The sequence below is a fragment of the Streptomyces sp. E11-3 genome (genome assembly GCF_046540415.1).
In the GTDB taxonomy this organism is placed as follows: domain Bacteria; phylum Actinomycetota; class Actinomycetes; order Streptomycetales; family Streptomycetaceae; genus Streptomyces.
Genome location: NZ_JAZGRL010000001.1, coordinates 3,131,363 through 3,187,551, shown reverse-complemented (window position 1 = coordinate 3,187,551; position 56,189 = coordinate 3,131,363). Strand labels below are relative to the sequence as shown.

At 68.4% G+C, this 56,189-nt stretch carries 50 protein-coding genes and 1 pseudogene; 28 read left to right on the top strand and 23 right to left on the bottom strand.

Annotated features, from left to right (window positions below):
• Positions 1 to 154 precede the first annotated feature (154 nt).
• Complete coding sequence (locus U9R90_RS14480) at positions 155 to 1,672, bottom strand: FAD-dependent oxidoreductase (RefSeq protein ID WP_411057746.1); 1,518 nt, start codon at positions 1,670 to 1,672, stop codon at positions 155 to 157.
• 142 nt (positions 1,673 to 1,814) lie between these two features.
• Between U9R90_RS14480 and U9R90_RS14475 the strand changes: the two genes are divergently transcribed.
• From U9R90_RS14475 to U9R90_RS14445, 7 genes are all read left to right on the top strand, one after another.
• Positions 1,815 to 2,405, top strand: a complete 591-nt coding sequence (locus U9R90_RS14475) for a TetR family transcriptional regulator (RefSeq protein ID WP_411056842.1) — start codon at positions 1,815 to 1,817, stop codon at positions 2,403 to 2,405.
• A 94-nt stretch (positions 2,406 to 2,499) separates the two neighbouring features.
• Positions 2,500 to 2,943, top strand: a complete 444-nt coding sequence (locus U9R90_RS14470) for a GNAT family N-acetyltransferase (protein WP_411056841.1) — start codon at positions 2,500 to 2,502, stop codon at positions 2,941 to 2,943.
• Between the two features lie 82 nt (positions 2,944 to 3,025).
• Complete coding sequence (locus U9R90_RS14465; protein WP_411056840.1) at positions 3,026 to 3,472, top strand: BlaI/MecI/CopY family transcriptional regulator; 447 nt, start codon at positions 3,026 to 3,028, stop codon at positions 3,470 to 3,472.
• A complete protein-coding gene (locus tag U9R90_RS14460) occupies positions 3,469 to 4,446 on the top strand; it encodes a M56 family metallopeptidase (protein WP_411056839.1) in 978 nt (325 codons plus the stop codon). Before U9R90_RS14465 ends, U9R90_RS14460 begins: the two co-directional genes overlap by 4 nt.
• Positions 4,447 to 4,574: 128 nt before the next feature.
• Positions 4,575 to 4,973: a hypothetical protein gene (locus tag U9R90_RS14455; protein WP_411056838.1), complete on the top strand. Its 399-nt coding sequence runs from the start codon at positions 4,575 to 4,577 to the stop codon at positions 4,971 to 4,973.
• Between the two features lie 170 nt (positions 4,974 to 5,143).
• Complete coding sequence (locus U9R90_RS14450; protein WP_411056837.1) at positions 5,144 to 5,776, top strand: DUF3105 domain-containing protein; 633 nt, start codon at positions 5,144 to 5,146, stop codon at positions 5,774 to 5,776.
• Positions 5,773 to 6,420, top strand: coding sequence for a DUF305 domain-containing protein (locus U9R90_RS14445; RefSeq protein ID WP_411056836.1), 648 nt, complete (start codon positions 5,773 to 5,775; stop codon positions 6,418 to 6,420). The genes U9R90_RS14450 and U9R90_RS14445 overlap by 4 nt, the downstream gene beginning before the upstream one ends.
• Before the next feature lie 46 nt (positions 6,421 to 6,466).
• On the opposite strand, the gene U9R90_RS14440 is transcribed toward U9R90_RS14445, so the two are convergent.
• A complete protein-coding gene (locus U9R90_RS14440; protein WP_411056835.1) occupies positions 6,467 to 6,724 on the bottom strand; it encodes a hypothetical protein in 258 nt (85 codons plus the stop codon).
• An 8-nt stretch (positions 6,725 to 6,732) separates the two neighbouring features.
• Positions 6,733 to 7,065, bottom strand: a complete 333-nt coding sequence (locus U9R90_RS14435; RefSeq protein WP_411056834.1) for a DUF2752 domain-containing protein — start codon at positions 7,063 to 7,065, stop codon at positions 6,733 to 6,735.
• Positions 7,066 to 7,163: 98 nt separating this feature from the next.
• Between U9R90_RS14435 and U9R90_RS14430 the strand changes: the two genes are divergently transcribed.
• From U9R90_RS14430 to U9R90_RS14420, 3 genes are all read left to right on the top strand, one after another.
• Positions 7,164 to 7,826: an SCO family protein gene (locus U9R90_RS14430; RefSeq protein WP_411056833.1), complete on the top strand. Its 663-nt coding sequence runs from the start codon at positions 7,164 to 7,166 to the stop codon at positions 7,824 to 7,826.
• Between the two features lie 103 nt (positions 7,827 to 7,929).
• Positions 7,930 to 8,742: a cytochrome c biogenesis CcdA family protein gene (locus U9R90_RS14425; protein WP_411056832.1), complete on the top strand. Its 813-nt coding sequence runs from the start codon at positions 7,930 to 7,932 to the stop codon at positions 8,740 to 8,742.
• Between the two features lie 135 nt (positions 8,743 to 8,877).
• Positions 8,878 to 9,573 (top strand): Crp/Fnr family transcriptional regulator, encoded by a 696-nt coding sequence (locus U9R90_RS14420; protein WP_411056831.1) that lies wholly within the window; start codon positions 8,878 to 8,880, stop codon positions 9,571 to 9,573.
• Positions 9,574 to 9,583: 10 nt separating this feature from the next.
• Here U9R90_RS14420 and U9R90_RS14415 read toward each other — a convergent pair whose 3' ends face one another.
• Positions 9,584 to 10,096: a Pycsar system effector family protein gene (locus tag U9R90_RS14415; RefSeq protein WP_411056830.1), complete on the bottom strand. Its 513-nt coding sequence runs from the start codon at positions 10,094 to 10,096 to the stop codon at positions 9,584 to 9,586.
• Between the two features lie 344 nt (positions 10,097 to 10,440).
• Between U9R90_RS14415 and U9R90_RS14410 the strand changes: the two genes are divergently transcribed.
• The 4 genes from U9R90_RS14410 (at position 10,441) to U9R90_RS14395 (ending at position 16,215) form a co-directional block, all read left to right on the top strand.
• Positions 10,441 to 11,172, top strand: coding sequence for a hypothetical protein (locus tag U9R90_RS14410; RefSeq protein ID WP_411056829.1), 732 nt, complete (start codon positions 10,441 to 10,443; stop codon positions 11,170 to 11,172).
• Positions 11,173 to 11,356: 184 nt separating this feature from the next.
• Positions 11,357 to 13,411, top strand: a complete 2,055-nt coding sequence (locus tag U9R90_RS14405) for a hypothetical protein (protein WP_411056828.1) — start codon at positions 11,357 to 11,359, stop codon at positions 13,409 to 13,411.
• Positions 13,404 to 14,873 (top strand): hypothetical protein, encoded by a 1,470-nt coding sequence (locus tag U9R90_RS14400; protein WP_411056827.1) that lies wholly within the window; start codon positions 13,404 to 13,406, stop codon positions 14,871 to 14,873. Before U9R90_RS14405 ends, U9R90_RS14400 begins: the two co-directional genes overlap by 8 nt.
• Positions 14,863 to 16,215, top strand: coding sequence for a DUF4407 domain-containing protein (locus tag U9R90_RS14395; RefSeq protein WP_411056826.1), 1,353 nt, complete (start codon positions 14,863 to 14,865; stop codon positions 16,213 to 16,215). The genes U9R90_RS14400 and U9R90_RS14395 overlap by 11 nt, the downstream gene beginning before the upstream one ends.
• 668 nt (positions 16,216 to 16,883) lie before the next feature.
• On the opposite strand, the gene fxsT (U9R90_RS14390) is transcribed toward U9R90_RS14395, so the two are convergent.
• Entirely contained in the window at positions 16,884 to 19,052 is a 2,169-nt protein-coding gene (gene fxsT, locus U9R90_RS14390; protein ID WP_411056825.1) for an FxSxx-COOH system tetratricopeptide repeat protein, read from the bottom strand.
• Between the two features lie 690 nt (positions 19,053 to 19,742).
• Between fxsT (U9R90_RS14390) and U9R90_RS14385 the strand changes: the two genes are divergently transcribed.
• Complete coding sequence (locus tag U9R90_RS14385; RefSeq protein ID WP_411056824.1) at positions 19,743 to 20,897, top strand: SAVED domain-containing protein; 1,155 nt, start codon at positions 19,743 to 19,745, stop codon at positions 20,895 to 20,897.
• 86 nt (positions 20,898 to 20,983) lie between these two features.
• Here U9R90_RS14385 and U9R90_RS14380 read toward each other — a convergent pair whose 3' ends face one another.
• Both U9R90_RS14380 and U9R90_RS14375 read right to left on the bottom strand, forming a co-directional pair.
• Positions 20,984 to 22,747, bottom strand: coding sequence for a ThiF family adenylyltransferase (locus U9R90_RS14380; RefSeq protein WP_411056823.1), 1,764 nt, complete (start codon positions 22,745 to 22,747; stop codon positions 20,984 to 20,986).
• Positions 22,744 to 23,736, bottom strand: a complete 993-nt coding sequence (locus U9R90_RS14375; protein ID WP_411056822.1) for an SMODS domain-containing nucleotidyltransferase — start codon at positions 23,734 to 23,736, stop codon at positions 22,744 to 22,746. The genes U9R90_RS14380 and U9R90_RS14375 overlap by 4 nt, the downstream gene beginning before the upstream one ends.
• Before the next feature lie 592 nt (positions 23,737 to 24,328).
• On the opposite strand from U9R90_RS14375, the pseudogene U9R90_RS14370 reads away from it, so the two are divergent.
• Positions 24,329 to 24,823, top strand: a pseudogene (locus tag U9R90_RS14370) (tyrosine-type recombinase/integrase); the annotation flags it as partial.
• A 218-nt stretch (positions 24,824 to 25,041) separates the two neighbouring features.
• On the opposite strand, the gene U9R90_RS14365 reads toward U9R90_RS14370, so the two are convergent.
• Positions 25,042 to 25,374 (bottom strand): CU044_2847 family protein, encoded by a 333-nt coding sequence (locus U9R90_RS14365; protein ID WP_411056821.1) that lies wholly within the window; start codon positions 25,372 to 25,374, stop codon positions 25,042 to 25,044.
• Between the two features lie 141 nt (positions 25,375 to 25,515).
• Here U9R90_RS14365 and U9R90_RS14360 point away from each other — a divergent pair, with 141 nt between their 5' ends.
• Positions 25,516 to 25,731, top strand: coding sequence for a hypothetical protein (locus U9R90_RS14360; protein WP_411056820.1), 216 nt, complete (start codon positions 25,516 to 25,518; stop codon positions 25,729 to 25,731).
• A 122-nt stretch (positions 25,732 to 25,853) separates the two neighbouring features.
• A complete protein-coding gene (locus U9R90_RS14355; protein WP_411056819.1) occupies positions 25,854 to 27,599 on the top strand; it encodes an aKG-HExxH-type peptide beta-hydroxylase in 1,746 nt (581 codons plus the stop codon).
• Here U9R90_RS14355 and fxsT (U9R90_RS14350) read toward each other — a convergent pair.
• From fxsT (U9R90_RS14350) to U9R90_RS14330, 5 genes are all read right to left on the bottom strand, one after another.
• Positions 27,596 to 32,074, bottom strand: a complete 4,479-nt coding sequence (gene fxsT / locus U9R90_RS14350) for an FxSxx-COOH system tetratricopeptide repeat protein (RefSeq protein ID WP_411056818.1) — start codon at positions 32,072 to 32,074, stop codon at positions 27,596 to 27,598. The two genes, U9R90_RS14355 and fxsT (U9R90_RS14350), sit on opposite strands and share 4 nt — an antisense overlap.
• Positions 32,071 to 33,306 carry an AAA family ATPase gene (locus U9R90_RS14345; protein WP_411056817.1) on the bottom strand — a complete coding sequence of 412 codons (1,236 nt, stop codon included), beginning with the start codon at positions 33,304 to 33,306 and terminating at the stop codon, positions 32,071 to 32,073. Before U9R90_RS14345 ends, fxsT (U9R90_RS14350) begins: the two co-directional genes overlap by 4 nt.
• 6 nt (positions 33,307 to 33,312) lie before the next feature.
• Positions 33,313 to 34,875 (bottom strand): effector-associated domain 2-containing protein, encoded by a 1,563-nt coding sequence (locus U9R90_RS14340; RefSeq protein WP_411056816.1) that lies wholly within the window; start codon positions 34,873 to 34,875, stop codon positions 33,313 to 33,315.
• Between the two features lie 2 nt (positions 34,876 to 34,877).
• Positions 34,878 to 35,915 carry an effector-associated domain 2-containing protein gene (locus tag U9R90_RS14335; protein WP_411057745.1) on the bottom strand — a complete coding sequence of 346 codons (1,038 nt, stop codon included), beginning with the start codon at positions 35,913 to 35,915 and terminating at the stop codon, positions 34,878 to 34,880.
• Positions 35,916 to 36,135: 220 nt separating this feature from the next.
• Positions 36,136 to 36,732 (bottom strand): hypothetical protein, encoded by a 597-nt coding sequence (locus tag U9R90_RS14330; protein ID WP_411056815.1) that lies wholly within the window; start codon positions 36,730 to 36,732, stop codon positions 36,136 to 36,138.
• A gap of 140 nt (positions 36,733 to 36,872) precedes the next feature.
• Here U9R90_RS14330 and hemL point away from each other — a divergent pair, with 140 nt between their 5' ends.
• The 8 genes from hemL to U9R90_RS14290 all read left to right on the top strand — a co-directional run bounded on the left by hemL (position 36,873) and on the right by U9R90_RS14290 (position 45,352).
• Positions 36,873 to 38,195, top strand: a complete 1,323-nt coding sequence (gene hemL, locus U9R90_RS14325; protein ID WP_411056814.1) for a glutamate-1-semialdehyde 2,1-aminomutase — start codon at positions 36,873 to 36,875, stop codon at positions 38,193 to 38,195.
• A gap of 92 nt (positions 38,196 to 38,287) precedes the next feature.
• The gene (locus U9R90_RS14320) at positions 38,288 to 38,935 is read left to right on the top strand and encodes a histidine phosphatase family protein (RefSeq protein ID WP_411057744.1); all 648 of its coding nucleotides are present in this window, start codon (positions 38,288 to 38,290) and stop codon (positions 38,933 to 38,935) included.
• A 269-nt stretch (positions 38,936 to 39,204) separates the two neighbouring features.
• Entirely contained in the window at positions 39,205 to 40,449 is a 1,245-nt protein-coding gene (locus tag U9R90_RS14315) for a hypothetical protein (RefSeq protein WP_411056813.1), read from the top strand.
• 112 nt (positions 40,450 to 40,561) lie between these two features.
• Positions 40,562 to 41,164 (top strand): TlpA family protein disulfide reductase, encoded by a 603-nt coding sequence (locus U9R90_RS14310; RefSeq protein WP_411056812.1) that lies wholly within the window; start codon positions 40,562 to 40,564, stop codon positions 41,162 to 41,164.
• 5 nt (positions 41,165 to 41,169) lie between these two features.
• Positions 41,170 to 41,955, top strand: a complete 786-nt coding sequence (locus tag U9R90_RS14305) for a cytochrome c biogenesis CcdA family protein (RefSeq protein ID WP_411056811.1) — start codon at positions 41,170 to 41,172, stop codon at positions 41,953 to 41,955.
• A gap of 3 nt (positions 41,956 to 41,958) precedes the next feature.
• The gene (locus U9R90_RS14300; RefSeq protein WP_411056810.1) at positions 41,959 to 43,716 is read left to right on the top strand and encodes a cytochrome c biogenesis protein ResB; all 1,758 of its coding nucleotides are present in this window, start codon (positions 41,959 to 41,961) and stop codon (positions 43,714 to 43,716) included.
• Positions 43,713 to 44,780: a c-type cytochrome biogenesis protein CcsB gene (gene ccsB / locus U9R90_RS14295; RefSeq protein WP_411056809.1), complete on the top strand. Its 1,068-nt coding sequence runs from the start codon at positions 43,713 to 43,715 to the stop codon at positions 44,778 to 44,780. Before U9R90_RS14300 ends, ccsB begins: the two co-directional genes overlap by 4 nt.
• A gap of 47 nt (positions 44,781 to 44,827) precedes the next feature.
• Positions 44,828 to 45,352: an SRPBCC domain-containing protein gene (locus tag U9R90_RS14290; protein WP_411056808.1), complete on the top strand. Its 525-nt coding sequence runs from the start codon at positions 44,828 to 44,830 to the stop codon at positions 45,350 to 45,352.
• Positions 45,353 to 45,367: 15 nt separating this feature from the next.
• Here U9R90_RS14290 and U9R90_RS14285 read toward each other — a convergent pair whose 3' ends face one another.
• The 8 genes from U9R90_RS14285 to U9R90_RS14250 all read right to left on the bottom strand — a co-directional run bounded on the left by U9R90_RS14285 (position 45,368) and on the right by U9R90_RS14250 (position 52,425).
• Complete coding sequence (locus tag U9R90_RS14285) at positions 45,368 to 45,826, bottom strand: nucleoside deaminase (RefSeq protein WP_411056807.1); 459 nt, start codon at positions 45,824 to 45,826, stop codon at positions 45,368 to 45,370.
• Between the two features lie 123 nt (positions 45,827 to 45,949).
• Positions 45,950 to 47,317: a dicarboxylate/amino acid:cation symporter gene (locus U9R90_RS14280; protein WP_411056806.1), complete on the bottom strand. Its 1,368-nt coding sequence runs from the start codon at positions 47,315 to 47,317 to the stop codon at positions 45,950 to 45,952.
• Positions 47,318 to 47,758: 441 nt separating this feature from the next.
• Positions 47,759 to 48,049, bottom strand: a complete 291-nt coding sequence (locus U9R90_RS14275) for a DUF4229 domain-containing protein (RefSeq protein WP_411057743.1) — start codon at positions 48,047 to 48,049, stop codon at positions 47,759 to 47,761.
• A gap of 150 nt (positions 48,050 to 48,199) precedes the next feature.
• Positions 48,200 to 48,730 carry a GNAT family N-acetyltransferase gene (locus tag U9R90_RS14270; RefSeq protein ID WP_411056805.1) on the bottom strand — a complete coding sequence of 177 codons (531 nt, stop codon included), beginning with the start codon at positions 48,728 to 48,730 and terminating at the stop codon, positions 48,200 to 48,202.
• 65 nt (positions 48,731 to 48,795) lie between these two features.
• Positions 48,796 to 49,641 (bottom strand): glycoside hydrolase family 19 protein, encoded by an 846-nt coding sequence (locus tag U9R90_RS14265; RefSeq protein WP_411057742.1) that lies wholly within the window; start codon positions 49,639 to 49,641, stop codon positions 48,796 to 48,798.
• Positions 49,642 to 49,890: 249 nt separating this feature from the next.
• Complete coding sequence (mqnE, locus tag U9R90_RS14260; protein ID WP_411056804.1) at positions 49,891 to 51,054, bottom strand: aminofutalosine synthase MqnE; 1,164 nt, start codon at positions 51,052 to 51,054, stop codon at positions 49,891 to 49,893.
• Positions 51,055 to 51,128: 74 nt separating this feature from the next.
• Positions 51,129 to 51,584, bottom strand: a complete 456-nt coding sequence (locus U9R90_RS14255; protein WP_411057741.1) for an Lrp/AsnC family transcriptional regulator — start codon at positions 51,582 to 51,584, stop codon at positions 51,129 to 51,131.
• A 142-nt stretch (positions 51,585 to 51,726) separates the two neighbouring features.
• The gene (locus tag U9R90_RS14250) at positions 51,727 to 52,425 is read right to left on the bottom strand and encodes a UbiX family flavin prenyltransferase (RefSeq protein WP_411056803.1); all 699 of its coding nucleotides are present in this window, start codon (positions 52,423 to 52,425) and stop codon (positions 51,727 to 51,729) included.
• Between the two features lie 242 nt (positions 52,426 to 52,667).
• Here U9R90_RS14250 and U9R90_RS14245 point away from each other — a divergent pair, with 242 nt between their 5' ends.
• Complete coding sequence (locus U9R90_RS14245) at positions 52,668 to 53,189, top strand: rhomboid family intramembrane serine protease (RefSeq protein WP_411057740.1); 522 nt, start codon at positions 52,668 to 52,670, stop codon at positions 53,187 to 53,189.
• 100 nt (positions 53,190 to 53,289) lie between these two features.
• Here U9R90_RS14245 and mqnP read toward each other — a convergent pair whose 3' ends face one another.
• Positions 53,290 to 54,195 (bottom strand): menaquinone biosynthesis prenyltransferase MqnP, encoded by a 906-nt coding sequence (mqnP, locus tag U9R90_RS14240; RefSeq protein WP_411056802.1) that lies wholly within the window; start codon positions 54,193 to 54,195, stop codon positions 53,290 to 53,292.
• The gene (locus U9R90_RS14235) at positions 54,192 to 55,649 is read right to left on the bottom strand and encodes a menaquinone biosynthesis decarboxylase (RefSeq protein ID WP_411056801.1); all 1,458 of its coding nucleotides are present in this window, start codon (positions 55,647 to 55,649) and stop codon (positions 54,192 to 54,194) included. The genes mqnP and U9R90_RS14235 overlap by 4 nt, the downstream gene beginning before the upstream one ends.
• Positions 55,650 to 55,737: 88 nt before the next feature.
• On the opposite strand from U9R90_RS14235, the gene U9R90_RS14230 reads away from it, so the two are divergent.
• The gene (locus U9R90_RS14230; protein ID WP_411056800.1) at positions 55,738 to 56,160 is read left to right on the top strand and encodes a PLD nuclease N-terminal domain-containing protein; all 423 of its coding nucleotides are present in this window, start codon (positions 55,738 to 55,740) and stop codon (positions 56,158 to 56,160) included.
• Positions 56,161 to 56,189 lie beyond the last annotated feature (29 nt).

Genomic DNA, 56,189 nt, shown 5'->3' with positions numbered 1-56,189 from the left:
GGTGGCGGTTCGGGGCCTGGTGCGCTGCGGCGTCGGGTGCTCCGGGCATCCAGGGCGAAGCCGGGCGCGGCGGCCGGCGCAGGTGGCGAAGAGGTCCATGGCCTCTGCCTCGGCCAGCGGCGCGACCGGCTCCAGGGCCTCGCCGGGCGACGGCTTAGGCCATGGTCCACTCGGCGAGGGCGGACCGCAGGGCGGTGGGGTCCGGGCGGTCGCTGGCCCAGGCCACGTATCCGTCGGGGCGTATGAGGAGGGTGGTGCCGCGGTCGCCGGTGGCCCAGTGGGTGCCTACAACCCGGTCGCCGTCCGTCGCCACCGTGGTGTCGGCGGGCGTGATCAGGACGAACTTGCCCGCGCGCAGCGCTTCGTACAGCCGACCGTCGTCGGCCAGGGCGACATCAGGGGCGCGTCGACCCACCAGGCGGTGGGCGCCACGGGGTGCGCCATAGGCGTATCCGATGCCGGTGATCTGGCCGACGGCCTTCTCGCGGGCCGGGCGTACCCGGTTCAGCAGGCTGGTGAGGAGTGAACGTATCGCGTACTGCGGGGTGTTGTGTGCGGTGGCGAGTCGGACGATGGAGCCGCTGCTGCGCAGGACGGCCTTGCCCACGGGGTGGCGCTCCGACTGGTAGGTGTCGAGAAGGGTCTCGGGGGAGTGGCCCTTGAGGACCGCGGCCAGTTTCCAGCTGAGGTTGGCGGCGTCCTGCAGGCCGGTGTTCATGCCCTGGCCGCCTGCGGGGGAGTGGGTGTGCGCGGCGTCCCCGGCGAGGAAGACGCGGCCGGTGCGGTACTCGGCGACCTGGCGCTCGTCGCTGTGGAAGCGGGAGATCCAGCGCTCGTCGTGCATACCGAAGTCGGAGCCGAAGGCGCGCCGACTGATGGCGCGCAGTTCGTCCAGCGATGTGGGCGCGGAGTCTGGGACGTCGGAGTGTGCGCGGTTCCAGCCACCCACCCGCCAGTACCCGTCGCCGAAGGGGATGATGAAGCCGAAGGAGTCGTTCGAGCCGTTCACCGCCACGGTGAGGTCCGGCTCGCTGTCGAGCTTGACGTCGGCCAGCACGATGGAGCTGATCACGGGGCGGCCGGGGAACGCCTGGCCGATCGCCTTCCGCACGGCGCTGTGTACGCCGTCGGCGCCGACCAGATAGGCGGCCTGGTAGGTCGAGGCGGTGCCGTCCTCGTGGCGCACCTCGACCTCCACACCGGCCGAGTCCTGCCGTACCGCGGTGACTTCGGCGCCGTACACGAAGGCGACGCCCTGCTCGGTCGCGCGGCGGTGCAGCAGCCGCTCGACCTCGTACTGCGGAGTGCTGAGCAGGAAGGGGAAGCGGGAGCGCAGCCCGCCCAGTTGCAGGGAGAGCTGGCCGAACAGTCGGATCTCGGTGAGCGGCTGCCCCGTCTTGACCAGCTCGTCGGCGAGGCCGCGGGCGTCGAGCTGCTCAAGTGTGCGGGCGTGTACGCCGAAGGCGCGGGTCAGGTTGCTGATGCCGGCAGGGCGCTTCTCGAGCACGGTGACGGGGATGCCGGCGGCGGCGAGGTCACCGGCGAGCAGCAGCCCGGTGGGGCCCGCGCCGGTGACGATGACGTGGCGCTGAGCGGTGGTGCCGGTGGCGTCAGTGGTCTCGGTGGCGCCAGTGGTGTGGGTAGTTCCGTTGGTGCCGGTGTTGCCGTTCATGGTGGCCTCCCAGTGCCAGCACGTGCGGGTCAACGGACGATGGTCAACGCTTGTGGGTCAACATCCGTGGGTCAACGCTTGTTGGCAACTGTAGGGCGGTCGGGCATGGACTGTCAACACTTGTTGGCCTACGCTTGTTGGTATGGCTGACACCGCAGACAGACCCGCCGCCCCGCGCCGCTCCGACGCCACACGCGCCGCGATCCTCGACGCTGCCCGTGAGCGCTTCGCGGCCGACGGCTATGAGCGCGCCACCATCCGGGCCATCGCCCGAGATGCCGAAATCGACCCGTCGATGGTGATGCGCTACTACGGAAACAAGGAAGGACTCTTCGCCGCCGCCTCCGAAATCGACCTGAAGTTCGGCGAGTTGAGCGAGGTGGGGGCCATGCCGGACCGGCACATCGGCGCGGCGCTCGTCGGTCACTTCCTCGATCGCTGGGAGCGGGACGAAGTGCTGACGGCGCTGCTGCGCGTGGGCGTCACCAATGCCGCCGGCGCCGAGCGGATGCGGGAGATCTTCAAGCGGCAGCTCGGCCCGGTGGTCGCCGGTGTCTGCCCCGACCCGACCGACGCCCCCCGCCGCGCCGCGCTCGTCGCCTCCCAGATCCTGGGCATGGCGCTGGCGCGCTATGTGCTCTGCTTTCCACCCGCCGTTGAGATGACCCGCGACGAGATGATCGCCTGGCTGGCACCCACGGTGCAGCGGTACTTGACGGCTGAGGCGCCCTGAGGGCCAGTCGCCGGACGGGGCGGCCGGAGTCAGACGGGCTTTAGGCCGGAGTCGGACACGGCCTAGGCGCACGCCCAGCCCGTACGCTGCTGCAATGAAGATCATCGACCTCGAGCCCGGGGACCCCCGGCTCGCCACCGAGATACTGCCCGTCCTGAGGGAACTCCGCCCGCACCTGACCGAGGACCTCTTCCGCGAGGTTTACGCGGAAGGGCATGACCAGGGGCTGCGCTTCACCGCCGCCTATGCCGAGGACGGCTGCTGTGTGGGGGTGGCCGGTTGGCGGATCATGGTCGGCACCAGCGCGCTGCGGCAGCTGTACGTAGACGACCTGGTCACTGCCGAGGCCGCGCGCTCCACTGGAGTGGGGCACCACCTGCTCGCCTCGCTCGAAGAGCGTGCGCGGGAATCCGGCTGCTACGAGCTCCGGCTGGACTCCGGGACCCGGCGCACCGATGCGCACCGCTTCTATCTGCGCGAGCGTCTGGACATCACCGCCTTCCACTTCACCAAGGAGCTCAAGGGCTCAGCGGGCTGATCGGGCCCAAGCGCCAGTCGGTGCCCGGTGCCCGGTGCCACGTACCCTGACGCGTAGGTTTTCGGGCTGGGAGGCGGCTGGGATGCGGGGCTTCGGTGAGCTGGAGCAGGCGATCATGGACGCGGTGTGGGCCGCGGACGGGGCGCTCACCGTGCGCGAGGTGCTGGAGCCGCTGAACCGCGCCCGGTCACAGGAGCTGGCGTACAACACGGTGCAGACCGTGGCGGAGATCCTGCACCGCAAGGGGTGGCTGTCCCGTACGAAGGACGGGCGGGCCTTCCGGTACCGGGCCACGAAGTCCCGTGAGGAGTACGCGGCCTCGCTGATCGACCAGGTCTGGGCGACCGGCGCCGACCGCACGGCGACGCTGGTGCGGCTGTTCGACGCGATGGACGAGGACGAGGTCGCCGAGCTACGGGCGGCGCTCGCCGTGCGGCGCGCGGCGGACACGGCTGGCACGGCGGACACCAGTGGCACGGGGGACACCAGTGGCACGGGGGACGCGGCGGACGCTGGGGCCCGGTCGTGAAGGTCGCGGTCCTGTTGGTCGGGTACGCGGCCGTGCTCGCGGTGCTCGCCCGGCCGTTGCTGGCCCGTACCAGCTGGGTGGCACGGTCGCCACGGCTCGGTATCTGGGCCTGGCAGGCGCTGACCGCGACGGTCGTGGTCTCCGTCGTGCTGGGCGGTCTCGTGCTCGCCGTGCCGATGTTGCCGCTCAGCGGCGGTCTCGCCGAGCTGCTCCGGGCGTGCTCGCTGACGTTGAGCCGCCAGTACGCGACACCGGGCGGCGGCGCGGTCGGCGCCAGCGGTACGGCGCTGGCCCTTGCCGTGCTCGCGCGGGCCGTCTGGTGTCTGGCGGCGGCCCTGCTGCGGGCCAGGGCCGAGCGGCGTCGGCACGCCGCCCTCCTCGCGATCGTCGGGCGCGCGCACGCCGGGCTCGGAGTCACCGTTCTCGAGGACGCCCGCCCGGCCGCGTACTGCCTGCCGGGACAGGGACACCGGGTCGTCCTGACCTCCGGGGCGCTGGCCGCCCTGGAGCCGCACGAGCTGGACGCGGTGATCGCCCACGAGCGCGCACACATCCGCCAGCGCCACCACCTGGTCCTCGCGTACGCCGACGCGTTGGAGCGGGCGTTCCCCGGGCTGTCGCTGTTCCGTACGGCCGCGGCCGAGACGCGACGTCTGGTGGAGCTGGCCGCCGACGACGAGGCCACGGCCCGCACCAGCTCACTGACCTTGGCCACCGCCCTGGTCGAGCTCGCCGGAGCGGGCGCACCCGCGGCCTCGCTCGCCGCGTCGGGCGGCCAGGTGGCGGGCCGGGTACGGCGGCTGCTCGCCGGGCACCGGCCGCTGCACCGCGCCGTCGTCTGGGGCGGGGCGCTGGCGGCGGGCGCGCTGCTCGTACTGCCGCTGGTGGTCGCGGTGCAGCCCGCGCTGGCCTCGACCGGGGCGAAGACCTGCCCCCTGCCGGACGCGCCCGCCGCCGCGCGGGGCGTCTGGTAGGTTCACCGACAGTCACAGTCCCCTATGTGGGTTAGGTAGTCGGAGGTGAGGCGGTGCTGACCTCCGCACCCGCGCGTCCGATTCCGGTACGTCCGAATGCCGTACGCCCTCTGGTGCATCCGAATCCCGTGCGTCCGATTCCGGTGCGTCCGCTCGCGCGCCTCCTCGCCGCGGTGCTGACCGCCGTGGCCGTCCTGGTGATGGTCTGCGCTTCCGCCGTGGCGGCCGGCGCGGGCCCGAGCATGGACCAGCCGACGCGGGCCACGTCCGCCGCCCCGATGGACGTGGCGGCGCAGGACGGCGAGCCGCTCTGCGAGGAGTGCGTCGAGCAAGGCCACTCGAACTGCGACGGGCCCGTCGGCCATGCCGTGCGGGGCGCCTCCTCGCACACCCCGCAGCCGGTCGCGGCGGCCGAGCGAGGCCCCTACGCCGCCACCCCGCGCGCCCCCGAGGCGTGCGCGATCCGCCTCACCGACGCCGCCCCGCGCGCCCCGGACCTTCATCTGCTGCAGCGCCTGCGCGTGTAGAGCATCCTGCGGCGGACCGGTCCGTTATGACCCGCCTGTGGCCCTTCTGTGGCCTTTCGGTACCCCTTCCGTCCGCCGCCGTGTGCCTCCATGACCACATCGCATGAGCGACGAACACAGCACCGCCGCGCCCGGAACAGCCCAGGCCGCGGCGGGAGAAGGACATTCCCATGGGTTCCAAGACGAAGAAGCAGGCGGAGGCCCGCAAGGCCCGCCTTGAGGAGATGCGCCGCGCCGAGCAGGCCCGCGAGAAGCGCAACCGGCTCCTGGCGATCACCGCATCCGCGGTGATCCTCGCGGCCGTGGTCGGCGGCGGTTGGTACCTGGTCGACGCGGCCAACGAGAAGCAGCAGGCCAAGGCCGCCCCGGTCCAGGGCGAGAAGAGCTGGTCCGATCTGAGCCAGAACCACGTGGACAAGCAGGTCGACTACCCCATGAGCCCGGCCGCGGGCGGCGACCACAACCAGTCCTGGCTCAACTGCGACGCCGAGGTCTACACCAAGGAAGTGCCCGAGGAGAGCGCCGTGCACTCCCTCGAACACGGCGCGGTCTGGGTCACGTACAACGGCAAGGCCGCCGACGCCGACGTCAAGGCGCTGAGCGACAGGGTGGCCAAGACCCCGTACACGTTCATCAGCCCGTACAAGGACCAGTCGTCGCCGATAGCGCTGACCGCCTGGGGCCACCAGCTGAAGGTGGACGAGGCCGACGACGCGCGCGTGGCCGAGTTCCTGGACAAGTACGTCCAGGGTCCGCAGACCCCTGAGCCGGGCGCCGCCTGCACCGGCGGGAGCACGGCATGACCGACGCCGCCAGGCGTGGCCCCGCCCGCTGGCTGCCGTACGCCGGGGCCGCGCTCGCGCTGTGCCTGGCCGTCCTCGCCCTGGTGGCGATGACGGCCTCGCGCGCCGACGGCGCGGACCCGGACGCGGGCTCGGCGGACGCCGGGTTCGCCCGCGACATGGCCGTCCACCACCAGCAGGCGGTGGAGCTGTCCTTCATCGTCCGCGAGCGCACCGACGACGAGGAGGTGCGCCGTCTCGCGTACGACATCATCAACACCCAGGCCAACCAGCGCGGCATGCTGCTCGGCCAGCTTGAGGCGTGGGGGCTGCCGAAGTCCTCGCAGCGGCCGCCCATGGCCTGGATGGGCCACGACATGGACACGGACTACGAGCCGCGCGACGGCGCCCTGATGCCCGGCATGGCCACCGACACCGAGCTGGACCGGCTGCGCAAGGCCAAGGGCAAGGACGCCGAGGTGCTCTTCCTGGAGCTGATGACCGAGCACCACCGTGCTGGTGTGGACATGGCTCAGGGGGCAGTCGACCTGGCCGACGACCCGCTGACCGTCCGGTTGGCTCAGGGCATGGTCCGCGGCCAGCGCTCCGAGATGAAGCTGATGGCCGACATGCTCGCGGCGCGCGGCGCGGGTTCCGGCAGATGACGCGCTGCCACCTGGCGGCGCGGTACGCGTGCGGTGGTGGCGGGGCTCAGCCGTGCTCCGCCCCGCCACCGCGCGCGTGGCGCCGCATGACCAGCGCCACGAGCCCCAGGGCGGCCGTGGCCGTCGCGAGTACGGCGGCGTACAGCGGCAGTCCGGTGAATGCCCAGGACTCGGGGCCGGTCCGCAGCAGGTCGGCGTTCAGCTGCTGTCGTACGGCCAGCAGGGTCAGCAGGGCCAGCAGGGCCAGCAGGGCCAGCAAGGCCAGCAGGGCCAGCAGGGCCAGGGTCAGCGGGCGGCGCCGCACCCGCAGGTTCAGCCAGCGTCAGCCGATGCGCCCGACGGCCTCGCGCGCGCCACGAAGGCCACGGCTCCGACGACCAGCACCACGCTGAGCGGGTTGTAGCGCCATGCCGTGCCGAAGTCGCCGAGCAGGGCCGCGTGCACACCGCGGGTGCCGCCGCACAGTGGGCCCATCACGCCCAGGTAGTGCAGCGGACCGTGCAGATCGACCGGGGGCAGCCCGAACACGGCCATCGCCGTGCCCGCCGCCAACCCGGCCAGAGTCAGCGGGCCGAGCCACCGGTGCCGGTCGGTTTCCTCCCAGACCGGGCGGCCTGGCCCGCGCCACCGTCCACCGACACTCACGTTGCCGCCACTCACCACGCCGTACTCACCACGCCGTACTCACCACACTGACCACGCCGTACTTCTCCTCACCCATCTCACCCGCAGAGGCGTTCCCCATGCGCAAACCCACCGTTCTCACTCTCGCACTGACCGCCGTCGCGGCGCTCACCCTGTCCGCCTGTGGCAGCGGCGCCAGTACGTCAGACGAGGACAAGCCGCTCGTCTCCGTGGACGCCACCGCGCCCGCCGCCATGCGGGTCCTGGACCAGCCGTTCGCCAAGCCGGACCTGGTCCTCACGGACACGGACGGCAAGGAGTTCGATCTGCGCAAGGAGACCGAAGGCCGCCTGACCTACCTCTACTTCGGCTACACGCACTGCCCAGACGCCTGCCCGCTGACGGTGAGCAACTTCGCCCTCGCCTACAAGGACCTGCCGAAGGCCGACCGGGACAAGGTCCGGTTCGTCTTCGTCACCACCGACCCCGAACGCGACACGCCGGCGGAGCTCGGCAAGTGGCTGAGCAGCGCCGGGCACGCGGACTTCGTGGGCCTGACGGGGGACTTCGAGACCGTGCAGGCCGCTGCCCGCACAGTGGGTGTGGGCATGGCCCCGGCGACGAAGGACGCCGAGGGGACGGTCAGTGCCACGCACGGCAAGACCGCCCTCGCCTTCTCGCCGACGGACGACATGGGGCATGTGCTCTACCACGGTGAGGAGGCAACCGAGGACGACTACGCCAAGGACCTGCCGAAGCTCCTGCAGGGCAAGACCCCTTGACTCCGTTTGACTCCGCCGCGGCCGCGTCCTGCCGCGCTCTGCCGGGACGCGGCCGCGATCACCTACCCACCTTAGAACCTAACTTCCTTAGGAGATAGAGTGCGTGCCGACCGACAGCCCGAACCGGCCGGAAGGCAGCACCTTGTCCCTCGACATCAGCCAGGTGGTCGGCTCCGGATCGCTCTTCCTCGCCGCGCCCATCGCGCTGGCCGCGGGAGCGATCACGGTCGCCTCCCCCTGTTGCCTGCCCCTGGTCCCGGGCTATCTGTCGTACGCGACCGGCATGACCGCCGCCGACGCACAGGAGCAGCAGGCCGCCGACGGCAGGGCCCGTGGCCGGGCGCTGCTCGGCACGGCCCTGTTCGTCCTCGGCTTCGCGGCCGTCTTCACCGCGTACGGCGCGCTGTTCGGCTCGGTCAGCACCCTGCTCCTGGCCCACCAGGACACGGTGTTCCGCGTGCTCGGCGCCCTCACCATCGCGCTCGGCCTGATGTTCATGGGCGTACTGGAACGCATACCGCTGCTCTCGCGCACCTTCCGCCCGCAGTTCGCCCCGCGTGCCGGACTCGCCGGAGCCCCGCTCCTCGGTGTGATGTTCGGCGTCGGCTGGACCCCCTGCATCGGCCCCACCCTCGCGACGGTCCTCTCCCTCTCCCTCACCACCGGCTCCACCACACGCGGGGCCTTCCTCGCCTTCCTGTACGCGGTCGGCGTCGGCGTCCCGTTCCTGCTCTTCACGCTCGCCCTCGGCAAGAGCATGCGCGCCTTCGCCTTCGCCCGCCGCCACGCCCGCCTGGTGCTGCGCATCGGCGGCGGCCTCCTGGTGGCGGTCGGCATCGCCCAGGTCACCGGCCTGTGGGCCCTGATGGTCTACGAGCTGCAGCTCTGGGTCGGCGGCTACGAACTCCCGCTGTAGGGGCCGACGCCGGTGACGGCCAGCGGAGTCCGGGAATGGGCGGGGTGCGTCCTTAGCCTGGGGTCGCGTTCGAAGTTGTGGTTGTGTGAACTGAGTTCGTGGTCGTAGACAGGGCAGGGGAGAGTGGTCACGCCGATGGGGTCCGAGGAATGGCCCGCACGCAGTCTCCTGGGCGTACTGCCGACCCCGGCGCGACGGGAACTGCTCGGCCTGGGGGTCGCGGTGCGGTTCGAGGCGGGTTCCGTACTGCTGAGTGAGGGCGCGCACGACCGGCACGTCCTGCTACTGCTGTCCGGTTTCGTCAAGGTCACGGCGACCGCGGAGAACGGCGAGAATTCTCTTCTCGCCGTACGGGTCGGGGGCGACACGGTCGGTGAGATGGCGGCCATGGACGGCGCGCCGCGCTCGGCCACCGTGACCGCCTGCGGCCCGATGACGGCGCGGCTGCTGCAGCCCGCTGTGCTTCACGATCTTCTGATGCGGCGTCCTGAGGTCTCTGTGGCCCTGACCGGGATCGTCTCGGAGCGGCTGCGCTGGGCGAACCGACGGCGGCTGGACTTCCGCGGCTATCCGGCCAAGGTGCGCTTGGCCCGGCTGCTGGTGGAACTCGTCGCCGCCTACGGGCGTCCAGGCAGCGGCGGCGTGGTCGTCGGCTGCCGTTTGACACAGCCGGATATCGCCGCGTTGATCGGCGCGGCCGAGACGACGATCCACAAGGGACTGCGCGAGCTGCGCGACGAGGGCCTGCTGGAGACCGGTTATCGCTCGACCACGGTTCGCGACCTACCCAGACTCAGGAGGCTTGCGGATCTGGTGGACGAGCGGCCGTAGCACCTCGGCGTCAGGTCAGCACCGGCCGCAGGACCACGCTCAGCCCGGCGCTCACAGCCATCAGGGCCGTGCAGGCCACCGCGCCGGTGAGGCAGCGGTACTTGAGCACGGCGACGCGAGCGAGGAACCGTATGGCCTGCGACAACTCCAGCCGGTCCGAGGTCTCGTGGGCGCCTTCGGCAGGCAGGATGTCCGGGCCCGACGCCAGGTGAACGAAGCTGTACCGGTTGGTGGAGGTAGGCCGCAGTACCCGGGGCTGCAGCGCTGCCACCAGGCACCCCACGCCACCGAACAGCCCGCACATGAACAGTGTCAGCAGTGTTCCCGCCGTCGCCCCCACCGCTCCGCCTCGCTCCCAGGCGTGGAGGGCCTGGTGGCTCCACGCGCCTGCCGTGCCCACCAGCACCGCCTGCGCCCCCGCCAGAATCCCGGCCTTCGCGTCCGCGTGTTGATGGGTTGTCTGCAGCGCGCTGAACATGAACGAGGCTGGGCGGCCGTCCGGGCCGGCGCCGGTCGGTGGCATCGGGGTCCTCCTCTGAGTGGCGGGTGTGGTCCTTCCAGTAGCCGGTGGCCGAGCTGACTGAACCAGTCACTTGTACGGATTTCCGGCATGCCTATGTGGATTTCTGGCATCCCGTATTTCCACGAGGTCCGGGTCCCGGCGCCTGGTGTACGACTGGTGTGTCGGCGCCCGCATGGGGGGAGCGGGCGCCGCATCGTCCATGAGAGTGCCTTGAGGCCACTCGCTGGCAGAGCAGTAACTCCGTTGAATAGCGGGGGAGATGAGTCGTACGGCATCCTTTCCCTCACTGAGTCGCGTGCATGAGGGGTGTGATGGCTGGGAATCGTGCGGGTGGGCCGGGCGGCATGGGTACGTTCGGACGCAGACTGCTGTTGGCGGTGGACGCGAAGGGGTACGGCGGCGCAGACGTACTGACGCAGACGCTGTTTCAGGAGGCCATTTCACGGTTGGTCGGCGAGGCGGCCGACGCGGCAGGGCTGGACCGTGACCGATGGGTGACACAGGAAGCCGGGGACTCGGTGTTCGCGGTTCTGCCCGAAGGGGCTTCCGAGCCCGCCCTGGTTGACGTATTTATGCGCACCCTGGATGCCGGCCTGCGGGCCTTCAACCACGGGCGCGTGCCGGAGGCGTGGCTGAGGCTCAGGGCGGCCGTGCACTTCGGCACGGCCTCGGCGGGGGCGAACGGCTTCGTCGGTAAGGGGCCGGTCGAAGTAGGCCGGATATGCGACAGCGCGGTGCTGCGCACCGCTCTGGCCTCGGCGCCGGAGGCCTGCCTGGCTGTCGGGGTCTCGGTCACCGTGTTCAACGACGTGGTCCGTGAGGCGTACACGACCTTCCGTGTGAAGGAGTTCCAGGAGGTACGGGTCGAGGCGAAGGAGTACACGGGGCGGGCTTGGATCTGGGTGCCTGGGCATGACGTACGAGGCTGTGATCTGGAGGGGGCGGCCCCGGGCGGTGCGGGTGAGCTGGCCCCTGCGAGGGAGGAGCGTGCGGCAACTCGAGACCAAGGACAGGTAGTTCAGACGTTCTATGGAACAGTCAACGCCGAGGGTGCTGTCTTCGGGATCTCACAGTAACGTCGAGTGACGGTCAGGGATGAGCGAGGAACAGAGCGAAGAGCCAGAACAGCCTGAAGGTCATGTGCGGCAAGGGGAGTCTGACCGCGCCGAGCGCGAGGGCGCAGGGCCCACGGGCGACGGCGAAGAGGTGAGCGACGGGCCCGAGCCCGCTGCCTCCGTGGGCGGTCCCGGTGGCCGCTTGTTGAGCGAGCCGCGGCCCTCGCCCGAGCCCGCCGGTCCCGACAGGATCGATGCGGTACACCGCAACAACGTCAACCAGTTCTTCTACGGCTCCCTCAATGCCCCCCAGGCCCACTTTGGGATCGGCGGAGCGGCCTCCCCCGGCATGCGCGGCGCAGCCACGGGGTGGCTCGACGCCAGTGAGATCGACGCAGTCCTGGAGTCGTATACCGAACCGTCGATGTTCGACGACGCGGTGAAGGCTCTCGAGAGGGACAGTGTGGTGGTCCTGGTCGGACCGGCCGGGGTGGGCAAGCGATCAGGAGCGGTCGCCCTCCTCAGGGAGGTCAGCGACAGCACAGAGTACGTAGTGATCAGCCCGGACCAGAGCGTCGCGCAGCTCGCCGCGCGTACCTTCAGCAAGGGGACTGGCTATGTGCTGCTCGACCGCGTCAACGAGGAGTCGGCGGGAACAGCTGACTTCGACTGGCGGCGGGTGCGGGACCAGGTGCGCGGCCAAGAGGCACACCTGGTGGTCACCACGGTCCACGAAGTCGAGGGGGAGGCTCCCGACCTCGTATGCCATGTGCCCTGGCAGGCACCCGACCTGGGGGACGCGCTGCGGCTGCGACTGCGTAAGGGAGGGTGCGCTGAGGCGGTCGTCGGAGAGGCCGTCGACCAACTGCCCGTCGGGTGCCAGATCGCGGAGGTCGCCGCAGCGGCCGGGCGAATCATCCAGGGTGACGACCCGGGCGGGGTCTGGCAGGAGTACGGCAGCAGCGCGGCCCGGCCCATACGTGACTGGTTCGCTGGCGACCGCTCGCTGCAGGAGATAGCCGAGGTCACCACGCTCGGCTTCGCTACCGGCGCTGGCCGCCGCGCCTTCGAGTCGTACCAGGAACTACTGGAGCCGCGCCTGGTTCCCGCCTTCCCTGAGTCGCCGCCCGCGGCTCCTGCTGCCCAGGAACCGCCCTCGGACGGCGCGCCGGAGGTCGTTGCCGTGCCCCGGCCGACCCCTGACCGCCGCCGGTCCCTGGCGCGGAACGAGCTGGTCACCACCGAGGAGCAGACGCACGGATCGATCGCCCGGACGGTCATGGTCTTTCCGAGCCCGTCGTACCGGCAGTGGGTCTTGGAGGAGCTGTGGGCCAACTACTCGACCTCGTACTGGAACGGAGTGCGCGATTGGCTGACCGAACTCACCCTTGAGGAGCCGGACTCCGAACTGCAGATGTCCATAGCCTCAGGCCTCGCCCTACTCGCCCGCCCCGCCTTCGACGAGGTAGCCGACTGCTATCTGCGCCCTTGGGCGCAGGGCACGGCCGGACCTCAGGGACGGTCCATGGCCGCTCTCGTCCTGTGGTGGATGTGCCTGGACGAAACCCTCGCCGCCACCGCGCTTGCCCTCTGCCGCAGTTGGGCGCAATCAGGCGACCCGGGGCCGCGATTGACGGCGGCGCTAGCCTTCAGCGGACAGCTGGGTGTCCGCTTCCCCACCGACGCGGTGAAGTGGTTGTGGCATCTGATCAGCCAGGGCGGCGGCGACTCCGGCGAGGCGATGGTCTCCATGGCGGCCCTCGTCGCCGTGCTGACCCAGTGCCGAGAGGACGCGGGCGTGGTCCTCGACGCCCTCGTGTACCGGTTGCGTAAGCAGCGTAAGACCGCGGTCGCCACCCGCCTCAAGACGATGACGTTCGACACCGTCCTGGTAGTCCTGTCGGTCCGCGATTTGCGAACGAGAGTGCCGGTAGCCGCCGTACTGGCCGAACGGCATCCTCAACTAAGGGTGAAAATAGCTGAGTTGTGGGCCGGAGTGCTGTGCAACCGCCCGCGTCGGGTTTCTGCGCTGCGGACGCTGCGCGACACCCTGCGCGCCCTGGACAGCACCTGCGAGAAGCCGCGGGTCGTCGCCGAGCAGTTGGGCAGGGAGCTGGGGGCCGCGCTGCCGCCGGGCGAACGCCCGTTGCTGGACACCGCCCTGAGGTCACCCGCTGCCCGCTCCGGCGGTGCTGCCGCCGAACTGGCGGACATTTTCTTAACCGCCGTACTGAGTGCGAAGGACGGAGAGCATGGCTGACGGATATCCCCTGGTCGAACAGCGGCAATACGGTCGCCCACTGCAACGCGGCGGCTGGTTCCACAAGCGCACGAGCAGGGACGAAGACGAACTGCCGCGGCTCGCGGCCCACCAGGTGCGGGTCTTCCGGGCCGGCGAGGAGTACATCGAGGACCACGGTCAACTGGGAGGCGACCACAGCGTCGTCATCGCCGCGAGCTCCGTCACTATCGTGGATCGGCGGATCGGTGTGCCGGTCGTCGTGGAGATGCGCATCCCGTCGGCCGAAGCGGGCGACTTCACGCTGCGGGTGACCTTCCACTGCACCGTCACGGATGCTCCCGCGGTGGTACGGGACGGGGTCACCGATGTAGAGGCGTTGCTGTTCGGCTATCTCCGGGGCATTCCGGGGCTCACCGAGGAGGGTAGCGATCTGCCGATCGTCGACTCGGCCAAGGCACGCCGGAGGATCGACGCCCGGCTGACCGCGTACCTGGAGATGGAGCCGCCACTCGTCTCCGGTTTGAGGGCGCTGCCGTTCGCCGTCGACGTTCTCACCCCTGAGGAGCTCGCCGCGCATCTGCGCGAGGTCGAGGAGGCCAGGCGCGCCCGGGCGAAGGACCGCCTTCAGGAGGAGCTTGAGAAGGAACGGGCCAGGGCCGAGCACGATAAGCGGCGGCTGCTCGAAGAACTCCGGCGGGAGCAGGCCCTGATGGAGGAGCAGCACCGTCAGGAGTTCGAGGAACTGCGCACCCGGTACGAGCGCGGCGTCAGCACCGAGGGGCAGGAGCACGAGCTTGGGCTGCACGCGCGGTACAACGGGTTCGTCAGGAACCAGACGGTCGAGGACCTTCGGATCTACGGCGACGATCCGATCGCCGCTGACTTCAACGCCTACCGCAGTGGTGACATCGACGCTGACACCCTCGCCGATAGGCTGCGCGCGGCCGAGGAGCGTCGCGACGGCCGCAAGGACACGCTGCGGGAGCAGGAGCGGGAGTACCTGGAGCGACAGGCTGCCGTCGACCGGGAGGAGTCCCGCTTCCGCCTGGAGCGGGGCGACCGAATCCGGGAGGTGTCCCGCGCGGACACGCGCGACGACGTGGCCGCCCAGCGCGAGGAGGACAGGCGGCGCTGGGAGCAGCAGCGTGAGGAGGAGCGGCGACGGCGGCAGGAGGACAGGGAGGACGCACAGATCCAGCGCCAGGAACAGCGCGAGTGGCGGGAACGGGTGATCGGCGTGCAGCACGATCTCGCCGCGCGGGCCATGAACCGGGGCCACGGCGACGATGTCCCGCTCGATGTGGGAGCCCTTATCAACGGAGTGGGCGAGACCCCTCAGGCCACGGCCCAGGCCCTGAGGTCGGGCGGGGGCGACGAGATGCAGAAGGTGAACTCGGAGCGGCTGGACCTCGAGGCCGAGGACACCGACGGTGACTCCGACATCGGCGACGCCGGGATGGAGGAGCGCCGTGGCGACTGATGCACCGGTCCGCCCGGCCGACCGGCCTTCGCTCCCCGAGGAGCCCATGGCCTTCCGTCCGGCACGCGCCGCCCGGGGACCGGCGGTACTGCTGCGCCGTCTGATCGGCATCCGTGAGGACGTACTGGACTGGGTGCCGGAGGAACGCACCCGCTACACCTGGTACGGAGCCATCGTCGTCAATACTGCCGTTCTCGGTGGCGCTTCGATGGCCCTGGCGCTCGTCACATTCCGCGATGAACTGCCCCTGGGAGTCGTGCTTCTGGTCGCCCTGATCTGGTTCTGGGTGGTGCTCGCTCTGGACAGCTGGCTGGTGTCCAGCACCCATGGCATACCGGCCAAGAGCCCGCTGCGGGTCTTGCTGCCCCGGTTGGTGCTCTCCGTGCTGCTCGGCCTCTTTATCGCCGAACCGCTCCTCTTCCAGATCTTCGACAAGGAGATTCGCCAGGAGATCGCAGTGGGCAACGAGCAGAAGGTGGCCGATTACCGGGGCATGCTCGCCCGCTGCAACCCCTCAGATGGTGAGGACACCACCACCCGTCCCGAATGCGGTGGTTACCAGTTGAAGGTGGCGGGCTCCCCGGCCACGCTTCAGGGACAGATCGACGACAACACCGCCCGGGCCAAGAAGCTCCAGACCCAGGTTGACCAGATCAACAAGACCCTGAATGCCAAGATGGCCACGGAACAGCGGGAGTGCGCCCGCGACAGGTGGATCTGGTGGAACGGCGTCGCCGATGTGAGCGAGACCTGCAAGCGTGCCCGGGCGGACTCCTCGTCCTACCGTACAACCAGCAAGATCAAGAAATATGAGAGTGACCTGTCGTCCCTGAACGAGAAGGGGCGCTCCCTGGCATCGAGGCAGAACACGGCAGACGACATCTACCAGACCGCTCTCCAGGGGCGCATTGACGGCAAGACCGAGCAACACGCGGCCGACCTCGACGACGACGGCATCCTTACCCGGGCCCATGCCCTGGGTGCCGTCGCCTGGTCGGACTGGTACGCCGGCTTTGTGGCTCTCTTGCTGCACGCCCTGCTACTTGCCGTGGACGCCATGCCCGTCTTGGCGAAGCTGATGAGCGGCTCCACTACGTACGATCGCCTTCTCACCCGCCGTTTCGAGGCTGGTGGTCGTTTCCACGCTGACGACCTGCAGGTCCAGCACGCCTGCGCTGCCATGGAGCATGAAGTCCAGCGTCACCGTTTCAACCAGGAGACCACTGACCGCATGAACCGCCTCGAACACCAATACCGCCTGGGGCAGGCCGAACGCGCCGCCCAGTTCCGGGCCGAACTTGATGCGCGCGCCGCGCGCATCCTGCGGGAGGGCGGCCGCTGACCGCTGGGCCGCGAGGGCGATGGGGTGAAGGGGTGGTTCAGGACATCGGGGCTGCGGAAGTCCAGCCCCGCCGTGTCCTCAACCGCCCAACCGCCATCTGGGTTCAGGGCCACACCAGGCAATACGGCTGATGCCCCGCCTCATGCAACCGATGGCTGAAGTCCTGCCACTCGTGCAGCGATTGAGGGCGGGAGTGCGCTGACCTGGGGATTCTTGGCGATGTGTGTGCTGACCAGGGGAAACGTCTCTCGGTAGTTCTCACTGGTCTACGCCGTTTCCCGGGCTCATGTGCCCTGGATGTGCCCTCGGGCTCTCACCAAAGGGCGCCCTGCTCGGCCGACGGGTTGGTGGTGGGAGGTGCCGCCGCCAGGGTCACTCGTGTCTTGACGTTGATGGCACGAGGTTCCGTCGTCACGACGCCAGCCTCACGTAGTTGGCGGACGGTACTGATCACTTAGGCGGGCCGGTAGACGGTCTCCAGGAGGGCGTATTGATCGATCCCCCCGTGCGTATGCCGCCAGGGTGGTAGGTACTGCATGCGCGCAGTCCCGTGGATACAGCTGTCAGTGCTGGCCAACCAGATGCGATCGGGCGGAATCTGGTTGGCCTGGCGCACAGCTGGAAGACTTCGCACGCTCCAATTGCCACCCGCCACCGCGAGTTCAACCTTACTTCTCTCGACAGTCTTTCCCCGACCGAGATTCATCAGGGCGTTTACGCGTCTTGGCGGCCTGATATGCATTTTTGAGGTTCTTCTGGCTAGTCAAAGTGTGGGGGTGTTCGGCGCCGAGAACGCGCTCACAGTCGGCAAGGGTGGACCGGAACAGCGAAACTGCTTTTTTATGGTCGCCGGCGTCTTGATATGCGCCTGCGAGATTCCCCCGGGAGATAATAGCATCGGGATGGTCGGCGCCGAGGGCACGCTCAAGGTCGGCCAGGGTGGACTGCAGCAAGGGAATCGCTCGCTGAAGATCACCCATGGCCTGGTAGGCGCACGCGAGACCATGGCGGCATATTAGGGTGTCGGGGTGGTCGGCGCCGAGAATACGCTCAAGGTCGGCCAGGGTGGACTGCAGTGAGGGAATCGCCTTTTTGAAGTCGCCAACATAGCGATAAGTGGCCGCCAGGTTGAAACGGAATTTAAGTGCTTGCGGGTGGTCTGCGCCAAGGATTGTTGCAGATTCGGCGACGTTAGTCTCATTTAGTCGGATTGCGGTTTTGAAGTCACCGGCAGCCCAGTAGGCCGTGGCTAGATTACTGCGACCCACCAAGGTGTCGCTGTGCCTTGTGCCCAACATGCGCTCGTTGATCTCAAGTGCACGGCACCCAATGGCGATGCTTCGATTGATTGATCCCGTCTGATAGAGGAATGCCGAGGCGTAAGTCAGCAGGCTGGCGGTGATAGTGCCCTCCAGCTCCCCTTGGCTAAGTTCGGCGTGAACAATCAGGTGAGGCAGCAATGGGCGCGACGCCTGCCAAGTGCTGGGATCGCTCGTGAGTTTTGGTATTTGGTGTGCCAATGAACTGCTCGCGGTTCGATGGGCATCAGCGATATCTCCCGCTTGGCGGTGGGGATCTTTTGGGTCAGATGTCCGGGCGAGGGTTTGAACCAATCGATGAACGGCGATATTTCCGTCTCGCTCTCCGATCATGCTGTAGGCGGCCAATCGCCCGATAGCATTGTTTAGTGCCAGAGGGTCAACCATTTGCTCCGCATATAAGTGTCTGAATTGGTGGATTCGGCCGCGCCAGCTCTTCGCGTCGTGCTTCCCGCACTGAGATCTTAGTCGTGTCATCTTTGCCCGCAGAGCAGGCGGGTAGCGGAGATCGTCAAGCAAGCTGCGGGGGATTCCGTCAGGGGCGTACCAAGCCAGGACCCGTAGTACTTCGCCAGCTAGAGGTGTATCCCTGAGGTGATCTAACGTGATACTCCAAATTCGGGCGATAGTACGGTCCGCTTCGCCATTTTCCGTGGTGGCCGCGAACATTTCTGCCGGCCTGTTCTTGAGCAGTTCCAGATAGGATCTTGGAGAGACGCCCGTCTCTGCGCAGTAGGACGCTGCCTGCTCTACAGCCAAGGGTAGACAGCCAACTTCGGCACAGACTTCAGCGGCGCCCTCGCTGGTCCTCGTCTTTCCGTGGTTTAGAATTCGAGTGAACAACTCGATGGATTCAGGTGCTTCCAGAACGTCGAGGGCTATGGCAGAGGAAAGTTGGTGCCAGCCGGTGGCACGGCGACTGGTGATGAGGAAGCGTCCGCCTCGGCCAGCCCGATCGATGACTGGACGGATATGTTGGGGATCGTTAACGTTGTCCAGCACGATAAGCCAGTTCCGATGCGTCGCAAGCCATAGAAGAGCCCACTCCCGCAGTTCGTCAGCGCCCGTCTCCGCGCTCCTGAAAGCAGGTTGGAGGGCAACCGCGAGGTCGGCCAGCCCGGAGTCCAGGGAGGTTCGTGAATCGGCCGTGATCCACCATTGTGGAGAGCTCCGCGATCGTTTCGTGGCCCAGCACGCGGCGAGCGTGGACTTACCGACCCCTCCCAGACCATGGAGGGCCTGCACAATCACTTCGCCCGAGGTTGCGAACGCGGCATCCAGCATGGCCAGTTGACTGTCCCGCCCAACAAATCCGTGTGGCTGCGGCACGTTACTCAACCCCGTTGGCGCCTCCAGCTTTGGAGCTCTCTTCAATGCTCCTGCGGGCAATACCGTGGTGTGCGTGTGAAAAGAATTGGAGTTCTTAACGTCTCGGCCCGCCACGATCGAGCCGCTGTCGGCATACAGGACCGGTGCCTCATGGCTGCGTTTTGTACGACGGGGCTTTCGACGACCCATCACGAGCCCCGCCGTGCTTCAGAATCCTCGACATCGCCGCCAGCCGCGATCGATCCACTGTCAGCCGACGCCCCCGTTCCTCCCGAGGGTGCGGGCGACCAGACGGATGGAGGAGCACCTGAACCAGTGTCGATGGCCTTCGAACCACGCACACTTCCACTTGATGCGATCGACCCACTGCGCGCGACGGGAGATGCCCCGCGCGCAGACTGTTGCTGAGAATGGCTCACCAAGGCCAGCGCGAACCCGGCCACTGTGAAGAACAGACTCAACACACTGCTCAACTGATCCGCCCGATCAAGTCCCAGCAAGGCGAAGAACACGACCAGAGCGATCAGACCGACAGCGGCCCCCGCCCAACGCAAGACCTTCCAGACCGTCATACAAACATCATCCCAGAACGCCCGCGTGGTCGAAGGCTGTTCACGAATGTTTCTGACTTGCGGCACCACAGGTCCTGAAGATTGCTTCCCGACTTGCTGGAGATCGTTCCCAGAAATCGAGAGCGGTTGCGCGGTCAGAAGGCCCGGCCCCGTCGTTGTCGGGAGTGGCGAATCAAACCGGGCTGTACCAGGAGGCCGTGGACGGGAGCGCACAATGGTTCCGGCAGGCGTGCTCCGAGACGGGAGACAAGGTATGGCGAGGTAGGCTGCCGGACAGGGCGGCGGGAGACGAGCCATCCCAGCGCCCGTGCGCTTGGAGGTGTGGGTGCGCAGTGGTGGCCGGTGCGCGATCTGCAACAGGTATCTGCTCGACGGTGGGATGACGGGCCGCACTGTGCGGCAGGGGGAGCTGGCGCACATCGTGGGCCAGCAACAGACCGCAGGCTCCCCGCGCGGTGAACACGACTTGGTGGAGCGCGACACCGCCGACAATTTGATGCTGGTCTGCGCCGACGAGCACGACGAGATCGACGCTTCAGGCACCCTGGACGTTTTCACTGTGGAACGGCTGCGCGCGCTCAAACGCGCTCACGAGGACCGCATCAAGCATGTCACCGGGCTGGCCGACGACCGGGCGACCACGGTGCTGCGGATGGTGGGCCGGGTGCGTGGCCAGGAAGTCGAGCTGACCCGGCAGACCGCTGCCACCACGGTGATCACCTCCGGGGATCGGTACCCGCTGTTCCTGGAGTCCTATGAGCGGCACGGCGTGGAGATCGACCTGCGCCACGTGGCCGGCGAGATGACGATCGATCTGCGTGACATCCCCGACGAGGAGATTGGAGGCTCGCCCTACTACCGTGCAGCCACCGCCGCCATCGACGAGGTCATCGACAACCAGCTCAACCGCGGCATCGCCCGCGACAAAGTCGCGCACTTGAGCGTCTTCGGCTTCGCCCGGCTGCCACTGCTTGTCTACCTCGGATCCCGTCTGGACGACACAGTGCCCACCGACATCTATCAGCGCCACCGCGAGGACGAGTCCTGGTCGTGGTCTTCGACAGCGCCGGTGGTCGGCTTCGCGGTCCACCTCGACGTAGACCAGCCGCCCGCGCACGAGGCGGTGCTGGTGCTGAACCTCTCAGGCACGATCCAGCCCGAGGAGGTTCCGCACCAGCTCGCCGGACTGCGCCGCTACCGCATCAGCCCTGTCGGTGCTGCCGCCGCGCCGGACGTGCTGCGCAATCGCGCTTCTTTGACCCAGTTCCAGGAGGTGCTGCGGTCGCTGTTCGCGGATCTGGAGGCGAGCGCGAAGCAGGTACGGCGCCTGCACGTGCTGTTCGCGGTGCCGCTCTCGGCCGGGGTGAGCCTGGGACGGGTACGCGACCGGCAGGTGCACCCGGCACTGGTGCTCTACGACCGCACGCCGAGCGGATATCGACGGGCCTTGGAGATCCCCTGACGCACTGGCACGCGCTGGCGAGCCGATAGCCCGCTACTGCGTTCACCTTGGTGACAGCACAACCGGCCCAGTGCGCGCGGGGCGGGTCAGGGCGCGGCCGGTGTCGAGTCGTGGGGCAGGAAGCGGTGATGGGGCGATCCGGCGGCGTGAGGAAGCGCGACCAGATGCGTACCCGAGCCGGGAGTGATCAGGTGCATCCCCAGGAAGGACGTCAGTGTTCCGGCGACAGCGGCCAGGTCGGCCGATGACCCGTGGAAGGTGGGCACCGAACAGCCGCGGGTCGGTACAAGTTCATCGCCGTTCGGGGTGTCCTGCCACAAGCGGTGGTAAAGCTCCAGGGCGGGGTCGGCCAGTACGATCTTCCCGGCGGCAGTGTCGATGCTGCTGGGCCCCTGTGCGGTGGTGGGCGCGGAGACGCTCAGCAGGCCCAAGGTGCCGGTGCGGGTGTCGGTGGCTACCTGAGCCAGGACCGGGCGGGGTCCCCCGCTAGCTGCGAGGCGCTCCAGGATGTGGCCCATGGCAATGCTGACGGTCGCGTCGATAGTGACTTCGGCAGCCGCCAGAGCTGCAGCGTCGGGCAGTACGCCATCGTGGACGTGGATCGCGACGGTGTCATCCACTGCTCGCAGCCGTCGGGCCAGGGCCTGGGCCTTGGAGGCTCCGAGGTCAGCCTCGACGTAGTTCTGCCGGACCAGCAGTCCGCCGGTGACGGTTCCGGGGTCGCACACCGTCACCTGTGAGGCGCCGCCACGGACGACGAACTCTGCGATCCAGGAGCCAAGGCCGCCGCAGCCCCAGACATGCACGTGTTTGCCCAAGAAGCCCCCGATGAGGCTTCCGTCATCACGACGTGTGGTCACGGCAGGTCGTTCATCGGACACAGGACACCATTCGATCACTAGGTCCGAGCGGATCCGGGAGGCGTCGATGTTCAGCGCGGAACCCTGCTCGCGGGCCATGCGCCGCAGCGCGTCCGCGGTGGGCGCGGGAAGACGTGCACCCAACAGATGGGGCGGGCCGCCCGCAGGGTGCGGGACCGCCAGGATCAGGTACTGCGGCGAGCCATCGGGGTTGCGGGCCGCGCTGGCCGCGAGCGTGGTCAGGATCGCCGGAGACTGGGCGACCGCTTGCGGCGAGCTTCTCCGTTGGAGATCAAACGGAGGGTTGTCCACGTAGGTCAGCAGCTCGGCAAAGGTGGAGCCGCCACCGAGCGGCAGCGCGCCTGCAATGGTGACTACTGGCACCCGTACGGCCCCGCCTCCCGGGGGCGCACTGTAGGCCAGGTCCAGACGGTGCTCGGTACGCGCGATCAGGTAGCCAGTCTGGATCCGCTGGTCTGGGCCGGGAACGCGCACGACCAGAGTCGGGGTGCCGGGCGTGTGGTGAAGCACTCCGCCGACGGCGTGGTACATCGCCTTCGAGGCGTTGAACTGGCCCGCTGCCGCGTCCCTCAACCAGGACCACAGCCGGTTTAGATACGCCCGCATGCCCCCGCGCAGCGGATCCCACTCGCGGGCGGGGTCCAGGAAGATGCACAACCGGCGCCCCTGGAGGACATGAGGGTAGCCAGCGAACCTCCAGTGCTCGACTTCGACGGTGGTTGCGGACAGCGGTGAGGCCGACAGGGTCAGGACGAACTCCTCGTGCTCCTGCAGAACCAAGCCGCCGTCAGCAGTGGCCAAGGGGCCGGTGTGAAGCCGCAGCGTCACCCGGAGCACACCGTTCTGGCCGCGGGCTGGAACCCCCATCAGACGCAGCACGTCCGGCTGCTCGGCAGCCGCCTCGCGCAGTTCGGCCAGGGCCTCCTTCTGCCAGTCCGTCGGTGCGGGGCGGTTCTTGCCGCTGCTCACCCGGCGCGACCGGGCCGCGCGACAGCAGTGACCGCGGCGGCAGCCACGGGGAACTTGGCGCTGCTGGTTGCAGTGACCGGGGTCTTGAACTCGGGGCCGAAGAGGTCCTGCCACAGCCGTAGGCTCGTGTCCTTGTCCTCGGCGTGGTAAGCGTCGCGGATCTCGGCGGCGTGCTTGTGGATGCGGTCGCGGAAGTAGGAGTATGTGTTCTGCTCCCAACGGTGGTCGTAGGCCAGCCCAGACCCGGAGGGGTCGGCGACCGAGGGCTTGATCTCGTTGGCCTGCAGATAGGTGTCCAGGTCACCGACGATGTGCAATAGCGCAGTGGGCACATCACGGTAGTAGCCCGGATCGGAGAACTTCTTGTAGGCATGAACTTGGTTGCCGAGCAGCGTCGTCAGGATCACTGACCGCGTCCCGGTGAACGATCCCTTGTGATCGCGCAGGAACTTCATCAACCGGATGACCTTGCGCAGATTCCCCTGCGCGATCTGGTCCTGAGTACGCATCCAAGTGGTGAAGCCCTGCGAGTCGGTGTTCTCCCAGGTGTCATCGTCGCGGTTGACGATGACCTCTCGGCCATCGACCAGCACCACGTAGGGAACGATGTCCACGTGCATGGAGTTGCTGTAGACCAGCCGCACGCATCTGCACTTACGCGAGTGCGGCATGTCCTTGTAGATGCTGTGCCGATGCAGGGCCGCATACACCTCCTCGATATATGTCTTGGGGCTCTGCGACCAGTCCGGGTTCTCGGCCATCAGCAGCATCACGTCAGCATCGAACTCCGTCCCGCCGACCGGGTCGATGATCGTGCGATGCGCCCATGAGCCCTGCGGAATCTTGTCCAGGATCAGCGAGCCGATCTCCTCGTCCGCCTTCAGCGCCCGGTAGATCGCCTCCACTCTGGTATCGAGAAGGTCGAGCTTGACTTGGCCCAGGTTGACCGTCGTGCGCAGGAACTCATTGAAATGGTCGGCGAGCTGCATGGTTGTCCTCGGATTCGAACGGGCCGACCGTCTCCAGACCACAACAGAGGAAGGGAACTGACGGCGCAACACACTTGCCTCATCCAGCCTAGGCGTCACCACTGACATCACGCCGTCGCCAGCCCTAACCGGCCCCGACGCGAGCACAGCTGGGGGCCTGGGCAATCCCGCCCGAACGCGCCCCGTTACCCTACTGGTGGGCTCTCGTATTCAACTGTCGCGAGTTCGCCGGGGACTCCAACCGGCTCGTGACGATGCGTGATCGCGAACGGCGTCCGGTTTCAGGGCCGTTGGTCTCCTTCACCGACCACTGCCAGGACCGTCGAGCAGCGAACAGGGTGCCCGCAGCGCCTCACCCTACGGCCGCACCATCGGCGGCGGAGGCTCCCGCACCCGGTGACGTACGTCCGTGAACGCCCCACCCACGACGTGTCGCCCTGCGATCATTGATCCATCTTTGAGTGAGTGACACGAATTGAGGAGCACCATGGCGTGGGCCTACGCGGAACTGGCCAAGGAAGCAGCCAAGCGCGGCGGTCCCACCGCGCTGCGCGCCTTCTACACCGGGCGGGGCATCATCATCGGCGGCGCCATGAAGGAGTTCCCGCCCGTCGCCGTCACCCTGCCCTGGGCCAAGCCGGACGGCGAACCGAAGACCTTCCGCCTCCTCTTCGTCGACGAGAAGAGCCGGGCCTACAACCGCAGCGTCTTCAATATGGGCGCCTGGAAGCTCGCCCTGGCCGCCGCCGGCGTGATCCCTCCCCGCGAACGCGGCGCGAGGTACCTCCAGGCAGCCCCGGAAGACGGCATGCACGCCCTCCGGCACGCGTACGCCTCCGTGCTCCTGGACGCGGGGGAGAGCATCAAGGCGCTCTCCGAGTTTCTGGGCCACTCGGACCCGGGCTTTACGCTGCGGACGTACACGCACTTGCTGCCGTCCAGCGAGACCCGTACCCGCAAGGCGATCGACGACGCCTTCACGGAAACGGAAGCCGAGGCGGAAAACGACGGCGACCCGCCCGTAGCCAAGGGCACATCAGTGCCCCCGCCGAAACCCATGTGCCCTCAATGTGCCCTGGCCGCCTGACGGCCCCTCCGGGGACATGAAAAAGGCGGGGTCCGAAAACCCCGCCCGAACACCACGAAACCCCAGGTCAGGGCCACACCAAGCAATAAGGCTGATGCCCCGCCTCATGCCACCGATGGCTGAAGTCCTGCCATTCGTGCAGCACGTGCGCGGATGCGATGCGTAAGCGAGACTCCGCCAACGTCCGGGAAGCGCGGCGCCGACACGTCATCGTCCCCTTACCCGAGGGAGTCCGCCGCACGCCAAGTCATCGTCACCGTGAGGTGTGCCTCACTCTGCGACTTGGCGATGACGGCGCCGAACTCGGCATTGAACCGCATACCGAACTCCAGACTGACCTCGTCGGGGCGGCTGGGCATGTCCCGCAGCCGCCGCAGCGTCGATGCGGCGGCGTTGCGGATGCGGTCGACGCCTTCATCGAAGGAAGAGGCGGCGTCTGCCACGGCGTTCCCGAGTCGGGAGACCTCCACGACCCCCGGCTCGTCCTCCGCCACCTCCACGACCAGAAAACCGTCGTCGTCCTCCGACGGAAAGCGGAGCAATTGGGTCATGTGATCTCCCTCTGTCGCCTGTGTCGCGGCGGTGCCGACTGCACGCTGTATGACCTGCGGCCATCTTCCACTGGGGAGGTATTGCAGCCACCATGGAAGCGCGTCCGGACCGCGAACCACCATGTCAGGGGGAACCACGGTATGGCAGAGCCTGCGAAGGACTTCTGTTCCGACCTGCTCGATCTGTCGGAGATCTCTTTGGCGGAGCTGCACTCCAGTGACGATCCTGTTCTGCGACGCGCGTTGGGCCAGGTGGAAGTCAGAGCGACCTTGGCCTTCGGGACGCTGGCGGGCGACAGCGACAGCGATGAGATGAGATTGGTCCTCGGTCGGCGTCTGGACCAGTGCGGGCTGTGACCGCTCGGCCGCTCGATGTCCACCGTGTCTCTCTGGACTCGCTCCGCGCCATAGCTGTGGGCGGCGCCAGCGAGGCTGATCTCCGTCTGCTGAGTTCCGCTCAGCGCAGCCAGCTTTTGCTGTTGCTGCGTGCCCTGCTGGACCACGTCGACGAAGCGTCCCGGCGTACCCGCCGTCCCGGTGGCGTTCCGTCGGGTCAGGCGGCCTGGCAACTGCTGTCCACGACCCAGGGGCGGGCTCCCGAGGCGGTGGAGGCCGTGCTCGCCGATCCGACCGTCATGGCGTGGGCCCTGCGTTTGCTCAGGCGCCTGGGTGGATCCGATGCCGGGCTGTCGTCCGCCCCGCTGTGGGCCGACCTCGGCCAGTTCCACGCGCTGGCCGCCGCGGCGGCCCTGCGCGCAGGGGTCAGCTGTGTCCTGCGGGTTCCCGCTCACCGCGGCATGGTCTGGCTGCCCGGCGCGGGGATGGCCGGCCCTGTGGCGCGCCGTCGGTGGAGTGAGGCGGAGGTCCGGGTGGACCGGGACGGCGCCGTAGTACGAGGGGAACTTGGTGAGGTGATGCTCTCCCGAGCCCTTGCGGAGCCTGTGCCCGGCTGGCGTCCCCTTCGGGTGGTGCGGGGCCTGGCGCCGGGTGCGGCCGCACGGGAGGCAGGTGTGCTGTGGTTGGACGTCGTGAGTCCCTATCGGGACTTCGCGAAATACCCGAAGCCTCCGGACCGTCCGGCCGACGCCCGATTATGTGTGTGGGAGCACCGGCTGTCCGGTGCGTATGCCCTGTTGGACAGGGAGTCGCCGGCAGATGCCGCTGCGTTTGCGGCGCTTGTGCGGGCGGTCGTGCCGAAGTCGGTCGAAGGGGCAGAGCGCGGTCTGGTCGCCAGCGCCTCGTCCTTGGACGCGTTCGGCGCGATCACTCTGTCCTTGCCCTACGACGTGACCCAGACCGCGGCAGTCCTTATCCACGAAACGCGCCATCAGCAGCTCAACGCGCTGCTCAGCCTGGTGGCCCTTGTCCGGCCTTCCGGGAACGGGGGCGCCGAGCCCCCAAAGCGGCGTCTCCATTACTCCCCTTGGCGCAGTGACCCTCGTCCGGTATGGGGACTTCTGCATGGACTATTCGCATTCGTGGGGGTCGGGCGGTTCTGGCAGACGCACCGCAGGCATGTGACCGGCACGGAGGCCCAACGTGCCGACTTCGAGTTAGCGGTTCTCCGGGAGCAAGTGCGGGAGGCGGTCGCCGCGCTCCAGTCGGACGAACTGACCGAGGCGGGGCAGCTGTTCGTCGACGAGATCGTCGGCCTGGTCGAGAGCTGGCACGACGCTGAAGTGGCCGTCGGCCCAGCCGTACTGGCCCACCACTACTGCGCATTGCGGCGCGCGGTGTGGAGAGCCCGGCACCTGCGCATCCCGGCCCCTGTGGCCGCTCGGCTCGCCACTGCCTGGGCCACGGGAGCCGCTGCTCCACCTCTGCCGCCTTCCACGATGCATCCACGGCCCGATCTGATCCGTCCCGACACATTTGGACCGCTGGCTCGCGTCTTCCTGTCCGCACCGGCTGCCTTCGCTCAGCGCCGCCTGCGAGAGGGAAGGCACGGCGAGCCCGCGCTCCGGGCGGAGTACGCCGCAGTGGCGGGGGACACAGAGGAGGCCGCGCTGGGATACGCGGAATGGGCTGCGAAGGAACCCTGGAACCCAGAAACGTGGATCGGCGCGGCACTGGCGCTTCCCGAGCACGCGCGCGGAGCGGGGGCTGCCCTCCTGCTGGAGCGCCCCGAGGTGGTGGCCGACGTCCGTGGGGCCGTCGAAGCCGCTGGAGGCGGCCTTCCCGCCCCGGGCGACCTCGCCGAGTGGCTTGGCGGAGCCGGTGCTTAGATGGAAAGCAGGTCGATATCGCCGTTGGCCCGACGTCCCTTCCGTGCGTCGAGCGTCGCGGGGTGAGCGGCTCCGAGGGCCTCCCGGTACCGATCCAGGGTCCTTTCGTACAGGGGCGCGCTTTCCTCGGTTCTGCCCAGTGCTTTGAGGTCGTAGCTCAGATTGAGCCCGACGGCCAGGTTCGCAGGGTGGTTCTCCCGCAGCCGCTCCGACTCCTCCAACAGGGCCTCGTCGAGAGCATGGGCTTCTTCGGGGCGGCCGAGGGCGAAGTAGTCGCTGGCCAGGTTCATGCGGGCGATCAGTGTCCGGGGATGTCCCTGACGGAGCCTGCGCCTCAGGACCTCGACCGATTCCTGGTCCAGTTCGAGCGCGGCGTCGGCCTGGTCCAGCAGTCGCAGGGCCACCGCGAGGTTCATGGCGATGGCGCAGGTGTGCGGATGTTCCGTGCCGTACCTCTCCCGGTACTTCTCCAGCACTTGCTGGCTCAGCGCGCGAGACTCCTCCAGCTTTTGGACCTGTCGCAGGTCATTGGCATGACTGGCCGCGAACAGCAGGTACTGGCGGCTGTCGGTGCCCAGGCTGTTGGCCACTACATGGAGCACCCTGTTGGACTGCTCGTAGGCGCCCTCGTGATTCCCCATCTTGCGCAGGGTGACGCACCAGTTGCGGTTCACCAGTGCCACGAAGCGATGCTGCTCGCCGAGCGTGCCGGAGACTTCCTCTGCCAGTGCTTCGTAACCTTCGAGCGCTTCCTCGTAACGGCCGGCCTCCTGGAGGTCGAGCAGATAGGCCTCACGAGTGCCCACCGTCTGAATGTGGTCCTCACCCAGGACCTCGATCCTGCGCTGCCAGGTGTCATAGTCGCGATCGAGAGCTTTTTCCGGGTATCCCGCCAGACGCAGACTCACGCCGTAGTTGTGAGCGGCGAGGAGGGTGGCAGGGTCGTCCCTGCCGAACTCCCGAGTACTGGCCTCGAAGACCCGCTCGTCCGTCTGACGGGCCTCTTCGAACTGCCCGCGGATCCGATGGTGGATGGCCAGGTAGCTCTGGGCCCGCAGCGTGTCCTCGTGTTCCTCGCCGAGGATCCTGCCGTATCGCTCCACGAGTGCGGACTGCAGCTCATAGGCGCGGGGAAGATCGGTTTCCTGCTCGCGCAGGGTCTCGGCGATCTCCTGATCGACGGCCAGAACCTCCTCCTGGTGCTCGCCCAGGTTCTCGCGCCAGAACTCCGCTGCTTGCTCGCCCAGCGCAAGCGCTCCCGCGTGGTCACCGCGTGCACGCAGGAACTTCACCTCGTTCAGGACGAGTTGGCGAGTCCAACCGTCATCGCACTTGGCCGCGTTGGAGGCGCGTAGATGGCTGAGCAGTGACGAGTACCGCGGCCAGGATCCGGATCGCTGCGGGTTCCTGGGATCAGCGTGCGCCAGCAGTTGGTGTGCGGCGTGCCGCATCAGTGCCTGCTCCTGGGGGTTCATCTGCTCGATGAGGACCCTTTGCACCAGACGGTGCATCAGAAGCGTGTTCTGGCGGTGGTCGATGCGGGCCAGGGCGTAGCGCCCGATCTCACGCACCGCACGGCCGAGTTTGACGGGTTCGGCCAGTGTGGACTGCAACTCCGACGGGACCGAGACACTGCGCACCGCCGAGAAGAGGTCCCATTCGATGGGCTCGGGGGCGAAGAAGGCACAGACCTGCAACAGCTGAAGTGCGTCCGGGCGGGTCTCGCGCAGGCGGTCCAGCGACACGTTCCATGCCGCTGCCACCGACCGGTTGTAGTCGCTGGGCGGCTCGGACTGCATCAGCTCGGTGAAGTTGCGCTCGTACACCTCGAGGTACTGCTGCACCGGCATACCCGTCTCGGCCAGCCAGACCGCGGCCTGCTCGACCGCCAGGGGCAGGTCACCGAGCTTCGCCGCCAGGGCGTTGACGGCTTCGTCGGGGAGACTGTCGCTGCGGCGGCGCAGCAGAGCCACGCTCTCCTCACGAGTGAAGACATCGACTTCCAGAGAGCGGAAGTTGGTGGCCCATTGGGAGTTACGAGAGGTCACGACGAGGCTGCCTGGTCCGTTGTTCGGGAAGTACTTTCGTACGGTCTCGGGATCTTCCGCATTGTCGAACACCAGGAGCCAGTCCTCATACGGATGACCACGGCGCAGGGCGTCCAGAACGGCCGGAACAGCGCTCATCCCGGGGCCGACCTGCAAGCCCATCTGCTCGCCCAGCTCGATCAGTGACTGGACGATCTGGCTCTCCTGCTCGGACGGGATCCACCAGATGAGCCGGTATTCCCGGCTGTGCCGGTACACGTACTCGATGGCGATCTGGGACTTGCCCACGCCTCCCATGCCGTGCAGGGCTTCCGGCAGGACCGCGGCGGCACCGGTGCGCAGCCGCTCACGCAGGGTTTCGAGCAGTGGTTCCCGGCCGGTGAAGTTGCGGTTGCGCTGCGGTACGTTCCCCCAGATGCGGCGGGGCGGTTCGTGCTGACCGGCGGCAGACACGGGGACGACTCCTTGTCGCTGGGAGGGGGGAGCGGGCGGATCGGCGGCGGGTCGTGACGCTGCCGATGAAGTCCCCGTAAAATGCCGGGAGTTGGCGGTTTCTGCGGTCTGGGGCAGAGGGCCGCTATGCAACCGGCCCTTGGGGGCTTCAGTCAATTTTGACACCCCTTCAGAGGATTGATACGGTTCTGCTTGGGTGTGTCCTGATATAAGACTGATATTGGCGACACCCTTGGCGGGGGCGGTGTGCAGCAGGTGTCCCAGCCGGTTGGCCCGTTCGAGGAACGGGCCCGACAGCGAACACAGCGAGGTCCGCAGCTGAGCCGCGAACGGACGGGTCTGCTCCGTGATCGGCGGGTCCGGCAGCCCGCCTTCGAGCGCCACAAGCGCGTTTCCGCCCTTCCATCGCTCTTCCAGCAGCGGTCCGAGCTGACTCTGGACCTGGCGCAGAACGCGGAGCGTCTCCTGCCGGGAGCCGAGAGCCAGCAACTCCTCCCGTACGTCATCCTCGAAGTCGTAGGACACGTGGCGGGCGTCCTCGGCGTCAACGGTGTCGTCAGTACGGTGCACGAGACCCAGCAGCATCAGTTCGGAGAGATTCCACGGCTGTGCCTCGGGCAGGGACTGCTGGAGCGACCGCATGACGGGGAGATTGAGCGGGGCTGCCGCGAGCCGTAGGGCGAGAGAGTACGCGGCCGGGGAAGCGGTGGCGCGGAAACGGCGAACGATGTCGGCGGCCCGCTCCGCTCCCGTCTCGTCGCCGCGCGGTTCGACCACCAGGTCAGCCAGTTCCTCGGCCACCGGTCCGACGGCCGCGGCGCGCAGATCCCGATCCGAAACGGCCCACAGGGTCGCCAGTTCGTGCCATTCGCCGTCCGCCGCGGCCACGAGGCCGGCCCAGCGGCTCAGTGCGCTCGGGCGTAGTTCGATGACGGGTATGGGGATCGCGTGCTCATGGCCGGGATCGCGAGCAGCCTGAGTGAGCGGGTCGACAGGGTCCGCGAGCGGGCGCTTCCGGTCAGCTTCATACGCGCGGTTGGGAGTGGCCGGAGAGGAGGCCCGTAACCTGGTGCGGGCGACCGTGGGCAAGGTCAGGTCCCATAACCCCTGTGGAATCAGGCTCAGCACGGCGACGGGGGAGAACCGGCCGAGCCGGTGCAGCACGGAGGCGGCGCGGCCTGTCCGCCAGGCGCGGTGACCGCCGTCGGTGATGACCAGCAGCAGCTGGCGTTCGCTCAAGTGGACCTCTGACGCCGGCAGACCTGTCGCCGTCCCGGCGTCCAGGTCCCAGCGGACGAGCCGCACGGTACGGAACGCGGCCGTGTGCTCCATCAGCTCGGCGATCTGACGCGTCGTGGGCGACCACATGTCCATCGAGGCACTCGCGTCCACCAACAGCAGCAGGTCCATCCGACGTTCCTGAACAGGCCGGCACACCGGTGTCCACAGCCACAGCCCGGTTGCCGCCGCTCGTTCGGCTGTCGCTTCCTCGTCGAGTTCGAACTTGTCGGGCGAACTGCGGGTCAGGCGCAGTCGGCGCAGTGCTCTGCCGAGTTCGAGGGCGCCGGCCAGTCGAGACTCCACGGGCCATCCGGCCTGCTCAGGGTTCGTCTCTACCCGGGAGCCGATGGCGCCTGAGGGGGCGGGCGCCGGGCGGTTCGTCGGCGGGAAGGCACCCGGAGGGGGAGGAGAATCGGTCCCGTGCTGCAATTCGGCTGCGCTGGGAGTGACCGGTTCGTGGCTGCCTTCTTCCTCGGACGGCGGCTGATCGGCGTTGTGGTGCTTGAGCGGCCGATGTCGCTCGCCCTGCTTCTGGGTAGCCGGCCGCCCGAACTGCGGTATCGAGCCCTCCTGCCACGCAGCCAGGTACAGCGCGTCCGCCAGTTCTGTCGAGGTCGGCAGGTCCGGGGCAGACCGGTGCCCCTCCTCCGTCCGGGCGGACGGGGATTCGGGGTGAGGGGAGGCCGCCGTCATCCCGCCCTCGATTCCGCCCCCGCTCCGTCAAGCCGGTGCCACAGCGCGTCCACGAAATCCTCCATCGCCTCTTCGTCGCCGGGAAAACGCCCCGAAGTCGCCAGGTACACGGCGTTGAGCAGCTGATCGCGTGCTAGACCGCCCCGGTCCCGGCTGCTGAGCAGGAACTGGTCGATCAGGCTGTCCGCCTGTGCCTTCTTCCTCGGTTCAGAGGTCTCTTGCAGGAGGTGGGCCCTGACCATGTCCACGAGTTGCGAGCGGTCCGGATCAGGCATCCGCAGGCGTAGGCAGCGCCGTAGAAAGGCCGGAGGGAACTCCCGTTCTCCGTTGGAGGTGATTACCACGACGGGGAAGGCCCGGCACTTGACGACACCGTCGACGATGTCGGCGCTGCGGCCGGGATCGTCGGCCATGACTTTCACCCGAGGGTGCATGCGGCGCGCCCGCACCAGCTCGGCGATCCTGAACTGCCCTTCCTCGAACACGCTCAGCAGGTCGTTCGCCAGATCCTGGTCGCTCTTGTCCAACTCGTCCACGAGCAGCACTCTGGGCAATTCGTACGGTAACAAGGCCGTTCCCAGAGGACCCAGTTGGAGATAGTCCCCGATGCCGGGAAGCCGCTCCTCATCGGTCGTGGCAGGGCTCGTGTCACCGGCATCGGGAGGAGTGGTCCGGCGCAGGGCACTCAAAGCCGCCGAGTCCTGCACTCGTCCGATCGCGTCGTACTCGTACAGCCCGTCACGGAGCGTGCTACGGCTGGTGATGTGCCAGCGCAGGACCCGGCCGAGCTTGAGCTCCCTGCTGATCCGGTAGGCGAGGGACGACTTGCCGGTGCCGGGGCGCCCGGTGACCAGCAGCGGTCGGCGGAGCAGCAGGGCCGCGTTCACCATGTCCGCTTCGTGCCTTAGGTGGGTGGTGCCGACGGACGACGGGCTGATCCGGCCCAGTCGACGCTCGATCTCCTCGTCGTCCGGCGGGGGTGGTGTCACGACGGGGCCGCCGGTGAAGCGACGCCAAGGCGGCGGGGGTGGCAGTAATTCGCCGAGGTCGGTGTCGCGAAGAGGCTGTCCCGTACCGCGGTAGAGCCACCAGCGGTCATGCGACGCGCTGCGCCCCGCTGCGCCGTTGCCGGGTTCGGCGGCAGCGGCCGTTTCCGGAGCTGTCGTCCGGTCATTCTGATGCGAGCTCTCGGTCGGACTCGTCCTCCCGGACCCACCGTCCTCTGGAAGCATCTCGCCCTACCCTCCCCCTTGCGCGGAAGAATCCGCCGCTTCTCCCCGCTCGCCCGGACGGCGGTACGGGTCGTCCCAGAGCAGTGCCGCATAGTGACCGAGCACTGAGGAGCCACCCCTAGCAGGATCCCCGCCTCCGGCCTCAATGCGCAACGACTTGACTTCATGAGGTAACCGATGGATGCCCCTGCGCATGGCTAGTTCCTGCAATGCGCTGCGAAATGTGGGATCGATGCTCCCACGGCGATCCCACATCACGATCGGCACTCCGGCCCTGAGCGACGCATCCAGCTCAGCGGTCCCCGAGCCTGCCTCGGTGCCGGGTGGCTCGCTCAGGACGACCATGACCGGGCGCGGATCCGCGAGCAGGCGATCGGGATGTTCCTCGGGGAACCAGTGGACCGGTCCCTGACACCCGGGTTTCAAGGTGTCCCACCGTCTGGCCCAGCGCCCGTGGGTCGCCCTGCTCTCCATTCTTTCGAGGCTGCGCAGGACCACCGCGTGGTCCTTCCCGAGAGTGGCTTCCGCGCTCCCGAACCCTTCCTTTGCCCAGGTCTCGACGGGCAGGTTCATCAGATCGCGCGGCAGCAGGAACTCCAGCGCGAGATCATCCTTGGATGCGTACACCCATCCGGTCTCGGCCTTCTGCACCAGCGACTTCACGTGCTCGGGCAGATCGGCCACGTCGACTTCCAGGTCCCCGCCTTTCACCGGGTACGGGTTCGGGAGGCTGCCGTTCTGCCACCAGTAGGTCAGCTGCCGCATGCCTTCGTGCTCGGGGTAGAAGAGGGGCCTGAGCCGGATGAGCAACCATGTAGAAGGGGCCCAGACCGTGTCCTGATCGACGTCGGCCAACGGCACGGGCGGCACGGGACGCATGTGGGTGCCGGGCTCCCGAGCGGACCGACCGGGCGACGGACCCGCCGGCGCTCCGGCCGCCTCAGGCGTTCCGTCGGCCCCCGCAGTGCTTCCCGGGTACGCCTCCGGCCGCTCCCAGTGCTCCGCCACCCACTCCGACAACTCCCGCTGCTGCTGCCCCGTCGCATACCGCGCAAGCTTCTCGACGAGCAGAACGCACGGGAGTGGATGGCCGGGCCGGGCGTTGAGGGTTGCCGCGTGCAGTACCGCCGACCATGGTTCGTCGCAGTGCGGTGGAAGTGGATCGGGGCGGTCCCTCAGGGCGGTGCGGAAGACCTCGGCGACATCGAGTACTTCCAGGCCGCTGAGGAGGGTCATCAGCCGTTCCCAGCTGGCCGGCCGGAAAAGCGGTACCTCGGCGAGGGCGATGGCGGTGCGCAGGCGGGCCATGTCGCGGGTCTCTCCCTCCAGCCTTGAGACCACCCCGCCCAGTACTTGGAGGCCGTCGGGGTGCGCCATCACTTCTCGGAGCAGGAGCAGCAACGTGGCACGGCGGCGGCTCGTCTCGGGCAGCACGATTCTGACTCTCAGCGCCTGACTCGACTGGCGCACGCACTCGTTCAGCAGTGCCGGCTCCTCGAAGCACGGCATGGCGTCCAGCGCGTCGACGAGGATCTTCGGCGGCCCCCAGGATCCCTGAGAGTGCGTCACGACTACTCGCCCTCCGCGACAGTCGGCCAGAGTTTGTCGAGGAGTTCCAGGGCTGCCCTGGCGGGCTGGGACTCGTTGTCCAGCAGCCGCAGGGACTCGACTAGGGCCTGTCTGCCGTCGGGGTGTTCGGCGCAGGCCCGGATGAGGAAGAAGAGCTGGAGCCGAGGTCGGTTGTGGGTACGGATGGCACGCCTGATGCGGGGCGGCAGCAGGCCGCGCAGTGCGGCCGCACCGTCGTCCTCGATCTGTGGCACGTTCAGGAGGGCGTCGGCCAAGGCGAATTGGTTGCGGTCCGAGGGAGGTGAACTCCACCTCTCCGCGAACGACAGCGGGGATACCGGAGACTCAAGCACCGGAGTCCCGAGCATTGGGGCCAGGCCCGGCCACATGCGCGCCGCGGCTTCCAGTGGAAGCATCCAGGCGGCCTTGGCCTGCTGGTCGGTGTAGGCGGCGGTCACCATTCCGACGACACGGCGAGCGGCGGGGTCCCACACACCGGCACCGCTGAATCCGCGGGTCACTCGGACACCGGAGCCGATCCCCTCCAGCTGAATCCAGTCCCGATGAGGGCCGCCGTGTCCCACCACCCCTGCCCTGGTCCACAGCCCGGCGGGCGCGCCTTTGGGGTGGCCGTACACATTCACCTCGCGCCGGTCGGGCTCGCCACATGGTCCGAGCCGCGCCGTGGCCGTCGTGCCGGGAGGCGACCAGGTTGTGTGGAGTACGGCGAGGTCCCCACCCGATCCGCCGGCGAGCGGGCCGGGAAACCAGCCCCCGGACAGGACGAATGCTTCGCCCGCTGAAACGTCCGGATGACCTGGCATGTCGACCAGGACCGGACGCGTCGGTACCACCTCCGGATGGCCTTGACCCGGGCTGACAGCCGAAGCCACGACATGTGCGCAGGTCAGTACTACATCCGGTGCTACTCGGATACCGGCGCCCAGCACGACTCCGTGCGGCGACAGGATGCGCACCCTGCCTAAGGCCGGCGCTTCCGTCGGGTCCCCCTTGGCCACTTCGTGTCCCTTCCCCCGCATGGAACCGGCGACGGACGGTCCCATGAATGAACCAGCGTACGAAGCGCAGGCGCTCGGCACACGGGGTGTACGTACCTCGGAGCTTTACCGGATGCGGCGCTCGTGAATCACATCGCTGTACCCATGTGCCCTCAATGTGCCCTGGCCGCCTGACGGCCCCACTCCGGCACTGAAAAGGGCGAGGCCCGAAGACCCCGCCCGCCACCAGTGAAACCCCAGGTCAGGGCCAAACCAAGCAATAAGGCTGATGCCCCGCCTCATGCAACCGATGGCTGAAGTCCTGCCACTCGTGCAGCAGTTGGTACACGTTGAACGCGTCGCGTGGGCCGCCGCGGTCCGGGACCGTGGACCAGATGAACGCGGCCGCGCCGACGGACTCCTCGCCGATGCCGCGCAGTGGGTCGACGACCGTCATGGGGAGCTTGACCACCGCGTAGTCGGGATGGAGGACGACCAGCTCGAGCGGGGGCACCTTGTGCAGGGGTATGCCCTCGATGCCGGTGAGGACCATCGCGGCCATGGTCTCCGGCTTGATCTTGGTGAACATGCCGCCCATGCCCAGCTCGTCGCCGCCGAGCTCTTCCGGGCGCATGGAGATCGGCACCCGGGCCGCAGTGGCTCCGTCCGGAGCGCCGAAGTACTTGTAGGTCACCCCCACCCGGCCACCCCTGCTCCCCGAGCCGCCTGCCTTTTCCTGTGCGGGTTCCTGCGCCTGTTCCCGCGCCTGTGCCTCCGCCTCGCGTCGGTGCTTCCCCCGACGGGCACGCCGGGGCCCGAGGTCGTCGGTCCCCTCGCCCAGTCCGCCACCGCGATGCATATCTCCACCCGACCACTCGCGGCCCCCGCCGCGCAACCCGATCATCGTGTCAGTGACCTCCCCCGCGACCGAACGTCGAAACGTCCGTCGAAACGTGTGTTGAAACACCTGTCCGCAGGATGTCGGAAGCCTCTGACACCATGGCTTCTGTGAGCTTCCCCTATGACTATGACGCCCCAGTTTCGCAGACTCTGTTCGACCGCGCGGCCCTCGTGACGCCCGGCGGCGTGAACTCACCGGTGCGCGCGTTCCGCGCGGTGGGGGGTACGCCCCGGTTCATGGTGTCCGGTACCGGTCCGTACCTCACCGACGCCGACGGTCGCGAGTACGTCGACCTCGTGTGCTCGTGGGGTCCGATGATCCTCGGTCACTCCCACCCCGAGGTGATCGCCGCCGTCCAGGAGGCCGTCGCGCGCGGCACCTCCTTCGGTACGCCCGGTGAGGGCGAGGTCGCGCTCGCCGAGGAGATCGTGGCCCGGATCGAGCCGGTCGAGCAGGTGCGCCTGGTGTCCAGCGGCACCGAGGCGACCATGTCCGCCATCCGCCTGGCCCGCGGCTTCACCGGCCGCGCCAAGGTGATCAAGTTCGCCGGGTGCTACCACGGCCATGTGGACGCGCTGCTGGCCGCGGCCGGCTCCGGCGTCGCCACCTTCGGGCTGCCGGACACTCCGGGTGTCACCGGGGCACAGGCCGGTGACACGGTGGTCCTGCCGTACAACGATCTGGAAGCGGTCCGTGAGGCCTTCGCCGCGCACCCCGGCGAGATCGCCTGCGTGATCACCGAGGCGTCGCCCGGGAACATGGGCGTGGTGCCGCCGGGCGAGGGGTTCAACGCCGGGTTGAAGCAGCTCTGCCAGGACAATGGCGCGCTGTACATCTCGGACGAGGTGATGACCGGTTTCCGTACTTCCAAGGCCGGTTGGTACGGCGTCGACGGGGTCCGCCCCGACCTGATGACCTTCGGCAAGGTCATGGGCGGCGGCTTCCCGGCCGCGGCCTTCGGCGGCCGCGCCGATGTCATGGCCCATCTCGCCCCGGCCGGACCGGTCTACCAGGCGGGCACCCTCTCGGGTAACCCGATCGCGACCGCCGCGGGCCTCGCCCAGCTCCGGCTGCTTGACGACGCGGCGTACGCCAAGGTCGACGCGGTCTCCAAGGAGATCCAGTCGCTGGTCACCGCCGCGCTCAGCAAGGAGGGCGTGGCGCACCGGCTGCAGACCGCGTCCAACATGTTCTCGGTCTTCTTCACCGACCGGGAGGTGCGCGACTACGACGACGCCAAGCAGCAGGAGGCCTTCCGCTTCACCGCCTTCTTCCACTCGCTGCTCGCGAACGGGGTCTATCTGCCGCCGTCCGCCTTCGAGTCCTGGTTCGTCTCGACGGCCCACGACGAGCGGGCCGTCCAGCGGATCGCGGACGCGCTGCCCGCCGCCGCCCGAGCCGCCGCGGAGGCCACGGCATGAGCACCTCCGCGAACGGCACCGGCAAGAGAGACGGCACCGGCAAGGGTGACGGCATCGGCAGGAGCGACGACGATCTGACCGTCGTCCATCTGATGCGGCACGGCGAGGTGCACAACCCGGAGGGTGTCCTGTACGGGCGGCTGCCCGGCTACCACCTCTCCGAGCTGGGACGGCAGATGGCCGACCGGGTCGCCGAGCACCTCTCCTCCCGTGACATCACGCATGTGGTCGCCTCGCCGCTGGAGCGTGCCCAGGAGACCGCCGCCCCGATCGCCAAGGTGCACGGCCTCGACCTGGCCACGGACGGTCGTCTGATCGAGGCGGAGAACGTCTTCGAGGGCAAGACCTTCGGTGTCGGCGACGGCGCCCTGAAGAACCCGGGCAACTGGAAGTACCTGGTCAACCCGGTCAAGCCGTCCTGGGGTGAGCCGTACGTCGATCAGGTCGTACGGATGATGGGGGCCCTGGACGCCGCGAAGGACGCCGCCCGCGGCCATGAGGCGGTGTGTGTCTCGCATCAGCTGCCCGTCTGGATCGTGCGCAGCTTCGTCGAGCGGCGGCGGCTCTGGCACGACCCGCGCAAGCGGCAGTGCACGCTCGCGTCCCTGACCACCTTCACCTACCGCGGCGACAAGATCGTCTCGGTCGGGTACACCGAACCGGCCCGCGACCTCGTCCCGCCCCATCTGCTCGCCGGAGCCAAGCCGGTGAAGGGGAAGGACAAGGCCTTCGGAGCGTAAGGAAGGCCGGGAGCCGGCGACTAGTGAGCAAAGGGGCCAGCGAGCAAGGGGCCGGCGAGCAAGGGGCCGGCGAGCAAGGGGTCAGAGAGCAAAGGCGGTAGGCCCAGAGGCCATAAGGGACATTCGGCCTCCCCTGACGCATTGCTGACCTTTGCGAACTCTCAGTACATGCCGGAAGTTTGCGCTGATTTCTGGAACCGTCACGTTCATCGCGCCCTCTTGAGGGGTGTCCATTTCACATGGATGCGGGCACGACGAATGGGGACGCAATGCGCGATATCAGCCGAAGGGGACTCATCGGTCTGGGACTTGGTGCCGCGGCGGCGGTCGGGGTCGCCGGCTGTGGCAGCGGCGACACGAAGACCACGTCGAAGGCCAAGCCGGAGGCGGAGCAGACCGGCCGGACCGACGAAGGTCCGGCCGGCGCCCTGCAAGAGGGGCGGACCATCGGTGACGGTTCCACCTCGTACACCGGAAAGCAGCCGAAGCAACCCCCGGCGCCCGCCCCCCTCCAGCCCGGCGAGACCCCGCCGCAGTTCGTGATCTTCTCCTGGGACGGTGCGGGCGAGGTCGGCAACGGCCTCTTCCCGCGCTTCCTGAAGCTCGCCGCCGAGCACGACGCGCACATGACCTTCTTCCTCTCGGGCCTGTACCTGCTGCCCGAGTCCAAGAAGCGGCTGTACCGTCCGCCGAACAACGCCGTCGGCGCGTCCGACATCGGCTATCTCAAGGACGAGAACATCAAGGCCACGCTGAAGTACGTACGCCAGGCGTGGCTCGAAGGCCACGAGATCGGCACCCACTTCAACGGGCACTTCTGCGCGGGCTCGGGATCGGTCGGGAACTGGACCCCGGCCCAGTGGCTGGACGAGACCGAGCAGGCCAAGGCCTTCGTCAAGGAGTGGCGTACGAACACGGGCTGGACCGACCTGCCCTCGCTGCCCTTCGACTACGACAAGGAGCTCGTCGGCGGCCGTACGCCCTGCCTGCTCGGCCAGGACAAGCTGCTGCCCACCGCCCGCAAGCTCGGCTGGCGCTACGACGCCTCCTCGTCCGGCGGCCGCCAGGTCTGGCCGACGAAGAAGCAGGGCATCTGGGACCTGCCGCTGCAGGCCATGCCGTTCCCCGGGCACAGCTTCGAGGTGCTCTCGATGGACTACAACATCCTGGCCAACCAGTCGCAGAACACCACCAAGGCGCCGCCCCACAACTACCCGGCCTGGCGCAAGCAGGCGACCGAGTCCTACCTCGCCGGATTCAAGCGCGCCTACGAAGGCAACCGCGCCCCGTTCTTCATCGGCAACCACTTCGAGGAGTGGAACGGCGGCATCTACATGGACGCGGTCGAGGCGGCACTCAAGGCCATGGCGGACAAGAAGGACGTACGCCTGGTCTCCTTCCGGCAGTTCGTGGACTGGCTCGACGTCCAGGACCCCCAGGTACTCGCCCAGCTGCGTACGCTGGAGGTCGGCCAGCGCCCGACGGGTGGCTGGAAGAATCTGCAAGCCGCCTGACCAGGCCGGTCCCACCCGGCCCCCAGCCCGCCCGAGCAGGGCCTGAACAGGGCGTTCCGTACCTACCGGGGGGCGCCCAAGATCCGCGAAACGGTCATGCGAAACTTTTCACATGAGCTTTAGCCGCGCCCCCCGACGCACCCTTCCGGCCGTCGTCGCCCTGGCCGCGGCCGGTGCGCTCACCCTGACGGCCTGCACCGGCGACGCCCAGGGTGGCGGATCGGGCAACACCAACTTCGTCGCGGGCAAGGACGGCATCTCCACGGCCGCCAAGGGTGACCGCAAGGAAGCACCCAAGCTCGACGGCGAGACCCTGGACGGCGAGCAGCTCGACACCACCGACTACAAGGGCAAGGTCCTCGTGGTCAATGTCTGGGGCTCCTGGTGCTCGCCCTGCAGGGCCGAGGCGAAGTACCTGGCCAAGGTCTCCAAGGAGACCAAGGACCAGGGCGTGGAGTTCGTCGGGATCAACACCCGCGACGTCAACAAGGGCCCGGCGATCGAGTTCGAGAAGGACTACGAGGTCCCCTACCCGAGCCTGTACGACCCCGTCGGCAAGCTCCTGCTGCGCTTCCCCAAGGGCAGCCTGAACCCGCAGTCCATCCCCACCACGATCGTCATCGACCGCGAGGGCAAGATCGCCGCCCGCGCGATGCAGGCCATCAACGACAAGCAGCTGCACAAGATGATCGACCCGCTGATCGCGGAGAAGTGACCCCCGTGCACGTAGCTGCCGAAGCGGCCCAGAACCTCGCCGCGATCACCGAGCCGAACCAGACCGTGCTCGGCGGCGCGTTGCTGCTCGCCCTGCCGATCGCCCTGCTCGGCGGCCTCGTCTCGTTCTTCTCGCCGTGCGTGCTGCCGCTGGTGCCGGGCTACCTCTCGTACGTCACCGGCGTCAGCGGCGCCGACCTGGAGCAGGCCAGACGCGGCCGGATGGCGGCCGGAGCCGGGCTCTTCGTGCTCGGCTTCACCTTCGTCTTCGTCTCCGGCGGCGCGCTGTTCGGCGGCTTCGGCTCGACCCTGTTGGAACACCGCGAGGTCATCTCGCGGGTCCTGGGCGCGCTGACCATCGTCATGGGCCTGTTCTTCATGGGCGCGATGCCCTGGCTCACCCAGCGGGAGTTCCGCTTCCACAAGCGCCCGACGGCCGGTCTGATGGGCGCCCCGATGCTGGGCGTGCTCTTCGGTATCGGCTGGACCCCGTGCATCGGCCCGACCCTGGCAGCGGTCAACACGCTCGCCTTCAACGAGGCCAGCGCGGGCCGCGGCGCCATACTGACCGTCGCGTACTGCCTGGGACTCGGGCTGCCGTTCATTCTGGCCGCCGTCGCGTTCCGACGGGCGCTCGGCGCCTTCGCCTGGTTCAAGCGGCATTACGTCTGGGTGATGCGGATCGGCGGCGTGATGATGATCGCGACCGGCCTGCTGCTCGTCACGGGCGCCTGGGACCGCATCGTTCAGGAGATGCAGGTCTGGTCGTCCGGCTTCACTGTGGGGATCTGATCGATGACCAAGACAGCGGCCGACACGGCCGGCCAGGCAAGCGACGAGCGGGAGCTGGGCGCCGCCGGGTCCCAGCTCTCCACCACGCCGAACGAGGAGCCGCCGAACCTGCCCACGCTGGGCGTCATCGGCTGGTTCCGCTGGATCTGGCGGCAGCTGACCTCGATGCGGGTCGCGCTGATCCTGCTCTTCCTGCTCTCGCTCGCCGCGATCCCCGGCTCGCTGGTCCCGCAGAACAACGTCGACGAATTCAAGACCCAGGCCTTCAAGGACAACAACCCGGGACTCTCGGAGTTCTACGAGAAGTTCCAGCTGTTCGACGTCTACAGCTCGGTGTGGTTCTCGGCGATCTACATCCTGCTGTTCGTCTCGCTGATCGGCTGTATCGTCCCGCGCTCCTGGCAGTTCGTCGGCCAGCTCCGCGGCCGCCCGCCGGGCGCCCCCAAGCGCCTCACCCGGCTGCCCGCGTACGTGACCTGGCGCACCGAGGCCGAGCCCGAGCACGTACGCGAAGCCGCCCTCTCGATGCTCAGGAAGCGCCGCTTCCGCGCCGACCCGGCCGGGGACGCGGTCGCCGCCGAGAAGGGGTATCTGCGCGAGGCCGGGAACCTGGTCTTCCATATCGCGCTGATCGTGATCCTGGTGGCCTTCGCCGTCGGCTCGCTGTTCAAGTCCGAGGGCGGCAAGCTGATCGTCGAGGGCGACGGTTTCTCCAACACGATCCCGCTGTACGACGACTTCAAGCCCGGCACCCTCTTCGACGCCGAGGACCTGGAGCCGTTCAGCTTCCGCCTCGACCGCTTCGAGGGGACGTACGAGAGGTCAGGACCGCAGACCGGCACCCCGCGCACCTTCGAGGCACACGTCACCTACACCGAAGGGGTGGACGGGCCGGAGAAGAAGAAGGTCATCAAGGTCAACAAGCCCCTCATGGTGGGGGGCTCGAAGGTCTACCTGATCAGCCACGGCTACGCACCGGTCGTCACCGTCAAGGACGGCCGGGGCAAGGTCGTCTTCACGGGCGCGGTCCCGCTGCTGCCGATCGACGCCAACGTCACCTCGACCGGCGCGATCAAGGTGATGGACGGCTACCGCGACAAGAACGGCGAGAAGGACCAGCTCGGCTTCAACGCCTTCTTCGTGCCGACGTTCGCGGGCTCCGGCAAGGGCGAGATGTTCTCGCAGTTCCCGGCCCCCGACTTCCCGGTGCTCGCGCTGTCCGCGTACCACGGCAGCCTGGGCGTCGACTCCGGGCTGCCGCAGAACGTGTACCAGCTGGACACCACCAAGATGAAGGAGTTCAAGGACAAGAACGGGGAGCTGCTGAAGAAGCGGATGCTGCCCGGCGAGACCCTGGAACTCCCGGACGGCGCGGGCTCGATCACGTACGAGAAGGAGCTCAAGGAATGGGCCTCCTTCCAGGTCTCCCAGCAGCCGGGCAACAACCTCGCGCTGTTCGGCGCGGTCGCCGCGCTCGCGGGTCTGGTCGGCTCGCTGTTCATCCAGCGGCGCCGGGTCTGGGTCCGTGCCGTACGCGGCGCGGACGGGGTGACCGTCGTCGAGATGGCGGGTCTGGGGCGCAGCGAGTCCGCGAAGCTGCCGGAGGAGCTGGCCGACCTGGCCGCCACGCTGCACGAGCGGGCGCCGACCGCGCCCGAGCCAGCGCAAGAGCCCGAGACCGAGCCAGCGCCCGAACCCGCCGACCACCCCGACAACTCCGCAGAAGTTCCTGCCGACCCTGCCGAAGGGGCTGAGAAGTGACTCTCGCCGCCGCCACCAACGAGAACCTGGCGATGATCAGCGATGTGCTGATCAAGTCCGCCATGGCCGTCTACACCCTGGCCTTCCTCGCCCATATCGCCGAGTGGACCTTCGGCAGCCGCAGCAAGGTCGGCCGCACCGCGGCGGCCCTCACCAGCGAAAGCACCGCCCCGGCCGTACAGGTCAAGCAGGCGGGCGGCGGTACCGCGGTCCTGGAGCGCCCCAAGGTCGTCACCCGCTCGGCCGCGGGCAGCCGGGACGTCGCGGACGGGCCCGGCGCGCACGGCGGCACCGAGAAGGGCGACCTGTACGGCCGGATCGCCGTGTCGCTCACCGTCCTCGGCTTCCTGGTCGCGGCGTCCGGCGTGGTCACCCGCGCCCTGTCGGTGCAGCGCGCGCCGTGGGGCAACATGTACGAGTTCTCCATCACCTTCTCGACGGTCGCGGTCGGCGTGTACCTCGGCCTGCTGGCCGCCAAGAAGAACGTCCGCTGGATGGGCCTGGTCCTGGTCACCACGGTCCTGCTCGACCTGGGCATCGCCACCACCTGGCTGTACACCGCCAGCGACCAGCTGGTCCCGGCCCTGGACTCGTACTGGCTGTACATCCACGTCTCCACCGCGATCTTCTGCGGCGCAATCTTCTACATGGGCGCGGTCGGCACGCTGCTCTACCTCTTCCGCGACTCGTACGAGGCCAAGCTGGCGCGCGGCGGCGAGCCCGGCTCGTTCGCCCGCTCGGTGCTGTCCCGGCTGCCGTCGGCCGCCACCCTCGACAAGTTCGCCTACCGGGTGAACGCCGCGGTCTTCCCGCTGTGGACCTTCACGATCATCGCGGGCGCGATCTGGGCGGGCGAGGCCTGGGGCCGCTACTGGAACTGGGACCCCAAGGAGGTCTGGTCCTTCGTGACCTGGGCCGTGTACGCCTGCTACCTGCACGCGCGCGCGACCGCGGGCTGGAAGGGCCGCAAGGCCGCGTACCTGGGGCTGTTCGCCTTCGTGACCTGGCTGTGGAACTACTACGGCGTGAACATGGTCCTGAGCGGCCTGCACTCGTACGCGTAGGCCCCTCCAGGGGTGCGTGAACCCGCCGTGCGAGGGACGCTGGTGCCATGACCGGAACGATCGGGCAGGGCACCAGCAGGACGGCGGGCGAGATCCAGCACCTCCACTTCGAGCTGCACCTTCCGCACCCGGTGGAGGAGGTGTGGACGGCCGTGGCGACCGCCGGCGGCTTGCCCGGATGGCTCGCCGCGGCGGACGAACTTGAGCCGCGTCTCGGCGGCGCGGTCACGCTGCGCTGGCTGAACGTCGACGCCGAGGGCGAGCGGGCCACGTACTCCGGCCGGATCACCGCCTGGGACGTGGAGCGGATCGCCGAGTACACCTTCGACGGCCTGCACGGCCGGGTGCGCTTCCATCTGGAAACCCTCGGGCTGGGCGCGACGACGCTCCGCTTCACCAACGAGTTCCGGGGCGACGACGCGCTGCGGCTCGACAGTCTGGCCGGGTGGCACCAGCACTTCGAGTACCTGATCCATGCGCTGGACGGGCAGCCCATGGACGCGGCGGCCTGGGCGAACTGGTCCCGCGACCGCTGGCAGCAGCTCAGGGACGCGTACGCGGCGGCGCCGTGAGCCGCACGCCGTGAGCTACTGATCTGGCCTGCCGATGTCCTCGTACCAGAGCTCCGGACGGGCGGCGACGAAGTCCTTCATCAGCGCCGCGCACCGCGGGTCGTCCAGGACGACGATCTCGACACCGTGCTCGGCCAGCCACTCGTGCCCGCCCTGGAAGGTCCTCGCCTCGCCGACGACCACCCGTGAGATGCCGAACTGGCGCACCAGACCGCTGCAGTACCAGCAGGGCGAGAGCGTCGTGACCATGGTGGTCCCGCGGTACGAGCGCTGCCGCCCGGCGTCCCGGAACGCCGCCGTCTCCGCGTGCAGAGAGGGGTCGCCGTCCTGGACGCGGCGGTTGTGGCCGCGCCCCAGCAGGGTGCCGTCCGCGCCGTAGAGGGCGGCGCCGATGGGGATGCCGCCCTCGGCGAGCCCGCGCTCGGCCTCGGCCACGGCGGTCGCGAGCCATGCGCGGGCCTGTGCCTCGTCCATACGGGGATTCTGCCCGCCGGTGGGCTGGTGCGCACGAAGCCGGTGGCCTGGTGTGCGCACGAAAGGGGCCGGGCCCCCGACCGACAAGGGTCAGGGGCCCGGCCTGAAGGCGTCCGTGATGCGTTACGCGGGAACGGCCACCTTGCGCTCGTCCTCGTCCTCGACCGTGACCTCGGACTCCGCCGAAGCGGCGTCCTCCACGTCGTTGATGTCGAAGCTCGTCGCGGTGTCGTACGCCGTGCGGTCCAGGATGTTCTCGCGGGCCGAGACGATCACCGGGACCAGCGCCTGTCCGGCCACGTTCGTCGCCGTACGGACCATGTCCAGGATCGGGTCGATGGCGAGCAGCAGACCCACGCCCTCCATCGGCAGACCCAGCGTCGACAGCGTCAGGGTCAGCATCACCGTGGCGCCGGTCAGACCGGCCGTTGCGGCCGAGCCGACCACCGAGACGAAGGCGATGAGCAGGTATTCCTTGATGCCGAGCTGCACATCGAAGATCTGCGCGACGAAGATCGCGGCGATCGCCGGGTAGATCGCGGCGCAGCCGTCCATCTTGGTGGTGGCGCCGAACGGCACCGCGAAGGAGGTGTACTCCTTCGGCACGCCGAGCCGCTCGGTGACCTTCTGGGTGACCGGCATGGTGCCGACCGAGGAGCGGGAGACGAAGGCCAGCTGGATCGCGGGCCAGGCGCCCTTGAAGAACTGCACCGGGTTGACCTTGGCGACGGTGGCGAGCAGCAGCGGGTAGACGCCGAACATCACCAGGGCGCAGCCGATGTAGATGTCGGCCGTGAACGTGGCGTACTTGCCGATCAGGTCCCAGCCGTAGGTGGCGATGGCGTAGCCGATGAGGCCGACGGTGCCGATCGGGGAGAGCCGGATGACCCACCACAGGGCCTTCTGCAGCAGAGCGAGTACGGACTCGCTGAGGTCGAGGATCGGCTTGGCCGTCTCGCCGATCTTCAGGACGGCGATACCGGCGACTGCGGCCATGAAGACGATCTGCAGGACGTTGAGCTCGGTGAACGGCGTGATGACGTCGGTGGGGACGATCCCGGTGAGGAAGTCGATCCAGGACCCGGTGTTGTCCGGGGCCGCGCCGTCCTTCGGGGTGAGACCGGTGCCGGCGCCCGGGTTGGTGAGCAGGCCGATGGTGAGGCCGATGCCCACCGCGATCAGCGAGGTGATCATGAACCAGACCAGGGTCTGGGCGGCCAGCCTGGCGGCGTTGTTGACCTTACGCAGGTTGGTGATCGACACCAGGATGGCGAAGAAGACGAGCGGGGCGACGGCCAGCTTCAGCAGCTGGACGAAGATGCCGCCGACCTTGTCGAGGGTGGTGACCAGCCAGGACACATCCTGGCTGCGGGCCAGCCAGCCGAGCAGCACACCGAGGACCAGACCGCCCAGGATCTGGGCCCAGAAGGGGATCTTCGATATGCGGAAGCCTGCGGGCTTCTCGGCGGCGGACTTGACGTTCGCGGACACGGACACACTCCGGTGGAGACGCGCGGGGCACACGGGGGCGCGGGGGATGGACTGGGGACGTACGGGAGCGACGGCCGGGCCGCGAAGGGTCAGCGGCGCCGCTGCGTGATGTCGCTGGTGCTTGTCAGACGCGGCGACAACAGGTCGCGGACATGCAGCGGCAGAGATCGACATGCAGGCGCGCCACGAGCGGGACGCTCATGGCTGTGCGGTGCGCGGCTGCTGTCTTCATGTCGATAACGTTAACACCTGAACTTTGAGAACATCAAAGCTCTTCTTTGGGATGAAGGCGTGCCGGGAGTGTGCTGAGAGGGGCCGAAATGTGCAACGCCCCAGGACAGGAGCGGGTGGCTCCGGTTCTGGGGCGTGCGCGCGTGTGACGAAGCTTACGGAGTGCTTACGCGGTGCTCACGCGGTTCTTGCGAGGTGCTTACGAGGCGCTCACGAGGTCGAGCCCTGTGCGCGGGAGGCGTCCTCCGCGTCCAGTACGGCGTCCTCCATGCTGCGGTTCTCGTTCAGCTTGGCCTTGGTCCGGTCGACCTTGTCGACGATCTGGACGGACATCTCCTCGCGCTGGGCGCGCAGCAGGACGAAGCTGAGCGGCGCCGACACGGCGATCGAGAGGAGCAGCACCCACAGCAGGTTGGAGTCGCCGAGCCCGGCCGGCAGCGCGCCGACGTAGACCAGGCCCCAGATCGCCAGGAAGCAGCCGGCGAAGATGCCCAGGCGCATCGCGGTGTAGCGGACGGTGGCGCTCGGCTTGGGTGCCACGGCTGGCCTTCTCTCTGCTCGTACGGCTGGTTCCTGCCCGACAAGTGAAGCACGCCCGTTTTGATCAACGGCAGGCAGGTGCTCGTCGGTCCAGGGGGTCAGTCCAGGGGTTCAGCTCAGGGTCAGAAGCATGGTGATGTCGTCCCGGTCGTCGCCGGGCGCCACGCGGATCATGCCGGGCACCCGCCCGACCTCCTTGTACCCGCAGGAGGCGTAGAACCGGTCGACCCCGGTGCCGCCCCGGCAGGTGAGCCGTATCGCGTCGATGCCGTCGAAGCCGCGGGCCGCGTTCTCGACGGCCCGCATCAGGTCGCGTCCGTACCCCTTGCCGTGGTGGCGCGGGTGCACCATCACCGTGTAGAGCCAGACCCAGTGCCGCATCAGACGGTGGGTGTTGTACGAGAAGAACGCGGTCGCCGCGACCTCGCCCTCCGCGTCGTACCCGACGAGCAGCCGGGTCCTGCCCTCGGCCATGGCGACCAGGTGCTTGACCCACTCGGGCCGGATGTCCTCCGGTGTCACGGGCGGTACGAATCCGACGGCGCCGTCGGCGTTGGACACGTCCGCCCAGAGGTTGAGCACCCCGTCGCCGCGCTCGCGCCCGACGGCGGGGTCCAGTTCAAAGGTCAGTGCGTCAGCCATGTACACGACCCTAAAGGGAACGCCGGGTCGGGGGTCGGGCGCCCGACCCGGCGTACCCACTCAGGTCAGCAGCTCAGGTTCGATCCCGGAGAGGTGCCCAGGATCTGCACGAAGCTCTGGTACTTGTTGATCCGGCTCTGCACCTGCGCGGGGTTGCCCCCGTCGCACTCCAGGGCGCCGTTGATGGAGCGGATCGTCTCGCCGAAGCCGCGGTCGTTCACCATCGCCGTGTGACCGGACATGGTGCCGGGGCCGCTCTGGGTCATCCAGTACCAGAGGCCGGTACTCCAGGCCACGCTCGCTTCGCGCTCGACCAGCCAGGGGTTGTTCAGCAGGTCCATGCCGAGTGCGTCACCGGCGGCCTTGTAGTTGAAGTTCCAGCTGAGCTGGATCGGGCCGCGGCCGTAGTAGGCGGCCTGCCCGGCCGGGCATCCGTAGGGCTGGTTCCGGTCGCAGTAGTGCGGGTAGTTCGCCTCGTTCTGCTCGACGATGTGGACGAGTCCGCCGGTCTCATGGCTGACGTTGGCCAGGAAGGCGGCCGCCTCGCGGCGCTGGGTGGTCTCGCTGCCGGTCTTGGCGAAGGCGGGGTGGGCCTTCATCGCGTCGATCAGGCCGCTGTAGGTGTAGAAGCTGTTCCTGCCCGGGAACATCTGGTTGAACTGCGCCTCGGAGACGACGAATCCGGAGGGGTCACCACCGCCGTCGTCGCCTCCTCCGCCGCAGGTTCCCCGGTCGGCCCAGACGCCCCACTGGCCGGTGGTGCCGGGCTCCTCGTTCTGGGTCCACCACTTGGCGGCCCAGTTGTGGCCACCGTGGGAGACAGTCATGTCCTTGGTGTAGACCGCCGTGCTGTTCCAGGCGGTCGCGCAGGCGGCGGCCGCGGCCGTGGAGGCGGTGAGTACGGGCAGCATGATGCCCAGGAAGGCGACCGCGGCCAGGACGGCGAGCAGAGACCTCAGCCTCGTACGTAACACGTCATCACATCCTCTGTGGGGGGCAGCTGTTCTGTGGGGGACAGCTGGAGGATGAGCGAACCGCAATGGTATGGACCTGTCAAGGTCTAGACCATGAGGCGAGGCGGAAGAACCGGGACAGAAAGAAAACGGCCCTGGTCGCCAGGGCCGCTTCAGTTCTTCAGGCTCTCGTCCGAGGCTTCCGCCTCAGACCCGCATCGCCTGCGGCGTCTCACGCCGCTCGGCGTCCGGGCCCTCGTACTCGCGGATGACCTCGTACTTGGTGTTCCGCTCGACCGGGCGGAAGCCCGCGTCCCTGATCAGGTCCAGGAGGTCGTCGCGGGTCAGCTTGTTCGGGGTGCCGTAGTTGTCCGCGTCGTGCGTGATCTTGTACTCGACGACCGAGCCGTCCATGTCGTCGGCGCCGTGCTGCAGGGCCAGCTGGGCGGTCTGCACGCCGTGCATCACCCAGAAGACCTTGACGTGCGGGACGTTGTCGAACAGCAGCCGCGACACCGCGAAGGTCTTCAGCGCCTCGGCGCCGGTCGCCATCTGCGTACGGGCCTGGAGCTTGTTGCGGACCTTGCCGTCCTGCATGTCCACGAAGTCGTGCTGGTAGCGCAGCGGGATGAAGACCTGGAAGCCGCCGGTCTCGTCCTGCAGCTCACGCAGCCGCAGCACGTGGTCGACGCGGTGGCGGGGCTCCTCGATGTGGCCGTACAGCATCGTGCACGGGGTCTTCAGACCCTTCTCGTGCGCGAGGCGGTGGATGCGCGACCAGTCCTCCCAGTGGGTGCGGTGGTCGACGATGTGCTGCCGGACCTCCCAGTCGAAGATCTCGGCGCCGCCGCCGGTCAGCGACTCCAGGCCCGCGTCGATCAGCTCGTCGAGGATCTCGGACGCGGACAGGCCCGAGATGGTCTCGAAGTGGTGGATCTCGGTCGCCGTGAAGGCCTTGAGGGAGACCTCGGGGAGGGCTTCCTTGAGGGCCTTCAGGGAGCGCGGGTAATAGCGCCAGGGCAGCGTCGGGTGCAGACCGTTGACGATGTGCAGCTCGGTGAGGTTCTCGCCCTCCATGGCCTTGGCCAGCCGGACGGCCTCCTCGATGCGCATGGTGTACGCGTCCTTCTCGCCCGGCTTGCGCTGGAACGAGCAGTACGCGCAGGACGCGGTGCACACGTTGGTCATGTTGAGGTGGCGGTTGACGTTGAAGTGGACGACGTCGCCGTTCTTGCGCGTCCGCACCTCATGCGCGAGGCCGCCGAGCCACGCCAGGTCGTCCGACTCGTACAGCGCGATGCCGTCCTCACGAGTCAGCCGCTCACCGGCCCGGACCTTCTCCTCGAGCTCGCGCTTGAGTCCAGCGTCCATTACCCGGCGCCTCCCATGTGTCTGTTCCCAGGGGCCCCGTCCCTTACCTTTCAGGGCCCCTGACAACGGTACGCCTAGCCTTCCTCGGGAAGTTCCCCGACCCGGTTCTCCCACTTGGTGGAGAGCACGATCGTGGTACGCGTACGGGACACACCCTTGGTGCCGCTCAGGCGGCGGATCGTCTTCTCCAGGCCGTCCACGTCGCCGACACGCACCTTGAGCATGTACGAGTCGTCGCCCGCGATGAACCAGGCGTCCTCGATCTCGCTGAGGTCCTTGAGGCGGCGCGCCACGTCCTCGTGGTCGGCGGCGTCCGAGAGGGAGATGCCGATCAGGGCGGTGACGCCGAGGCCGAGCGACGCCGCGTCGACCGTGGCGCGGTAGCCGGTGATGACGCCCGCGGCCTCAAGGCGGTTGATGCGATCCGTGACGGAGGGGCCCGAGAGGCCGACCAGTCGGCCGAGCTCGGCGTACGAGGCCCTGCCGTTCTCCCTGAGGGCCTGAATGAGCTGCCTGTCCACCGCGTCCATATGCCTGGAGCCTTCCATTGTTCAGCGTTCCCGCGAGTCTACGTAGGGAAAATAAGGCACGCTCGGCCAGCGCCCTGCGGATCTTGTAGCAAAGACGATCAAGGAGCGCTAGCCGTCAGCCACCGGTCGTCACGAAGAGTCATCACACAGAGCCGCCACCGAGCTCTCCCTCCCAGCGGCGGTACAGGCCGTGTGCAACCCCCGCCGCGTCCAGTACCCGCCCGGCGACGAAGTCCACCAGGTCCTGGATATGGGTCGCTCCGGCGTAGAACGCGGGGGAAGCGGGCGCCACCACGGCTCCCGCCTCGTCCAGGGTCACCAGGTGTCTGAGCGTCTGACCGCTGAGCGGGGTCTCGCGCACCGCCACCACCAGGCGTCGGCGCTCCTTGAGCGTCACGCTCGCCGCCCGCTGGAGCAGGTCCTTGGAGAGCCCGAGCGCCACACCCGCCACACACGCCGTGGACGCGGGCACGATCAGCATGCCCTTGGTGGCGTACGAGCCCGATGAGGGCCCGGCGGCCAGGTCACCGGCCGCCCAGTACCGCACATCGGCGAGATCGCCGAGGTCCGCGTCGAAGGTGCTGGGCTTGCCGTCCGCGCCGCGGGCCAGCCAGGCGCGCAGGTCGTCTCGCCAGTGCGCGTCCCGGAAGGCGATGCCCGTCTCGTCCAGGAGCGTGAGCCGCGAGGCGCGGCTCACCACCAAGTCGACGCTCTCGCCCGCCGCGAGTAGCGCCCGCAGCACGGCCGCGGCGTACGGCGTCCCGGACGCGCCGGAGACACCGACCACCCAGGGGCGGCGCCCGGCGCTCGGTTCGGATACTGGCTCGACTGCTGGCTGCACGCGTCCGAGCCTATCCGCAGGGTTGGAACCGGGCCGAGGCTCCCCGCGTTGAGAGGGTAGAAGATAGGCAGGGAAGCCAAAGGCGGGCAGGGGCAAGGCATAGGGGGATGCCCATGTCATACGGATACGGAGAGCACGGACCGCACGGGTCCTCCGGGCAGTACGGACCGTTCGGGCCGCGCGGGGCCGCGAGCCCAGGGCCGCAGACGCGTGGCCAGCGGGTCAAGGCCGCGGCCTTTGTCATGGTCGGCTGGCTGGCGCTGCTGTGGCTGCTGGAGGGCATCGACCAGGCGACGAACAACTCGCTGGACACCTTCGGGATATCGCCGCGCGAGTTCGGTGAGCTGCGCGACATCTTCCCGGCCGCGTTCGTGCACTTCGGCTTCGACCACCTCACGGCGAACAGCATGCCGCTGCTGATACTCGGCTTTATCGCCGCGCTCTCGGGCCTGCGCCGGTTCTTCGCCGTCGCCGTGGTGATCATCCTGGTCAGCGGCCTGGGGGTGTGGATCACGGCGCCCGAGCACTCGGTCACCGGGGGCGCGTCCGGTGTCGTCTTCGGGCTCTTCGGCTATCTGGTGGTGCGCGGCTTCGTGGACCGGCGCATCGGGGACGTCCTGGTCGGGCTGCTGATCGGTGTGCTGTACGGCTCGCTGCTGTGGGGTGTGCTGCCCACCACGCCCGGCATCAGCTGGCAGGGCCACCTCTTCGGGCTGCTCGGCGGGATAGCCGCGGCGTTCATGTTCCGGCGCGCACCCGGCTGACCAGCGCGCCGGGGGACCGGTGTGCCTCAGGTGTGCGCCACGCGTGCCCTCAGAGCACTCGTGCCCGCAGAGCACCCGTGCCCGCAGAGCACGCGTGCCCTCAGAGGGTGAGCCCGCGCACCAGCAGGTCGAGCAGCGCGCAGACGAACAGCGAGATCCCGATGAACCCGTTGGTGGTGAAGAAGGCCCGGTTCAGCCGGGACATGTCGTGCGGCCGCACGATCGTGTGCTCGTAGCTGAAGGCCACCCCCACGATCAGCAGGCCGAACCAGAAGAACCCGCCCGCCTCCGTGGCGAAGGCGTACCAGACGAACAGCGCCGTGGTCACCACATGGCAGGCCCGGGCGCCGTACAGCGCGGCCGGGATGCCGAAGCGGGCCGGGACCGACCGCACGCCCTCGGCGCGGTCGGCCTGCACGTCCTGGCAGGCGAAGATCAGGTCGAAGCCGCCGATCCAGATGCCGACCGCGAGGCCGAGGATCACCGCGTCCCAGGACCACTCACCGGTGATCGCGATCCAGGCGCCGACCGGGCCCATCGCCTGGGCCAGGCCCAGGATCGCGTGCGGGAAGTCGGTGAACCGCTTCCCGTACGGATAGACCACCATCGGGACCACCGCGAAGGGGGCGAGGATCAGGCACAGCGGGTTCAGCAGGGCCGCGGCGCCCAGGAAGACCGCGAGGGCGATCAGCGCGCCGGTCCAGGCGGACCGCACCGAGACCGCGCCGGTGACCAGCTCGCGGCCGGCCGTGCGCGGGTTACGGGCGTCGATCTCCCGGTCGATGATGCGGTTGCAGGCCATCGCGAAGGTGCGCAGACCGACCATCGCGAGGGTGACCAGGAGCAGCCGCCCCCAGTGGATGTTCCTGTCGACCTGGAACATCGCCGTCAGCGCCGCGATATACGCGAAGGGCAGGGCGAAGACCGAGTGCTCGATCATCACCAGGCGCAGGAAGGCCCGCACCCTGCTGTTCGGCTGTGGGATCGCGGCGGAGGCGGCGCTCACAGGCCGTACTCCTTCCAGCGGCGGTCCACCAGGGCCGCCGTGTCCGGGTCGGACTCGACCATGTTCGGCCAGCCGCCGTCTCGCGTGTAGCCCTCCTCGGGCAGCTTCTTGGTGGCGTCGACGCCCGCCTTGCCGCCCCAGAACTGCTGGTAGGAGGCGTGGTCGAGGTGGTCGACCGGGCCTTCGACGACGGTCAGGTCGCGGGCGTAGTCGACGTTGCCGAAGGCCCGCCAGGCCACCTCGTGGTAGTCGCGTACATCGCAGTCGGAGTCGACCACCACGATCAGCTTCTCCAGCGAGAGCATGTGCGCGCCCCAGATGGCGTGCATGGTCTTCTGTGCGTGCTTGGGGTACTTCTTGTCGATCGAGACGATCATGCAGTTGTGGAAGCCGCCCGCCTCGGGCAGGTGGTAGTCCACGACATCCGGCACGATGATCTTGAACAGGGGGAGGAAGAACCGCTCGGTGGCCCGGCCCAGCGGGCCGTCCTCGGTCGGCGGGCGGCCCACGACGATCGACTGCAGCAGCGGCCGCTTGCGCATGGTGACGCAGTCGATGGTCAGCGCCGGGAAGTCCTCCTGCGGCGTGTAGAAGCCGGTGTGGTCCCCGAAGGGGCCCTCAGGCAGCATCTCGCCCGGCTCCAGCCAGCCCTCCAGGACCACCTCGGCGTTGGCCGGTACCTGGAGCGGCACGGTCTTGCAGTCGACCATCTCGACCCGCTTGCCCTGCACGAACCCGGCGAACAGGTACTCGTCGATATCGCCGGGCAGCGGCGCCGTGGAGGCGTAGGTGACCGCGGGCGGCGCGCCGAAGGCGATTGCGATCGGCAGCTTCTCGCCCCGCTTGGCGGCGACCTGGTAGTGGTTGCGGCTGTCCTTGTGGATCTGCCAGTGCATCCCGATGGTGCGCTTGTCGTGCCGCTGCAGCCGGTACAGGCCCAGGTTCCGTACGCCGGTCTCGGGGTGCTTGGTGTGGGTCAGCCCGAGGTTGAAGAAGGAACCCCCGTCCTCGGGCCAGGTGAACAGCGCCGGGAGCTGGTCCAGGTCGACGTCGTCACCCCGCAGGACGACCTCCTGGACCGGGGCGGCGCCGGGCTTGACCTTCTTCGGCGGCACATGCGTCATGTTCGCGAGCTTCCCGAAGGCCTCCCGCACCCCGACGAAGCCGTGCGGCAGCTCGGGCTTCAGCAGCCCGCCGATCGACGCGCTGATCTCGTCGTACGACTTGAGTCCGAGGGCCTTGAGCAGGCGGCGGTCCGTCCCGAAGACGTTCATCGCCAGCGGCATCGACGACCCGCGGACGTTCTCGAAGAGCAGGGCCGGGCCGCCGGACTTCTGGACCCGGTCGACGATCTCACCGACCTCCAGATGGGGGTCGACCTCGGCCTTGATGCGCTTGAGATCGCCCTCGCGCTCCAGTGCGCGGAGCAGAGAGCGAAGATCGTCGTAAGCCATAGGGTCCAGTATCGGCTACTCGCTACTCTTGACTTGTCAGGGGGGCCGCTTCGGTGGCCCCGATGTCCACGCTCAGGGGGACCGCCTCATGCTCCGGGTGCTGATGATCCTGGTGCCACTGGCACTCAGCATCTACGCGTTCATCGACTGCATCACCACCGATGAGCAGGAGGTCCGCTATGTCCCGAAGCCGCTGTGGGCGATCCTGATCCTGCTCTTCCCGCTCGTCGGCTCCATCTCCTGGCTGGTCGTCGGCAAGGACCGCACCGTCCAGCGCGCCTCCGGCGGGAGCGGCGGCTGGGTCGCGCCCGACGACAACCCCGACTTCCTGAAGTCACTCCGCGAGGAGGACGGCAAGGGGAAGAAGGAGACGGGCGAGGCCAAGAAGGAGGAAGCGGGCGAGCCGGACGACGACCTCCTGAAGGAGTGGGAGGCCGATCTGCGCCGCCGTGAAGAGGAGATGAAGCGCCGCGAGAACGGCGGGCCGGAGGACGCGCCGCCGAAGCCCTGACCCATTCCTGCCCCCGTCCCCGCCCCCAG

What these genes read in the sequence shown, in the direction of transcription:
- U9R90_RS14360 (WP_411056820.1), top strand. Translation starts at nt 25,516, where the DNA reads ATGGCAGAGCCTGCGAAGGACTTCTGTTCCGACCTGCTCGATCTGTCG.
- U9R90_RS14480 (WP_411057746.1), bottom strand. Translation starts at nt 1,672, where the DNA reads ATGAACGGCAACACCGGCACCAACGGAACTACCCACACCACTGGCGCC.
- U9R90_RS14375 (WP_411056822.1), bottom strand. Translation starts at nt 23,736, where the DNA reads ATGCAGCTCGCCGACCATTTCAATGAGTTCCTGCGCACGACGGTCAAC.
- U9R90_RS14420 (WP_411056831.1), top strand. Translation starts at nt 8,878, where the DNA reads ATGGGGTCCGAGGAATGGCCCGCACGCAGTCTCCTGGGCGTACTGCCG.
- U9R90_RS14430 (WP_411056833.1), top strand. Translation starts at nt 7,164, where the DNA reads ATGCGCAAACCCACCGTTCTCACTCTCGCACTGACCGCCGTCGCGGCG.
- U9R90_RS14310 (WP_411056812.1), top strand. Translation starts at nt 40,562, where the DNA reads ATGAGCTTTAGCCGCGCCCCCCGACGCACCCTTCCGGCCGTCGTCGCC.
- U9R90_RS14285 (WP_411056807.1), bottom strand. Translation starts at nt 45,826, where the DNA reads ATGGACGAGGCACAGGCCCGCGCATGGCTCGCGACCGCCGTGGCCGAG.
- U9R90_RS14300 (WP_411056810.1), top strand. Translation starts at nt 41,959, where the DNA reads ATGACCAAGACAGCGGCCGACACGGCCGGCCAGGCAAGCGACGAGCGG.
- U9R90_RS14475 (WP_411056842.1), top strand. Translation starts at nt 1,815, where the DNA reads ATGGCTGACACCGCAGACAGACCCGCCGCCCCGCGCCGCTCCGACGCC.
- U9R90_RS14315 (WP_411056813.1), top strand. Translation starts at nt 39,205, where the DNA reads ATGCGCGATATCAGCCGAAGGGGACTCATCGGTCTGGGACTTGGTGCC.
- U9R90_RS14365 (WP_411056821.1), bottom strand. Translation starts at nt 25,374, where the DNA reads ATGACCCAATTGCTCCGCTTTCCGTCGGAGGACGACGACGGTTTTCTG.
- U9R90_RS14345 (WP_411056817.1), bottom strand. Translation starts at nt 33,306, where the DNA reads ATGCTTCCAGAGGACGGTGGGTCCGGGAGGACGAGTCCGACCGAGAGC.
- U9R90_RS14290 (WP_411056808.1), top strand. Translation starts at nt 44,828, where the DNA reads ATGACCGGAACGATCGGGCAGGGCACCAGCAGGACGGCGGGCGAGATC.
- U9R90_RS14465 (WP_411056840.1), top strand. Translation starts at nt 3,026, where the DNA reads ATGCGGGGCTTCGGTGAGCTGGAGCAGGCGATCATGGACGCGGTGTGG.
- mqnE (WP_411056804.1), bottom strand. Translation starts at nt 51,054, where the DNA reads ATGGACGCTGGACTCAAGCGCGAGCTCGAGGAGAAGGTCCGGGCCGGT.
- U9R90_RS14410 (WP_411056829.1), top strand. Translation starts at nt 10,441, where the DNA reads ATGGGTACGTTCGGACGCAGACTGCTGTTGGCGGTGGACGCGAAGGGG.
- fxsT (WP_411056825.1), bottom strand. Translation starts at nt 19,052, where the DNA reads ATGGGTCGTCGAAAGCCCCGTCGTACAAAACGCAGCCATGAGGCACCG.
- U9R90_RS14255 (WP_411057741.1), bottom strand. Translation starts at nt 51,584, where the DNA reads ATGGACGCGGTGGACAGGCAGCTCATTCAGGCCCTCAGGGAGAACGGC.
- U9R90_RS14445 (WP_411056836.1), top strand. Translation starts at nt 5,773, where the DNA reads ATGACCGACGCCGCCAGGCGTGGCCCCGCCCGCTGGCTGCCGTACGCC.
- U9R90_RS14415 (WP_411056830.1), bottom strand. Translation starts at nt 10,096, where the DNA reads ATGCCACCGACCGGCGCCGGCCCGGACGGCCGCCCAGCCTCGTTCATG.
- U9R90_RS14470 (WP_411056841.1), top strand. Translation starts at nt 2,500, where the DNA reads ATGAAGATCATCGACCTCGAGCCCGGGGACCCCCGGCTCGCCACCGAG.
- U9R90_RS14330 (WP_411056815.1), bottom strand. Translation starts at nt 36,732, where the DNA reads ATGCATCGCGGTGGCGGACTGGGCGAGGGGACCGACGACCTCGGGCCC.
- U9R90_RS14265 (WP_411057742.1), bottom strand. Translation starts at nt 49,641, where the DNA reads ATGCTGCCCGTACTCACCGCCTCCACGGCCGCGGCCGCCGCCTGCGCG.
- fxsT (WP_411056818.1), bottom strand. Translation starts at nt 32,074, where the DNA reads ATGACGGCGGCCTCCCCTCACCCCGAATCCCCGTCCGCCCGGACGGAG.
- U9R90_RS14275 (WP_411057743.1), bottom strand. Translation starts at nt 48,049, where the DNA reads ATGCGCCTGGGCATCTTCGCCGGCTGCTTCCTGGCGATCTGGGGCCTG.
- U9R90_RS14235 (WP_411056801.1), bottom strand. Translation starts at nt 55,649, where the DNA reads ATGGCTTACGACGATCTTCGCTCTCTGCTCCGCGCACTGGAGCGCGAG.
- hemL (WP_411056814.1), top strand. Translation starts at nt 36,873, where the DNA reads ATGGCTTCTGTGAGCTTCCCCTATGACTATGACGCCCCAGTTTCGCAG.
- U9R90_RS14450 (WP_411056837.1), top strand. Translation starts at nt 5,144, where the DNA reads ATGGGTTCCAAGACGAAGAAGCAGGCGGAGGCCCGCAAGGCCCGCCTT.
- U9R90_RS14335 (WP_411057745.1), bottom strand. Translation starts at nt 35,915, where the DNA reads ATGCGGGGGAAGGGACACGAAGTGGCCAAGGGGGACCCGACGGAAGCG.
- U9R90_RS14245 (WP_411057740.1), top strand. Translation starts at nt 52,668, where the DNA reads ATGGTCGGCTGGCTGGCGCTGCTGTGGCTGCTGGAGGGCATCGACCAG.
- U9R90_RS14230 (WP_411056800.1), top strand. Translation starts at nt 55,738, where the DNA reads ATGCTCCGGGTGCTGATGATCCTGGTGCCACTGGCACTCAGCATCTAC.
- U9R90_RS14400 (WP_411056827.1), top strand. Translation starts at nt 13,404, where the DNA reads ATGGCTGACGGATATCCCCTGGTCGAACAGCGGCAATACGGTCGCCCA.
- U9R90_RS14320 (WP_411057744.1), top strand. Translation starts at nt 38,288, where the DNA reads ATGCGGCACGGCGAGGTGCACAACCCGGAGGGTGTCCTGTACGGGCGG.
- U9R90_RS14270 (WP_411056805.1), bottom strand. Translation starts at nt 48,730, where the DNA reads ATGGCTGACGCACTGACCTTTGAACTGGACCCCGCCGTCGGGCGCGAG.